Origin of the sequence: Rufibacter radiotolerans (assembly GCF_001078055.1) — a bacterium.
Classification (GTDB): Bacteria; Bacteroidota; Bacteroidia; order Cytophagales; family Hymenobacteraceae; genus Nibribacter; species Nibribacter radiotolerans.
Genome location: NZ_CP010777.1, coordinates 2,752,672 through 2,810,342 on the forward strand (window position 1 = coordinate 2,752,672; position 57,671 = coordinate 2,810,342).

At 52.5% G+C, this 57,671-nt stretch carries 49 protein-coding genes (1 of these 49 running past the window's edge); 27 read left to right on the plus strand and 22 right to left on the minus strand.

The window, feature by feature from the left end; all coding sequences use genetic code 11:
- Positions 1-39: 39 nt before the first annotated feature.
- From TH63_RS11445 to TH63_RS11485, 9 genes are all read left to right on the plus strand, one after another.
- Positions 40-858, plus strand: coding sequence for a hypothetical protein (locus TH63_RS11445; RefSeq protein WP_048921054.1), 819 nt, complete (start codon positions 40-42; stop codon positions 856-858).
- 139 nt (positions 859-997) lie between these two features.
- Positions 998-1,807 carry a PepSY domain-containing protein gene (locus TH63_RS11450; protein WP_048921055.1) on the plus strand — a complete coding sequence of 270 codons (810 nt, stop codon included), beginning with the start codon at positions 998-1,000 and terminating at the stop codon, positions 1,805-1,807.
- Between the two features lie 63 nt (positions 1,808-1,870).
- Positions 1,871-3,748 carry a CocE/NonD family hydrolase gene (locus TH63_RS11455; RefSeq protein WP_048921056.1) on the plus strand — a complete coding sequence of 626 codons (1,878 nt, stop codon included), beginning with the start codon at positions 1,871-1,873 and terminating at the stop codon, positions 3,746-3,748.
- A gap of 461 nt (positions 3,749-4,209) precedes the next feature.
- On the plus strand, positions 4,210-5,073 hold the full coding sequence (locus TH63_RS11460) for a hypothetical protein (RefSeq protein WP_048921057.1): 864 nt from the start codon (positions 4,210-4,212) through the stop codon (positions 5,071-5,073).
- 375 nt (positions 5,074-5,448) lie between these two features.
- The gene (locus TH63_RS11465; RefSeq protein WP_048921058.1) at positions 5,449-5,982 is read left to right on the plus strand and encodes a hypothetical protein; all 534 of its coding nucleotides are present in this window, start codon (positions 5,449-5,451) and stop codon (positions 5,980-5,982) included.
- A 103-nt stretch (positions 5,983-6,085) separates the two neighbouring features.
- A complete protein-coding gene (locus tag TH63_RS11470) occupies positions 6,086-6,976 on the plus strand; it encodes a hypothetical protein (RefSeq protein WP_048921059.1) in 891 nt (296 codons plus the stop codon).
- 21 nt (positions 6,977-6,997) lie between these two features.
- On the plus strand, positions 6,998-7,672 hold the full coding sequence (locus tag TH63_RS11475) for a response regulator transcription factor (RefSeq protein WP_048921060.1): 675 nt from the start codon (positions 6,998-7,000) through the stop codon (positions 7,670-7,672).
- Between the two features lie 203 nt (positions 7,673-7,875).
- Positions 7,876-9,195, plus strand: coding sequence for a sensor histidine kinase (locus TH63_RS11480; RefSeq protein ID WP_048921061.1), 1,320 nt, complete (start codon positions 7,876-7,878; stop codon positions 9,193-9,195).
- 58 nt (positions 9,196-9,253) lie between these two features.
- Positions 9,254-10,174, plus strand: coding sequence for an NAD(P)-dependent oxidoreductase (locus tag TH63_RS11485; protein ID WP_262506196.1), 921 nt, complete (start codon positions 9,254-9,256; stop codon positions 10,172-10,174).
- A 51-nt stretch (positions 10,175-10,225) separates the two neighbouring features.
- On the opposite strand, the gene TH63_RS11490 is transcribed toward TH63_RS11485, so the two are convergent.
- Positions 10,226-11,506: a PDZ domain-containing protein gene (locus TH63_RS11490; protein WP_076606470.1), complete on the minus strand. Its 1,281-nt coding sequence runs from the start codon at positions 11,504-11,506 to the stop codon at positions 10,226-10,228.
- A gap of 376 nt (positions 11,507-11,882) precedes the next feature.
- Here TH63_RS11490 and TH63_RS11495 point away from each other — a divergent pair, with 376 nt between their 5' ends.
- From TH63_RS11495 to TH63_RS11505, 3 genes are all read left to right on the plus strand, one after another.
- Positions 11,883-12,380, plus strand: coding sequence for a hypothetical protein (locus TH63_RS11495; RefSeq protein WP_076606471.1), 498 nt, complete (start codon positions 11,883-11,885; stop codon positions 12,378-12,380).
- 29 nt (positions 12,381-12,409) lie between these two features.
- The gene (locus TH63_RS11500; RefSeq protein WP_048921065.1) at positions 12,410-12,832 is read left to right on the plus strand and encodes a DUF2721 domain-containing protein; all 423 of its coding nucleotides are present in this window, start codon (positions 12,410-12,412) and stop codon (positions 12,830-12,832) included.
- A 163-nt stretch (positions 12,833-12,995) separates the two neighbouring features.
- Positions 12,996-14,228 (plus strand): S-adenosylmethionine:tRNA ribosyltransferase-isomerase, encoded by a 1,233-nt coding sequence (locus tag TH63_RS11505; protein WP_048921066.1) that lies wholly within the window; start codon positions 12,996-12,998, stop codon positions 14,226-14,228.
- A 205-nt stretch (positions 14,229-14,433) separates the two neighbouring features.
- Here the strand turns inward: TH63_RS11505 and TH63_RS11510 are convergent, their stop codons facing one another.
- Positions 14,434-15,765: a RagB/SusD family nutrient uptake outer membrane protein gene (locus TH63_RS11510; protein ID WP_048922779.1), complete on the minus strand. Its 1,332-nt coding sequence runs from the start codon at positions 15,763-15,765 to the stop codon at positions 14,434-14,436.
- A 30-nt stretch (positions 15,766-15,795) separates the two neighbouring features.
- The gene (locus TH63_RS11515; RefSeq protein ID WP_048921067.1) at positions 15,796-18,861 is read right to left on the minus strand and encodes a SusC/RagA family TonB-linked outer membrane protein; all 3,066 of its coding nucleotides are present in this window, start codon (positions 18,859-18,861) and stop codon (positions 15,796-15,798) included.
- 496 nt (positions 18,862-19,357) lie between these two features.
- Here TH63_RS11515 and TH63_RS11520 point away from each other — a divergent pair, with 496 nt between their 5' ends.
- Positions 19,358-20,230: a DUF2911 domain-containing protein gene (locus tag TH63_RS11520; RefSeq protein ID WP_048921068.1), complete on the plus strand. Its 873-nt coding sequence runs from the start codon at positions 19,358-19,360 to the stop codon at positions 20,228-20,230.
- A 111-nt stretch (positions 20,231-20,341) separates the two neighbouring features.
- Here the strand turns inward: TH63_RS11520 and TH63_RS11525 are convergent, their stop codons facing one another.
- The 4 genes from TH63_RS11525 to TH63_RS11535 all read right to left on the minus strand — a co-directional run bounded on the left by TH63_RS11525 (position 20,342) and on the right by TH63_RS11535 (position 25,477).
- Entirely contained in the window at positions 20,342-20,926 is a 585-nt protein-coding gene (locus tag TH63_RS11525) for a nitroreductase family protein (protein WP_048921069.1), read from the minus strand.
- 96 nt (positions 20,927-21,022) lie between these two features.
- On the minus strand, positions 21,023-22,723 hold the full coding sequence (locus TH63_RS11530; protein ID WP_048921070.1) for a sodium:solute symporter: 1,701 nt from the start codon (positions 22,721-22,723) through the stop codon (positions 21,023-21,025).
- Positions 22,720-22,845, minus strand: coding sequence for a hypothetical protein (locus TH63_RS20795; protein WP_262506165.1), 126 nt, complete (start codon positions 22,843-22,845; stop codon positions 22,720-22,722). The genes TH63_RS11530 and TH63_RS20795 overlap by 4 nt, the downstream gene beginning before the upstream one ends.
- 139 nt (positions 22,846-22,984) lie before the next feature.
- On the minus strand, positions 22,985-25,477 hold the full coding sequence (locus tag TH63_RS11535; protein WP_048921071.1) for a PIG-L family deacetylase: 2,493 nt from the start codon (positions 25,475-25,477) through the stop codon (positions 22,985-22,987).
- Between the two features lie 237 nt (positions 25,478-25,714).
- Here TH63_RS11535 and TH63_RS11540 point away from each other — a divergent pair, with 237 nt between their 5' ends.
- Positions 25,715-25,984 carry a hypothetical protein gene (locus TH63_RS11540; protein WP_156180559.1) on the plus strand — a complete coding sequence of 90 codons (270 nt, stop codon included), beginning with the start codon at positions 25,715-25,717 and terminating at the stop codon, positions 25,982-25,984.
- Between the two features lie 117 nt (positions 25,985-26,101).
- Here TH63_RS11540 and TH63_RS11545 read toward each other — a convergent pair whose 3' ends face one another.
- Entirely contained in the window at positions 26,102-26,776 is a 675-nt protein-coding gene (locus TH63_RS11545; RefSeq protein WP_048921073.1) for a hypothetical protein, read from the minus strand.
- Between the two features lie 243 nt (positions 26,777-27,019).
- On the minus strand, positions 27,020-27,868 hold the full coding sequence (locus TH63_RS11550; RefSeq protein ID WP_048921074.1) for an OmpA/MotB family protein: 849 nt from the start codon (positions 27,866-27,868) through the stop codon (positions 27,020-27,022).
- A 376-nt stretch (positions 27,869-28,244) separates the two neighbouring features.
- On the opposite strand from TH63_RS11550, the gene TH63_RS11555 reads away from it, so the two are divergent.
- From TH63_RS11555 to TH63_RS11590, 7 genes are all read left to right on the plus strand, one after another.
- Entirely contained in the window at positions 28,245-28,466 is a 222-nt protein-coding gene (locus TH63_RS11555) for a CDGSH iron-sulfur domain-containing protein (RefSeq protein WP_048921075.1), read from the plus strand.
- Between the two features lie 105 nt (positions 28,467-28,571).
- A complete protein-coding gene (locus tag TH63_RS11560) occupies positions 28,572-30,053 on the plus strand; it encodes an APC family permease (protein ID WP_048921076.1) in 1,482 nt (493 codons plus the stop codon).
- Between the two features lie 602 nt (positions 30,054-30,655).
- Positions 30,656-31,213: a porin family protein gene (locus TH63_RS11565; RefSeq protein WP_156180561.1), complete on the plus strand. Its 558-nt coding sequence runs from the start codon at positions 30,656-30,658 to the stop codon at positions 31,211-31,213.
- A gap of 582 nt (positions 31,214-31,795) precedes the next feature.
- Positions 31,796-32,332, plus strand: coding sequence for a GNAT family N-acetyltransferase (locus TH63_RS11575; RefSeq protein ID WP_048921079.1), 537 nt, complete (start codon positions 31,796-31,798; stop codon positions 32,330-32,332).
- Between the two features lie 122 nt (positions 32,333-32,454).
- Positions 32,455-33,432, plus strand: coding sequence for a zinc dependent phospholipase C family protein (locus tag TH63_RS11580; protein WP_048921080.1), 978 nt, complete (start codon positions 32,455-32,457; stop codon positions 33,430-33,432).
- A gap of 107 nt (positions 33,433-33,539) precedes the next feature.
- Positions 33,540-34,154, plus strand: a complete 615-nt coding sequence (locus TH63_RS11585) for a deoxynucleoside kinase (protein ID WP_048921081.1) — start codon at positions 33,540-33,542, stop codon at positions 34,152-34,154.
- Positions 34,155-34,380: 226 nt separating this feature from the next.
- Positions 34,381-35,064, plus strand: a complete 684-nt coding sequence (locus TH63_RS11590; protein WP_076606473.1) for a hypothetical protein — start codon at positions 34,381-34,383, stop codon at positions 35,062-35,064.
- Between the two features lie 3 nt (positions 35,065-35,067).
- On the opposite strand, the gene TH63_RS11595 is transcribed toward TH63_RS11590, so the two are convergent.
- The 4 genes from TH63_RS11595 to TH63_RS11610 all read right to left on the minus strand — a co-directional run bounded on the left by TH63_RS11595 (position 35,068) and on the right by TH63_RS11610 (position 38,379).
- The gene (locus TH63_RS11595; protein ID WP_048921083.1) at positions 35,068-35,505 is read right to left on the minus strand and encodes a hypothetical protein; all 438 of its coding nucleotides are present in this window, start codon (positions 35,503-35,505) and stop codon (positions 35,068-35,070) included.
- Between the two features lie 108 nt (positions 35,506-35,613).
- Positions 35,614-36,984, minus strand: a complete 1,371-nt coding sequence (locus tag TH63_RS11600; RefSeq protein ID WP_076606647.1) for a M23 family metallopeptidase — start codon at positions 36,982-36,984, stop codon at positions 35,614-35,616.
- A gap of 120 nt (positions 36,985-37,104) precedes the next feature.
- Complete coding sequence (locus TH63_RS11605) at positions 37,105-37,362, minus strand: hypothetical protein (protein WP_048921084.1); 258 nt, start codon at positions 37,360-37,362, stop codon at positions 37,105-37,107.
- A gap of 186 nt (positions 37,363-37,548) precedes the next feature.
- Positions 37,549-38,379, minus strand: a complete 831-nt coding sequence (locus TH63_RS11610) for an MOSC domain-containing protein (RefSeq protein ID WP_048921085.1) — start codon at positions 38,377-38,379, stop codon at positions 37,549-37,551.
- A 622-nt stretch (positions 38,380-39,001) separates the two neighbouring features.
- On the opposite strand from TH63_RS11610, the gene xseA reads away from it, so the two are divergent.
- Together xseA and xseB are read left to right on the plus strand one after the other, a co-directional pair.
- Complete coding sequence (xseA, locus tag TH63_RS19830) at positions 39,002-40,582, plus strand: exodeoxyribonuclease VII large subunit (protein WP_053093792.1); 1,581 nt, start codon at positions 39,002-39,004, stop codon at positions 40,580-40,582.
- A gap of 53 nt (positions 40,583-40,635) precedes the next feature.
- Positions 40,636-40,851, plus strand: a complete 216-nt coding sequence (xseB, locus tag TH63_RS11620) for an exodeoxyribonuclease VII small subunit (RefSeq protein ID WP_048921086.1) — start codon at positions 40,636-40,638, stop codon at positions 40,849-40,851.
- A 95-nt stretch (positions 40,852-40,946) separates the two neighbouring features.
- On the opposite strand, the gene TH63_RS11625 is transcribed toward xseB, so the two are convergent.
- Positions 40,947-42,164 carry a S8 family peptidase gene (locus TH63_RS11625; RefSeq protein WP_048921087.1) on the minus strand — a complete coding sequence of 406 codons (1,218 nt, stop codon included), beginning with the start codon at positions 42,162-42,164 and terminating at the stop codon, positions 40,947-40,949.
- Positions 42,165-42,448: 284 nt separating this feature from the next.
- Between TH63_RS11625 and TH63_RS11630 the strand changes: the two genes are divergently transcribed.
- On the plus strand, positions 42,449-43,213 hold the full coding sequence (locus TH63_RS11630) for a peptidylprolyl isomerase (protein ID WP_197088549.1): 765 nt from the start codon (positions 42,449-42,451) through the stop codon (positions 43,211-43,213).
- Positions 43,214-43,840: 627 nt separating this feature from the next.
- Here TH63_RS11630 and TH63_RS11635 read toward each other — a convergent pair.
- From TH63_RS11635 to TH63_RS11650, 4 genes are all read right to left on the minus strand, one after another.
- Positions 43,841-45,937 carry a M13 family metallopeptidase gene (locus TH63_RS11635; protein WP_053093794.1) on the minus strand — a complete coding sequence of 699 codons (2,097 nt, stop codon included), beginning with the start codon at positions 45,935-45,937 and terminating at the stop codon, positions 43,841-43,843.
- Positions 45,938-46,116: 179 nt separating this feature from the next.
- Positions 46,117-47,040, minus strand: coding sequence for a YihY/virulence factor BrkB family protein (locus tag TH63_RS11640; protein ID WP_048921088.1), 924 nt, complete (start codon positions 47,038-47,040; stop codon positions 46,117-46,119).
- A 54-nt stretch (positions 47,041-47,094) separates the two neighbouring features.
- On the minus strand, positions 47,095-48,138 hold the full coding sequence (locus TH63_RS11645; RefSeq protein ID WP_048921089.1) for a hypothetical protein: 1,044 nt from the start codon (positions 48,136-48,138) through the stop codon (positions 47,095-47,097).
- A 1-nt stretch (position 48,139) separates the two neighbouring features.
- Entirely contained in the window at positions 48,140-48,490 is a 351-nt protein-coding gene (locus TH63_RS11650; protein WP_048921090.1) for an MGMT family protein, read from the minus strand.
- A 549-nt stretch (positions 48,491-49,039) separates the two neighbouring features.
- On the opposite strand from TH63_RS11650, the gene TH63_RS11655 reads away from it, so the two are divergent.
- The 3 genes from TH63_RS11655 to TH63_RS11665 are packed head-to-tail and all read left to right on the plus strand — an operon-like array spanning position 49,040 to position 54,610.
- Positions 49,040-50,152, plus strand: a complete 1,113-nt coding sequence (locus tag TH63_RS11655; protein ID WP_048921091.1) for an efflux RND transporter periplasmic adaptor subunit — start codon at positions 49,040-49,042, stop codon at positions 50,150-50,152.
- 13 nt (positions 50,153-50,165) lie between these two features.
- A complete protein-coding gene (locus TH63_RS11660) occupies positions 50,166-53,267 on the plus strand; it encodes an efflux RND transporter permease subunit (protein WP_048921092.1) in 3,102 nt (1,033 codons plus the stop codon).
- A gap of 23 nt (positions 53,268-53,290) precedes the next feature.
- The gene (locus TH63_RS11665; RefSeq protein WP_053093795.1) at positions 53,291-54,610 is read left to right on the plus strand and encodes a TolC family protein; all 1,320 of its coding nucleotides are present in this window, start codon (positions 53,291-53,293) and stop codon (positions 54,608-54,610) included.
- Between the two features lie 485 nt (positions 54,611-55,095).
- Here TH63_RS11665 and TH63_RS11670 read toward each other — a convergent pair whose 3' ends face one another.
- The 4 genes from TH63_RS11670 to TH63_RS11685 all read right to left on the minus strand — a co-directional run.
- Entirely contained in the window at positions 55,096-55,620 is a 525-nt protein-coding gene (locus TH63_RS11670; RefSeq protein WP_048921093.1) for an acyl-CoA thioesterase, read from the minus strand.
- Positions 55,621-55,809: 189 nt separating this feature from the next.
- The gene (locus TH63_RS11675; RefSeq protein WP_048922785.1) at positions 55,810-56,280 is read right to left on the minus strand and encodes an RrF2 family transcriptional regulator; all 471 of its coding nucleotides are present in this window, start codon (positions 56,278-56,280) and stop codon (positions 55,810-55,812) included.
- Positions 56,281-56,332: 52 nt separating this feature from the next.
- On the minus strand, positions 56,333-56,638 hold the full coding sequence (locus TH63_RS11680; RefSeq protein WP_048921094.1) for a metal-sulfur cluster assembly factor: 306 nt from the start codon (positions 56,636-56,638) through the stop codon (positions 56,333-56,335).
- Positions 56,619-57,671: the 3' portion of a cbb3-type cytochrome c oxidase subunit I gene (locus TH63_RS11685; protein WP_048921095.1), read on the minus strand. 255 nt of this gene lie beyond the right edge of the window; the window shows 1,053 of its 1,308 coding nt (coding positions 256-1,308); the start codon falls outside the window, past its right edge — the gene reads right to left on this strand; its stop codon occupies positions 56,619-56,621. Before TH63_RS11685 ends, TH63_RS11680 begins: the two co-directional genes overlap by 20 nt.

Sequence of the window (57,671 nt, forward strand, 5' to 3'; positions counted from 1 at the left end):
TCTCCATTGTTTTACCCATCAAATCCTGTTTCAACCACTATGAAATCCACCAAGTACCTTATCTATCTAGCCGTTTTCTCTTTATTGTTTTCCAGCGCTTGTACTGACGATGATGCTTTGGACCCCACTCCTATCGCCACCAACTGTAAGCCCATAAAATTCACCGATGAGGAAGGCGTGTCCCTGATTACTTATAACCAGGACAAAATCACCTCGCTTAAAACGCAGTACTACGGCATCGTTACCATTGAATACCACACCAGCGGCGCGACCAATGGCAAACCTTCTAAGCTGACCTTTAGCGCCGGAGACCAGGGAGCTGGCCATTTGGAGTATACCTACAACCCCCAGGGCAAAGTCAGTAGCAGTCTGTTCACCTCTCAGGAACTTTCAGAAATGCTGGGCGGCAGTTTCCAAAGTAACTTTGAATACAACGGCAGCGGCCAGATTTCAAAAGTGAGCCGCGTGATTGTGTTTGCCGGCGAACCGGGCGAAGCGCCCACGGCTTATCCGGTGGGGTACAGTACCTATGAGTACAACGCCAAAGGCAACGTGACCCTAGTCAAGGATTATGACGACGGGGAATCTACGCCCACCACTGTCAATGAGATCACCTATGATGACAAAATCAACGCCACCGCCCAAGTAGAGAATCTTTTGATAGGCATACCCGGCCTTCCCCCAGCCAGTCCTAACAATGCGTTAACTTCGGTCATGAAAGAAGGGGGCACCGTTAACAAATCAGAGTCCTACACCAATACCTATGTGTATAATTCAGGCGGCTACCCAACCAAAATCACCAGAACACCCCAGCAAGGGACTCCAAACGTTACCAGCATAGAATACAGCTGCCAATAAATTCCCCGTTACCTAACACCAACAAAGGCCTATCTTTCTTAGATAGGCCTTTGTTGGTGTTAGGGCTATATTAACCCTTATCCATTACAGGAGAATCAGAAAAACTTGCTTTCTTTGGTATTCTTCTATCATAGGAATTATGCGTCTGAATTTCCGATACCAAATCCGGCGGTGGCACCGGTACCTGGGCCTGTTTGCCGGCCTGCAGTTCCTGGCCTGGTCGCTGGGTGGCCTTTACTTCACCTGGAGCAACATGGACGAGATTCACGGCGACTTCCAGCGAAAAGAGGCCACTGCGCTCCCGTGGCAACCCGGCTGGGTTAGTCCAGATAAAGTGCTCTCTCAGTTGCCGCCCCAAAGCACCCTGCTGGACCTGAAAGTAGTGAATGTGCTGGGCAAGCCTACCTACCAGGTAAAATACCAGGGCCATCAACCTCAGGCAACGAAAGGCCATGGCCCCCAGGCCTCAGCGGCCACCTACCAGTTGGCAGATGCCAGAACCGGGCGGCTCAGGCCATCCCTTTCCCGGCCCGAGGCCATTCAAATAGCCAAAAGCGCCTTTATAGGGAACCCAGAAGTCAAGGCAGTGGAACTGGTCACCGAGGCCAATATCAGTGGCCACCATGAGTACCGGGAGAGCCCGCTTCCGGCCTGGGCCGTGACCATGGACCACCCCACCAACACCACCGTGTACGTGGCGGCCACGCTGGGTACGGTGAACAAATTCAGGAATGACAAGTGGCGGGTCTTTGACTTTTTCTGGATGCTGCACACCATGGACTACCAGACCCGCGACCATATTGGCAACTGGCTTTTGCGCGCCTTCTCTATTATAGGGGTGCTCACCGTCCTGTCTGGTCTGGTGCTGTACGGTTCCAGTTCAAGGCTCCTGCGCCGGAAGAAGGCGCAGGACTATACCTCTACTTCTAAAAAGAGAGCCACAACCTGAAATTGGCGGTGGCTATGAATTTGCTTAATTTTCCCTCCTACACAACCAACTAACAATCCATTTATGAAACCACTTCTCCGGCAATGGCTGGTACTGGTGTTGTTCCTGGCTTCCCTGGGTGCTTCGGCCCAGACGCTGTCAGACTCCGCCTACATCCGTCAGAATTATACCAAGACCGAGCACCAGATTGCCATGCGTGACGGCAACAAACTGTATACTGTGGTGTATGCGCCAAAGGACCAAAACCAGAAATACCCTATCATGCTTAGCCGCACGCCCTACTCGGTAGGACCCTATGGCCAGGACAAGTACAAGACCAGCATTGGGCCGTCTTCAGACATGATGCGGGAAGGCTACATTTTTGCCTACCAGGATGTGCGCGGCAAGTACATGAGCGAGGGCGAGTTCATCAACATGAAGCCCATCATTGCCAAGAAAGGCAAGAAAGACGTGGACGAAAGCACCGACACCTATGACGCCATTGCCTGGCTGGTGAAGAACGTACCCAACAACAACGGCCGCGTGGGCCAGTGGGGCGTGTCATACCCCGGCTATTACACCACGGTGGGTTTGCTCAGCAACCATCCGGCCCTGAAGGCCGCCTCGCCGCAGGCCCCGGTGACGGATTGGTTCTGGGATGATTTCCACCACCACGGCGCGTTTTTCCTGCCGCACGCCTTTAACTTCTTGACCAGCTTCGGGCAGCCGCGGCCCCAGCCCTCGCCTACCGGCGCCCCGCGGTTTAACCACGGCACCCCAGACGGCTATGACTTCTTTATGCGCATGGGCCCGCTGAGTAACGCCAATACGCTTTACCTCAAAAACAATGTCTCCTTCTGGAATGACATGGTCCAGCACCCCAACTATGACAGCTTCTGGCAGGCCATGAACATTAGGCCGCACCTGAAGAACATTAAACCCGCGGTAATGGTGGTGGGTGGCTGGTATGACGCCGAGAACCTGTTTGGCGCGCTGGAGACCTACAAAACTATTGAGAAAAACAACTCGAAAGCGTATAATACCCTGGTGATGGGGCCATGGTTCCATGGTGGCTGGGCCCGCTCTACCGGGCAGACCCTGGGCAGCATATCCTTTTCTCAGAAAACCTCTGAGTTCTATCGGCCTAACATTGAGGCCAAGTTCTTCCGGCATTATCTGAAAGGCAACGGCAAAGGCACCCCGGGCTTGCCCGAAGCCTACATGTATAACACGGGCGCCAACCAATGGCGCGAGTTTGCCGCCTGGCCCCCTAAAGACACCCAAGAGCGACTGCTCTACTTCGGGGCCAACGGAAATTTGAGCTTTGAGAAACCGGCGGCGGCCAACGGTCCGTGCTTTGATGAATTCATCAGTGACCCTAACAAACCAGTGCCGTTCACAGAGGAAACTGCCATTGGCATGACCCGCGAATACATGACCGATGACCAGCGCTTTGCCGGCCGCCGGCCAGATGTGCTCGTGTACCAAACCAATGTCCTCACCGAAGACCTTACCCTGGCGGGCGAAATCCTTTCGGCGTTGAACGTTTCCACCTCCGGATCAGACGCAGACTGGGTAGTAAAACTGATTGACGTATACCCAGACACCGCAACGCAGAACCCGCATAACCCGGCCAAGGTGAAAATGGGCGGCTACCAGCAGATGGTGCGCAGCGAGGTGTTGCGCGGCCGTTTCAGGAACAGCTATGAGAAGCCCGAGCCGTTTACGCCTAACCAGGTGACCGCCGTGAATGTGCCGTTGCAGGATCTGCTACACACTTTTAAAAAAGGGCACCGTATTATGGTGCAGGTACAAAGCACCTGGTTCCCGCTGGTGGACCGCAACCCCCAGACTTACGTGCCCAATATCTATGAAGCCAAACCCGAGGATTTCAAGAAAGCCACTCATAGAGTGTATCATAACCCGCAGCAGCCTTCTTATTTAAAGGTGAAGGTATTGTAAGCATAACCGTTTGCAGCAAAACAGAAAAGGCCCCTCTTATTTTTTAAGAGGGGCCTTTTCTGTTTTTAGCCTGTTTTCTAAAAAGTAGCCCTAAAACAGCTGGCGTGAAAGAAAGCCAGATTTCCCGCTTTTACACCCCATTAGGCAAGCCTTAGGCCCTGCCCTTTATGAAGAAAGATGAAGTACTTGCCCCGGTTTCTTCATGAATCTGATGCAGCAGAAAAAATATTTCAATTTTTTTTAACGCGTCAAAAGATTTTTTAGCAAGATTTTCAAGATTCAAATCTCTCATTTACAGGATTTTATCACTTAAATAAACTTATCCTTAAATCAACCCCAAAAAATATTTGAAAAAAATTTTTCATGAAGGCCTTTCTTCATCTTCTCTTCATCTTGACAAGGTAGTTTTGACACAGTAATCATTTAAAACGCACTTAAGTCAACTAAACCAAACTACTTAGATGAAAAAGTTAACCTTCTTCGCCGCCGCCTTTTTAGCCGCCGCTACGTCATTTGCCCAGACTACCACTACCGCTACGCAGCAAACCAACGTGAATGCTTCCCATGGCACTACCGTTAGCACTACTGCTAAAACAACCACCACCGCTGAAGTTGGCACTGATGCCGCTAGCAAAGGATCTATTGTAAGTGAGGTAGCCAAGTCTAAAGCCAAACAAGGCAAAGAGCACACTGACGAGCAGAAAGCCGCATACAAAACCCGTAAGGAAGAAGCCAAAGCGCAGGAAAAAGCCCGTAAAGAAGCTGCTGCTGGCGTGACCACAGACGCAACCATTAGAACCAAGGCTGAAATTGAGGCCGCCAAAGCCCGCAAGGAAGAAGCAAAGGCTCAGGAAAAAGCCACCAAAGATGCCGCCGCTCAAACCAGAGCCGATGTGAAGGTGCAAACCAAAGCGGAGATTGAGGCTGCCAAGGTAAAAAGAGAGGAAGCCAAAACCCAGGAGAAAGCCAGACAAGAAGCTGCTGCCCAAGCCAGAGCCGAAGCTAAAGTAAAAGCCAAGGCAGACCTGGAGGCCGGCAAAGAAAAAGCTGACAACCATGGCCAGACCGTAAGCAATGTGGCTAAAACCACTACTGAAGAAGGTGTAGCCAAAGGCGAAACTGTGAGAACCGCTGCTAGCGTGAAAGCCGAGAAAGCTGCTAAAACCAGTGCCAAAACCGGTGCTTCTGGAAGCGCCAAAGTAAAAGCGACCGGTGCTTCCGCCACCCGTCCGGTGAAAAGAGTAACTGGTGCCGCCGCAGGTGCTGTGAAACCAGTGAACGTGAAAGCCAATGTTGGCGCCGGCCTGAAAGTAGGCAAAAACTAGTCCCCCAAAATCCCCCTTCCCGCCCCTGGCTTTCAGGGGCGGGAAAATTTTCCACCTATAACGCACCACCTACACATGAAAACACTATTTGGACTATGGTTGTGCATTAACTGGTTGTTAATCACCTCCATTCCGGCATACGGATCTCTGGAAAAGCGAATGCCATCCGCAAGAATAACCGGAACTAACTCGTAGTATTTAGCCTTATATCCTCCGGATAAAATTTTGCTGTTTCTGGCCTGTTTTTTGAATATTAGCCAGAAACCATCTTTCTCTAAAAGTATAGCACAGATTTTTTTGGTGCACAGGACGTTTCATCATGTTGTCATCATTTAAACATTCTAACTTTGAACTACTTCACCCCAAAGTCCTCGCATGAAAACCTTTTATATATTAGCCGCCGCCGTTCTAACTGCCTCTACCTCCTTTGCCCAGAGCACAGAGACACTCCTGTTGGTCAAACTTGAGAAGGCTTCTTCGGTTTCAGTGGCCCCTTCTGCCCTTCCCGCAGAAGAGTTCTCTAAGGAGCAGCCCGGGGTGAATTCAGACCAACCTGTAAGCCCTGAGCCTTTTGGCCAGGAAAGGTCTAAAGGCCAAAAAGAAAAAGACAAACAGGGGAAGAAGGTAAGCAACACGGCCAGAGAGACGCAGGAAGAGGGGCAAGAAAAAGGCCAGACCATTAAAGAAGTGGCCACCGCCAAACGCCAGTCTAAGCCAGAGAAAGTATCAGGAGATGTAGACCTCTCCTTGAAAGGCTCTGCCGCCCGTCCGCAGAGAGCGGCCCGCCCGGTTAAGGGTGGTGCTACCGGCGCCGTGAAAGCTGCCGGCAATGCCGCCAAAGCCGTGAGACCGGTGAAAGTAGGGGGCGCCGTAGGCGTAGGCAAAATCATTAAAGTAGGCAAAAACTAGACGCCTACCCCTGAATACCTTTTAGTACTTAATAATATACCCAGCCATTTCTACTAATAGAAATGGCTGGTTTTCCTTCTAACCATTTTACCTGACCGCACAGATGAAAAAATTGATTGGATTCTGTTACCTGCTTAGCCTGGGCTTCCTGTCCCCCGCTTTGGCAGCCCCGCGAACGACTCTCCCAGCAGAGCCGGCACCCTCAGATTCAACCGCCAAAAAAGGCTACTGGACCATAGGCCTGGAGGCGGCAAACAATGCCTCTTTCTTCGGCCGGAACACGGCCATCCAGTACCCTTATATTGCCCCTTCCCTCACCTATACCCATGCCTCAGGGCTTTTTATTTCGGCAATGTCTTACCAGTTGTTTGACACCGAAGATTTTATAGACGAGACCGATGTTACCGCCGGGTATATCTTTAATATCGGCAAGCGCCTGGACGGGTCGGTGAGCTATTCAAGGTTTTTCTTCGGGCCAAACACGCCTTTGGTGAAGTCCGTGACCTCCAACGCCGCCACCGCCAACCTGAACCTGGACTGGAAATACCTCTATACCGGCCTTACCACCAGTTATGTCTTTGGGGGCTCCAGTGATGTGTTCACCGTTCTGGACAATTCCCGCTACATTCCGTTGCAGAACCTCTGGAAAGGCGAGAACGCCGTGGGCATTGACCCCAAGGTTAGTATCATTGCCGGTACCCAGGAGTTCTCCGAAACCCATACCGTTACCACTCAAAACAAGAAAAAGTCGCCCTCTACCCCACTAGACCCAATTTTGGGGGGAGGCAAGACCGGTAGCACCACTACCACGTCTACCACCACCACCAAACGCTTTAAGGTGCTCAACTACTCATTGAAGGTACCGGTGGTGTTTAGCGTGAAAAATATTGATATTGAGCCGGCGTACCGCTTCGCCATTCCGGTGAACAAGTTGGAGGGCGATGAGTCCAAGCCACAGTCTTTCTACTCGCTAAACCTTAGCTACACGTTTTAATTTTGACTACCCCCTTGCCCTATGCATATATTGATAGTGGAGGATGAGACCAGTTTAGCCACTGAGCTAATGCATTTTCTGGCGCAGGAACATTACCAATGTGACTGGGCCTCTAACGGCCGCGAAGCCTCAGAGAAAATTGCCGTAAACCGCTATGATTTCATCTTACTGGACCTGGGACTGCCAGATTCTGACGGCCTTGACCTGCTCCAGGAGATAAAGGCGGTAGACAATGACCCGGCCATCATCATCTTAACTGCCCGGGGCGCCTTGGAAGACCGCATTAAAGGCCTGGGCCTGGGGGCCGATGATTACCTGGCCAAGCCCTTCTCACTGCTAGAACTGGAGGCCCGCATGCAGGCCGTGCTCCGGCGCAAGTTCAAGCTCACCTCCTCTTCGGTGGCGTTCCATGGGTTTGAGATGGACAGCAGCGCCCGCCGTGTGACCTTCGGTCCGCAGGAAATCTCGCTTACCAAAAAGGAGTTTGACCTGCTGCATTACCTGTTGCTGCACAAAAACCGTATTCTTACGCGCCTGCAACTCACGGAGCATATTTGGGGCAACATTCTGGAAGATGACTATGACTCCAACTACATAGACGTGCACATCAAAAACGTGCGCAAGAAACTATCTACCCACGCCTCTACAGACTGGCTGGAAACCGTGCGCGGCGTAGGATATCGGTTAACTATTTAATGTGCTGGTGTACTATTTTAAAGTAGGCAAATTATCGAAGGGAAGAATTCGTTTTGGACCTGTTTTGGCTAAAACAGGTCCAAAACGAATTCTTCCTGGTTTTACAAGAGATTAGATAAATTCCCACAAGCCCAAATTTTCAAATCTTCATATTCCCAGATTCATCAGCACATTAGCACATTAAAGAATTAGCACATTACCCAATGCGTCTCCAATCTAAGCTTACGCTGTTCAGTGCGGCCTCAAAGGTGATCATCTTTCTGGTGATTCTGCTGTTGCTGCCCACCTTGGTGAACAAGGTGGCCCTCCTGAACGCCGATAACCGTTTGCTGCAGAAAGAGGAGAGGATGTACCAGATCATTGAGGACCAGGGCATAGAATCTTTCATCACCGGTGAGACCGGGAATGCCTACGGCAGTTACAACTTGTTTCGGGAGGAGTTTATCTCACTGGAGGAAATCTCTTCGGGGAAGGTGGTCAACAGCATTGAGAATAGCTTGCGCAAGGTAGACAATGCCGTGGTGGAGTACCGGGTGCTTTCTTCTACGTTTGACCTGGGCGGCAAACGGTACCTGCTGGAAATTGGCCGCTCCCTGGACACCATTGGGGACAACAGCAAAATGCTGCAGACCTATGCCCTTTACTTCCTGCTGGGCGTGGTCCTGATCACCATCTTTGTGGACCAGGCCTATAACAAACTGCTGCTGCGCCCGCTCACCCTCATTGTCAAACGCCTGCAGCGCGTGGAGCACCCCAGTGCCTTTACCCCCAAGGAACTTAACACCAATACCACCGATTTCCTGTACCTAAACAACACCATCAATGCCATGATGGGGCAGATACAGGAGGCGTTCCAGAAGGAAAAGGAGTTCATTGGCAACGTCTCGCATGAGCTTTTGACGCCCATCTCCATTCTACAGAACCGGCTGGAGAACCTGCTTTCTGACCCAGAGACCCCTGAAACCCTGCTGGAGAAACTGGTAGATAACCTAAGAACGCTGCACCGTTTAAAGAACATTATCCAGGCGCTATTGCTGATCTCACGCATTGAGAATGAGCAGTACCTCAAGAACGAGGCCGTCAATATTCCGCAGTTGGCCCGTGAGGTAGCCGAGGAAATTGAGGAGCGCGCCGAGGCTAGGGAAGTCAGCCTGCACCTGGACCTTACAGGGGATTTTACGCTCGCTAATGCCAACCAATCCTTGCTGTTTACGCTGCTCTTTAACGTGGTCAATAACGCCATCAAATACAACAAGCCCCAAGGCAGCATTACCATCAAAGGTGAGCCCACTGCCACTGGCTATGAGCTGTCCATCATTGATACCGGGGTAGGCATTGCCGAGGATCAGTTGCCCCACATCTTCAGCCGGTTCAAGCGTTTTCATGCCCCAGACGGTGAGAGCCACGGCCTGGGTCTGCCCATTGTCAATACCATTGCCACCTTCCATGGAATAGACGTTTCCGTGACGTCTGTGAAAGACCAGGGCACCACGTTCAAGTTCCAGTTTCCGGTTCAGGGCTAAGCCGTTTTAGGCCCGTTTTCAGAAAAAAAGGCCTAAAACGGCGCCAGCTTCTGGCCCTCTGTTTTCCGGGTCCGTAAATAGTTACTTTCGCGTTCTAACTAACACAGAAACCATGAAAGTAGGATTTATAGGATTAGGCATCATGGGTAGCCGCATGGCCGCCAACCTGCAGAAAGCAGGGCATGAACTGGTGGTCTATAACCGCACCCCAGAAAAAGCTGAAGACCTGGTAAAAGAGGGCGCCACCCTGGCTTCCAGCCCAGAGGAAGTAGGCCGCCAATGCCGCGTGGTTTTTACTATGCTGGCCACGCCAGAGGCCGTGGAGGATGTAGCCCTAGGTAAAGACGGTTTCCTGAAAGAACTGCCCGGCAACTCGCTTTGGGTAGACTCCAGCACCGTGAACCCCTCCTTCTCGCAACGCATGGCGCAGATCACCCTCAAAATGGGACACCGGTATTTAGATGCCCCGGTATCTGGTTCCTTGATGCCCGCCCAAACCGGCCAACTGGTGTTTCTGGTGGGCGGCGAGGCCAAAGACGTGGAAGAAGTTAAGCCCTTGCTGGAGGTGATGGGCAAGGCGGTGCAGCACATTGGGCCGCACGGGCAGGGTGCCAGCATGAAAATGGTCAACAACATGCTCTTCGGGCAGATCATGGCGGCCTTCGCCGAGGCCCTCCGCTTGGGTACTTCTTTGGGCCTCACCGAGGAAGTGCTTTGCCAGACGTTGATGAACGGCCCTGGGGGCGCCCCGTTCCTTAAAATGAAGGAGCAAAAGCTGCTCACCCGTGATTTTTCCGCGGAGTTCCCCCTGGAGTGGCTGCACAAAGACCTGCACCTGGCCGGGGTAACGGCTTATGAGCAGGGCATTGCGCTGCCTACCCTGCACGCGGCCAAGGAATTGTATGCCCAGGCCAAACAGGCCGGTTTAGGCCAGGAAGACTTCTCGGCTATCTATCAGTTTGTGAACCCCAAGAAATAAGCTTTCCGTTTTTGGGCTGTTTTCTGTAAAACTGCCCCAAAACGGCTTTTTTCAAATCAGGTCCTGCAGGTGGAGGGTGGTATTGAACTCTTTCATCTGGCGGCTGACCTTGAGGGTGAGTTTGCGGCCGGGTTTGTTCTGGAACAGGTCCAGCACCTCACTGAATGACTTTTCCAGGCACGCCTCCCCGTTGATGCTGATGATGGCATCGCCGGCCCGGAGGCCTGCTTTCTCTGCCGGCGAGTCGGGTAACACGTCTGAAACCGTGTAGAAGTTGAACCCCGGAATAGGCGTGATCAGCTCCAGCCCGCTCAGGTTGTATACAAAGGGGTCCCTGAGTTTACTGGTGGGCCTCAGCAGCATCCTGGATTTCTGGTAATCAAACACCACCTTAAAGCGCTGCAGCACGTCGGCCCCCAGGTTGCCGTTACGGTTGTTCAAAGAAAGCGCGTACCTGATGGAAACGGTATCCGGGAAAGAGGCCGGCGGGTTTTTAAGGGTGTATTCGCCTAGCTCCAGGGCTTTGATGCGGGTAATTTCGCCGTGTATCTCGCCGTTTAGGCCCCGGCCCAGGAAGGCTTTGATCCGTTTGTCGGGGAGTTTCACGCCGGGTAAGGTGGGGGTATAGAGCAATAGGCAGGAACTCATTCCGCTGTCCACAATCAGACGCATGGGAAACTTCTGCCCATCTGGGAAAACTGCCTTCACGTTCACGTAGGGCTTGGCATCTTCAATGGTTAAGGGAACCATTGTGCTCTTCCGGGCCTTGCGCTCCGGGTACTTACCTGGTTTATACAAGGTCATTATTTTGTTGGCGTAGTCCATCTCCACCACAAAATTCTGGAACAAGGGAAACCCAATAATGCCGTTCACGTCCATGCCTACCCGGCTAGACAGCTCAAAGATATTTTCCTCCAGTACCAATACGCTTTGGTTGCGGGCCTCCAGCCCCGAGAACCGGATGAGGTTACCAGTAGACAGAATGGCCTGGATACCGGCACCCCGGCCAAGGCCCCGCAGGAAAAGGCTCTGCACATCCAGCAAGGCAATGGAGTCATAGGGGTTCAGCTCAATTAAGATGGTTCGGTCTACGCCTGTGTCCACCACGAAATTGAGCGGCTTGGAATTATTAATCTGGATAGGGATGATGACCAGGTTATGCACCAGCTTGAACGGAATCCGGACCTTATTGCGCGGAAACTCGAATTTGAGCCCTTCCTCCTTATCGGGCATGGTTTGGCCGCTCGCCAGGGCAGGAATCAATATTAACCCCAGAAAGAGGCACCCAATGAAGAAGCTGGTACGAAGCGCAGTATGTGGAGGTTGATCCATGCAGGACTTGTTCAGGCAGAGTAAGTTAAATAAAAAATACCAACATTAGCCGCTTCCATCCTATTCTCAGAGATTTTTTTTAAGGGCTTCCCACGCACCCAAATAACCTGGTGCCCGGCCACCAATCATGGGAACATTTAACCCTTCCGCCGTACTGGTTTTCCCGCGTTTGGAAGGGTAACCAGCTTCTCTTCGCTATGTTTTTAATTCGGGTATCCCTTGGGTTTCCTACAGGAAAGGGGCGGTTTCCTGTTTTTGGCCTGGTTTGCGAAAAATAGGCTATAAACGCATTGTTTCTTTTTCCTAACTTGCCTCTTTGGCGTCCTGGCCCAATCTGGCGGCCATTGCCCACTTGACGGTCCCTTAACTTTGCATCATGCGTGTTTCACCTTTCCAAACCTTGCTGAACCTGGTTTTCACCCAGGAACAAAATGATCTCCAAGCCCAACTAGACCCTTTATACCAGGAGTTGGAACACGCCCTGCAGACGGCCCAACCCGACCGTAAAAGCCAGGAGGAAGTCAGTTTCAGGTTTGAGCGTCTGCGTCTGGGGGTAGCCATTGCCCTGCTGCAACTCCTCACCGACCTGGGCGGCGATGAGGAAAGCGCGCAGGTACGGGACCTCATGCAGGAAGCCTTGCAGGCCACCTCCATTGCCGGCATTGACAAAGTCGTTCAGCACAAAAGCCACCTGTTTGAAGAGCTCTACACCGACCTCTACGTGAACCATGACGCCGAATACATCCTCTCCTTGTTTGAGGCCACGCTGAATGCCTCTACCAAAGAGGAAACCGATGAGATAATTGAAAAGGCCCTGGAAGTAGCCGAGGACCTGGAGTTCCAGGCAGACGAAGACGACCAACCGGAGGCCTAGCCCCTGGTTCTCCTTTTCCCGTACTGCCTATGGAAATCACCCTCACTACCCCCGCCCTGCTGTTTCCGGCGCTCTCCTTGCTGTTGCTGGCCTTTACCAACCGGTTTATGGCCCTGGCCAAGCTTATCAGGGACCTCAAGCATATTTACCAGAACACCCAGAGCCATCTCATCTATGGGCAGATCCAGAATCTGCGCACCCGGTTGTTGCTCATCCGGAACATGCAGGCCTTTGGCATTGCCAGCATGTTTTCCTGCGTGTTGTGTATGTTCATGATTTACGCCGGCTGGCAAACCACGGGAAAGATTGTCTTTGGGCTGGGGTTGGTGCTACTCATGGTGTCTATGGTGCTTTCTTTGTGGGAAATCCAAATCTCTGTGAAAGCCCTGGAACTGGAACTTAGTGACCTGGAGCACAAAGATGACCTCACTCCTTCTGCCGCCCTGACCTGAAGCAAGAAAACCCAGAGAAATATCAAAACAAGTGACCTTCTTTGGGGTTATAAGAATATTAATTTAAAAAAGAACTTCTTATACTTCCCTGTGATTCTCCTGCGTTAGGAGTGGAAGCTGGTATGCAGTTTTTACCTTTGACTTTCTCTTGCCCACACCCTACATGAGTACCTATCATCCGCGCCAGATCGCTATTTCTGATTACAACTATTCCTTACCTGAAGAACAGATAGCCCAGTTTCCGCTGGAAGAACGGGACCAATCAAAGCTGTTGCTTTACCGGAATGGCCGGATCTCAGATGCCCGGTTCACAGATTTGCCATCGGCGCTGCCGCCCCAGTCTCTGCTTGTTTTCAATGACACCAAAGTGGTGCAGGCCCGGCTACGTTTCCAGAAAGCCACCGGCGGTACCATTGAGTTGTTCTGCCTGGAGCCCCTGGAACCGGTGCGCGAGGTACAGCAAGCCATGCAGCAAACCTTTTCTGTGGTCTGGAAATGCCTGGTAGGAAACAACAAGCGCTGGCGCGAAGGGCGGTTGGAAATGCCGCTGGGGCCATACCCGGAAGATGGGGCCTTGTGGGCGGAGCGCCTGGCCCCCGCCGAGGAAGGGTTTGCCATCCATTTCACGTGGTCTCCCGGGAACCAGACCTTTGCCGAAGTGCTGGAACGCGCCGGCCTGTTGCCGCTGCCTCCCTACATGAACCGCGACGCCGAGGAAAGTGACCAGGAACGCTACCAAACCATTTATGCCGCCGAGGCTGGTGCGGTGGCCGCCCCTACCGCGGGCCTGCACTTCACCCCAGCCGTGATGCAGGAAATAGAGGCCCGCGGGCATGAGCAGGCATTTGTCACGCTCCACGTAGGGGCCGGCACGTTTAAACCCGTGAAATCTGATGTGATGGAACACCATTACATGCACGGGGAACAGCTCTCTGTGAGCCGCGAATTTATTGAACGATTGCTGCACCATGGAAACCGGCCGGTCATTGCCGTGGGCACCACCTCTATGCGTACCTTGGAAAGCCTGTATTGGCTGGGGGCAGGTATTTACCTGGGCCTTCTGCCCGGTGAGGAAGAAGAGCTTTCTTTGCCCCAATGGTTCCCGTATGATGTAAGAACCACTATTTCTGTGCAGGAGGCCCTGGAGGCTTTGCTGTATTACCTCAACAGCCATAAACTAACGCACCTTCAGGCCAACACCCATATTTTGATTGCGCCGGGTTACCAATTCAAGATCTGCTCTGGCCTGGTCACTAATTTCCACCAACCGCAGAGCACCCTGCTCTTGCTGGTGTCGGCCCTTATTGGCCCGTCCTGGCAGAAAGTGTACCGCCACGCGCTGGCCAACAATTACCGCTTTCTCAGCTATGGTGACAGCTCTCTGTTACTGCCTTAAGCTGGTTTAAGCTCGTTTTTGGAAAAACAGTCCTGAAACAGTTAAACTCTTTTTTTTTAGAGTGGTTTTTCTACCTGCGAAAGAGTGACGAACCTATTTACCTATGCTGGTCCATTTAATGACAAGGAGGGCCCGGCCTGTAAAAGGAATATAACAAAAACAGGAGGCAATGGCCTCCTCTTTTTGTTATAAAGATATGGGTGGATTATCCGCCAAAATACCCGGGGTTCTGGGTAAGGTTGACGTTAGCGTCTCTTTCCCGCTGTGGAATAGGGTACACCAACCGGTTAGAGCTGAAAGGTAACCCATCAATGGTACCGCGGGTACGCTTGATATCATGTAACAACTGGCCTTCAAAGACCAATTCCAACTTGCGTTCCTGCAGCACCTGGGCCAGCGTAACGGTGGTGCGTGGGCTTAGTCCGGCTCTGGTTCTAATAGTGTTGATATCAGCCACCGGGGTAACACCACCAATGTTGGTACCGGTTCTCAGGCTCGCTTCGGCGCGGGTCAAATACATCTCGGCCAGGCGCAGAATAGGAACCACCGCATACTGCTCATCAAACTTGTTGGTATAGCCGCCCTCATAGATATCTAAGCGCTCATCAGAAGGGTCATATTGCTCTATCAACTGGTCCTGAATTTCAATATCTCCCCGTTGCAAGGAAGAATAATAGGTGTTAAGGCCGTTCACCCCGTCTTGTGAAGTCACCTGAATAGCAAAGATATCTTCGGTGCTATTGGTGGTGTTATTGAAAGCCTCAGCGTAGGTAGAAGCCAACCTGAATCTATTGGACTTGATTACCCGGTCTGCCGCCTGCCCCGCTTCCAGGAATTTCTCCTGTTGCAGATAGACTCTAGACAGCATGCCGGCCGCAGCCCACTTGGTAGCAAAAAAACCATTGGTGGAAGGCAGCAGGTTCTCAGCTTCGGTTAAGTCTTTCAACACTTGCGCGTACACTTCGGCCACGGTGTTTCTTCTTACATAAGAGGCTTCATTGATCACAGCGGTAGGTTGCAAAACCAGGGGAACGCCAGGGTTGGTGGAAGGATTTCCGTCTACCCAGGCTTTACCAAACAGCTTCACCAACTCAAAATACATGGCGCCGCGCAGGAATTTCGCCTCGCCCTCTACTCTGTTTCTTTTGGCCTGGTCTACCTTGCCAATATTGGCCAGCACACTGTTAGCGATGTTGATCACGCGGTAGCTGTCCATCCAGGTGGCGGCCACAAAGGAGTTGTTCTCCAGAATGGCTTTGTCATAGACCTCGCCTGGCTGCGAGTAAGTACCCACCCAGGCAATGTCGCCATTGTCAGCTAGGAGATCTGGCAAGAACATGATGTTCCCGCCATACACATCCTCATCGCCGGCGGCGTCATAGGCGCCAACCAAAGCAGCCTCTACGTCTGAGGAGGTGTTCAGGGCCTCTCCGGTTTTTACTTCGTTTCTAGGATCTATGTCCAGTTGGTCATTGCAACTAAACAGCAGGCCGGCAAAGCCCAGCAGCATAGCGTATGATTTTATATTTCTTTTCATAACAAGTCTTTTTTTGGTGCACACTTCTTCTTAGAACCCAATATTTATCCCAAAGGTGATTGTTCTGGCCTGTGGGGCCCCGTAGAAATCATTTCCTTGTGAAATGTTCCCTGCCAGGTAATCTGTGTTCACTTCTGGATCCCAGCCTTCATAGTCTGTAAAGGTGAGCAGGTTAAGACCCACGGTGTAGATTCTTACTTTTTCCAGGTGGAATTTCTGCGTGAAGGTAGAAGGCAGGGTGTAACCTAAAGTAAGGTTCTTCAACCTAATGTAAGAACCATCTGAGAGGTACCGGGAAGAAGGATCTGTACCGTTGGCGTAGCCCAAGTAAGCTCTTGGCACATCTGTATTGTCACCGGGCTTCTGCCATCTTTTCAATTGGTCTTTGGTTTGGTTGTCATACCAGCTGGCGCTGGCGCTCATGTACTGCCCGGCACCGTTGTAGATGTCGTTGCCAAAAACACCCTGGAAAAGGACGCTAAGGTCAATTCCTTTAAACGAGAAGTTGTTAGTAAGACCCATGGTATAATCTGGGTTAGGGTCACCAATTACCACTCTGTCTGCTGAACCATAGTCATTGGTAGTCTCGCGGTTGCGGCTGCCGTCTGGGTTAAGGGTATTCAGGTAATACAGGGCATCACCGTTATCTGGGTCAACACCGGCATACTCCACGCCAAAGAACACGCCAATAGGCTCTCCTTCCACGGCACGGTTCAGGTAACCGCCGTTAATGATCTGGCCCTGCAGGTCTGTGATCTTGTTGCGGTTTCTGGAGAAGTTGAAGTTGGTAGACCACCGGAAGTCACCCACCAGGTTGTCTGTGTTCAGGGCAAATTCAAATCCTTTGTTCTCCAGTTTACCTACGTTTCTCAGCTGGGTTCTGAAACCAGTGGTACCCGGCACGTTCACACCCAAAAGCAGGTCGTTAGTTTTCTTGATGTAGTAATCCACCTCGCCGGAAACGCGACCGTTCCAGAAGCCAAAGTCTACCCCAACGTCTAACTGGCCTGTCTCTTCCCATTTCAGGTCTGGGTTCTCAATCTGGATGGGGCTCTGACCAGGGATTCCGCCGTAACCGGCACCCCCTGAATACAAGCCCAGGGCAGCAAAGTTTCCAATTTCGGCGTTACCGGTAATGCCGTAGCTGGCTCTCAGTTTCAGGTAATTGATAAGGGTGGAGTTCTGCAGGAAAGACTCTTCGCTCACAATCCAGCCTACAGACCCTGCGGGGAAGAAACCGTATCTGTTATCACGCCCAAAACGGGAAGAAGCATCTACCCGGCCACTTAAACCAATCAGGTATTTGTCTTTCAACTTGTAGTTTACTCTGGAGAAATAAGAAAGGAAGGAATAGTCTGTAGCAGAGGAAGACCCTTCAGTGATATCAGCGGAGCTGGTTAACTTGCGGTAGGCGTTACTTGGGAATTGCTGCCCTTCCACGTAGTTCGCATTCTGGTTAGACTCCTGGTAGCTCATACCCAGAACGGCGTCAAGGGTATGGTCATCGCCAATGTTCTTGTTGTAGTTGAAGAAGTTGTTTGTGTTGTAGTTAGTGATTTGGGTGTAAGAGTTAACCCCAATCCCGTTAGGGGTACCAGTGTTTCTGGCGGTTAACTTACCATAATAGGCATCTTCGTTCTGGGTTAACAGGTCCAGACCAAACTCAGACCGGAAGGTTAAGCCGTTCATGATTTTGTAGCTGCCATACACGTTGGTGAAGTTACGGAACACCGTGGTCAGGAAGTCGGCATCCAGGGCGTTCAGCAACGGATTGTAGTACACCGGATAGTTGGTATTGGGGCGCCCGGTGGCCGGATCCAAGACACCACTTACCAAACCTGTTCTAGGGTCAATTACCGGCGTGACAGGTGACAAGGCCACAATCTGCATTGGGGTGGCAAAGGCGTTGTCATTGCTCAACCGGTAGTTTTTGGTGCGGGTTAAGCTGAAGTTCATTCCCAGAGAAAGTTTATCCGTGGCCTGGTGATCCAGGTTTAAACGGCCACTCATTTTCTCAAAGCGGTTATTGATCAAAATACCCTCCTGGTTGCTGTGCGAAAGGCCGGTATAGAACCTGGTTTTCTCCGTTCCGCCGGCGGCGCTTACGTCTGTCTGGTTAATGGTGGCATCCTGGAAAACCTCTTCCTGCCAGTCTGTATCAAAGGTCAACGGGTTGGTGTTGCCGGCGGCATAGCGCTGCAGACGCCCCTCATTGAAGGCTACCCAGAAAGGCTCTCCTTCGCGCTCTTCTGAGTTTCTGGCCGCTTCTCTGAACAACTCCACATATTCTGCTGAGTTCAGGAATTCACGCTTGTTGGTAGGCTTGCTGAAACCAGTGAAGAAACTCACGTTGATTTTGGTGTCACCGGAGCTTCCTTTTTTGGTGGTGATCAACACTACCCCGTTGGCGGCCCTTGAACCGTAAATAGCCGCGGCGGCAGCATCTTTCAAAACCTCAATAGAGGCAATGTCATTAGGGTTCAAATCTGCCAGGGGGTTGGTAGGGGCCCCATTGCTGTTAGGCACGCTGTTGGTCAACGGAACGCCGTCCAATACATACAAAGGCTCATTGCCGGCACTTACGGAAGAAGAACCGCGTACCCGCACTTTAATGCCCTGGCCTAACTTACCGTTCTGCTGCTCTACAAAAACCCCGGAGGTTCTACCCTGCAAGGCATTCTCAAAGCTGGGGGACGGCGTGTTCTGGATGGCTTCGGCCTTGATGGAGGAGATAGAGCCGGTCACTTCGCGTTTTTCCTGGCTACCGTACCCTACCACCACCACTTCGCCAATGGCTTTGGTGTCTTCGGTCATGCGCACGTCAAGTGTGTTACTGGAACCCAAGGGTACTTCACGGGTGGCAAACCCTATAAAAGTAAAGACCAAGGTGGGGGAACCGGTCACATCTACAGAATAACGTCCATTGATATCTGTGCTGGCGCCTATGGTTGTACCTTTTACAACCACACTCACGCCCGGAAGTGCTGAGCCATCAGCCGCAGAAGTTACTCTCCCGGTGATGGTTCTATTTTGCGCCATGGCGTCAAAGCTGACCACCGAGAGCAAAAACAAGAACAAGAGTAAAAGTTTTTTCATCTGGTTTGTTTTAAAAGTTTGCTAATAGGTTGGTAATATTTTCTTAATATATGGGATGCGAAGTATTTTACAATAGCCGCTTTCTCCGGGCGAGTTTTTACTGGCAAGAAAAACGGGCTACACTGCCTTGCTTTATTTTACAATATATTGTCTTTCACTACTTTACACACCCTCGCCTTTCGTAATTTTTCTTTCGCTTCTCCTGCAAAAAGACTATCAAAAAACTAATAATCCTGAGTGGCAAGAAACTTTCCCATGGTTGGCTTAGAAGTGGAATTATGAGAATGTTAAATTATGGAGGATTCTATTTTATGAATTTACTCATTTTCATTCACAAAAACTACCATTCAATGTTATTTTTATCCCATTAATACAAACTATCGTACAACTACGCAACACTTGAATCAGGCAAAGCCCTGACCTTTACTATAGGCTTAGTGGCTGATTTTCGTTACTTTTACAGGATAGTATAACCTACACCATCATTCAATAATCTATGAAAAATCTCTTGTCTTTAAAAGTAGCCCTGGTTTTGGCTTTTGCCTTTTTCCTGGCTTACCCCGCTGCTATAGCCCAAATCAAAATGCCCGCCGCCAGCCCGGCCGCTACCGTGAAACAGGCCATTGGTCTGGCCGATATCACCATTGAGTATTCCCGCCCCAGCATGAAAGGCCGTAAGGTCTTTGGCGACCTGGCACCTTACGGAAAGCTTTGGAGAACTGGCGCCAACAAATCTACCCAACTCATTCTCAGTGATGAGGTGATGATGGAAGGCAACAAGGTACCGGCCGGCAAATACGCGCTGTACACCATTCCCGGCGAAAAGGATTGGACCATTGTTATCCATAAAAACACCGAGCACTGGGGCGATGGCGGCAAAGACTACAAGCAGTCTGATGACTTGGTTCGCTTTAAGGTAACGCCTAAAAAACTGGCGGAGAAAGTAGAAACCTTCACCATTGGTTTTGCTGACCTTACCAACAGCGGCGGCACCCTGCAGATCAGCTGGGAAAACACCCTGGTTCCCATTAAAATCACGACAGACGTAGACGCGAAAGTGATGGCCCAGATTCAGGACCAGGTGGTAAAAGGCACCAACGTGACCCCGGCGCTATACGCGGCGGCGGCTAACTACTACGCCACCAACAACAAAGACCTGAAGCAGGCGCTTACCTGGTATCAGAAAGCCAATGAGAAAGATCCTAAGTTCTACAACCTGCACTACCAGGCTAAGCTTCAGGCCCAATTAAAGGACTACAAAGGTGCCCGTGCCACGGCCCAGAAATCCATTGAACTGTCTAAGAAGGAGAACAACGCCGATTACGTGGCGCTCAATGAGAAACTCTTAGCCGAGATCAAAAACAAATAAGCGTTTTAAGCCCTTTTCCTGAAAACAGGCCCAAAACGGGAAGCCCCGCTGAAGAAGTTCAGCGGGGCTTTTTGCTTTTCATGAATTCTTGATAAACGGCGAAAGCAAGTATTACGCCCAGCGCACTTTCTCCTCCAAAGGCACCATCCGCTTGCCGGCGGACTTCTCCTGGTCAGTATAGCCCAGATACAGAATGCCCAGCACCACGTCTTCCTCGCGCAGATCCAGCATTTCATTCATGGCCGGGTGGTAGGCCATGCCGCCAGATCCCCAGTAAGAAGCAATGCCCAGGGCCGTGGCGCCCAGCAGCAGGTTCTGGATGGCGCAGGCGGTAGCGGCAATTTCTTCCAGTTCCGGAATCTTGGGCAGGTTGCCGCGCTGCATGTAAGCCACCAGCACATGAGAGGCCTTGTCGCCCATGTGGCGCAACTTGTCTTCCTTGCTATCCTGAAAATTTTCCGAACCTGCCTGTTGCCGGTACAGGTCAGCATGCGCTGCGCAGAACTCTTGCGCCTTTTCGCCGGAATAGACAATAAACCGCCAGGGCTCGGTATGGCCATGCGTAGGCGCCCAATCAGCCAGCCCCAGAAGTTCCCTCACCTGCGCATCTGGAATCTGCTGTCCGTTCATCTGGGCCGGCTTTACGGTCCTTCTATTTTTGATGATCTGCTGCAGGCGATGGAAGTCTTCGTTCATGGTTTTGGTCTTTCTGTTTTAGGCCCGTTTTCCAGAAAACAGCCTCAAAACGGAGGGCGAATTTAGTAACGGGCACAAGGCATTTCCTCCGGGAGCCTAAATTTCTTTGGCGGCAGAGGCAGGCAAAATCGGTTGGAGCGCATAGCCTATGCTTACCACCAGCGCAGACCCTATCACGTTATACCAGAGATACGCAATATCTGTGGTAAAGTAGAGCGCAAAGATGATCATTTGGGTGCAGACGGCGGCCCAGAAAACAGCATTCCCGGCCAGGCGCTTGAAGTAGAAGGCGGCAATGAATACCCCCAGAATGGTGCCGTAAAATAAAGAGCCCAGAATATTCACCGCCTGAATCAAATTCTCCAGCTGCGAGGCAAAAAGCGCGAAAAAAATAGATACCGCTCCCCAACCAATGGTGAACCAGCGCGAAGCCTTTACATAATGGTCATCTGAGGCGCCCTGCATTATAGACCGCTTGTACACATCCACCACGGTAGTAGACGCCAGGGAGTTAAACGCCGACGCCGTGCTGCCCATGGCCGCGCACAACACCACTGCCAGCAGCAAGCCAATCAGCCCGCGGGGCAATTGCTGGGTCACGAAGGTCAGGAAAACGTAGTCGGTATCTTTAAAGTCGGTGCCTTGGTTGTAGTTCTTGACCAGTTGGTGCGCCTCGGCGCGAAGGCCTTTTCGCTTTTCCTCGGCTTGTTGTGCCTGTAGGGCGGCCGCTTCTTTTTTAGGTGCATCATTTGCCTGGTGCGCCGCCACCAGATCCAGAGTAGCCTGCTTTTTCGCCTGAAAGGCCAGCGTACTTTCCTGTTCCAGTTTCTGCCAGGCCGGCGCCGCCGCTGAGGCAATCACATTGGCGGCCTGCTGCTGGTTAAAATACAGCGGGGGCTGATGGAACTGGTAGAACACAAACACCAGCACACCTACCAGCAGGATCAAAAACTGCATAGGCACCTTTACCAGCCCGTTCATGAGCAGCCCCAGTCGGCTTTGTGCTATGGTTTCGCCGCCCAGGTACCGCCCCACCTGCGATTGGTCCGTGCCGAAGTAGGAAAGCGCCAGGAAGAAACCGCCAATGAGGCCAGACCAGAGGTTGTAACGGTCATTGGGGTTGAAATTCAGGTCTATCAAATTCATCTTTCCGGATTCCCCCGCTACCACCAGGGCTTCGGACAGGCCTACGTCCTCGGGCAGCAGCCGCACCACCACCACGGCCGCCGTGGCCATGCCGCCCAGCATCACCGCCATCTGCAGGCGCTGGGTCTGGCTCACGGCCTTGGTGCCGCCCACCACCGTGTAAAAGGTCACCACCACCCCAATAAAGAGAATGGTGCCGGTCAAATTCCAACCCAGAATAGCCGACAGGATAATAGCCGGGGCATAAATGGTGATACCAGTAGAAAGGCCGCGCTGCAAGAGAAACAACATCGCCGCCAAAGAACGGGTCTTCAGGTCAAACCTGCTTTCCAGGTACTCATAGGCAGTGAATACTTTAAGCCGGTAATAGATGGGAATGGCCGTGATTGATAAGACCACCATGGCCAGCGGAAGGCCCAGGTAAAACTGGATAAACCGCATGCCGTCTTCAAAGGCCTGCCCCGGGGTAGAGAGAAAAGTAATGGCACTGGCCTGGGTAGCCATAATGGAAAGCCCCATCATCCACCAGCGCTCGGTATTATCAGCACGCAGGTACCCCGACATGTGCTGGGGTTTGCGCGTTTTCCAGACGCCGTACAAAACAATAAACGCAATGGTGCCAATCAAGACGCCCCAGTCAATGCCACTCATTGGTACGCCCGGGTAATGAGGTAAAAAATCAGAATCAGCACGGCCAACACGCCCAGCACCAGCCCATACATGGCGGCCCAGGTTTTAAAGAACGGGGGTGGGTCTATATCTCCTTTGGTCATGCAGCTAGTAGTAGGTTAATATGCTTGATGGAGAAAAAGCACTTTCTGTTTTGGGCCAGTTTTCCTTAAAACAGGCCCAAAACAGAAACCAGAATTTCATTCCCCGATTCTTAATTCTTAATTCTTAATTACCTAAAGGTTATTGCCCCAAAGACAGCAGGTTCACGAACAATCGGTACGCTCCTGGCACTCCGGCCGGCAGCTCCCTGAAGAACGACAGCCCGGTATACACAAAATGCCCTTTGCCATACTTAGCCACTAACAGGCTGCTTTCGCGGGCAGGTTCGCCGGGGTCATTGGTGGAAATGATGGTCTCGTATTCCGGGGCCCACTGGCCCGGGAAGTACAGACCCCGTTCCTGCACCCATCCTTTGAAGTCCTGCGGGGTGATTTTATTGGGGCTGTTGAGCACGGGGTGATCTGGCTTCAGGAACCGCACCTCAGCGTCCTCCACTGTGACGCGATCACTGGAAAGCTTCAGCGGAAAAGGCCCCAGCGCCTGGGTCACCAGCCCATTGTTCACGTTGTACTGTACCACCAGCGTGCCGCCGTCGCGCACGTATTCCAGCAACTGCGGCTGTTGGAATCTTAGACGCTCCAGGGTGTTGTAGGCCCGCACGCCCACCACCACGGCATCGTATTTCTTTAGGGCCGCTGGTGACAGATTTCCTACCTGCAATTGCTCCACCTGGTAGCCAATCTGCAACAAACTGGACGGCACTTCATCGCCGGCGCCCATCAAGTACCCTATGCGCTGCCCCTTGCGTTTGAGGTCCAGCTTTACGGCTTTGGCCTCAGCGGGAGGGAAAAGGGTTTGGGTGGGCAGGTGAGCGTAGCTGATGGTCTTCAGGCTTTGGTTGTAGGTTTTTCCGGCCATGGTAGCGGTAGCGCTGAGCGTGCTTTCGGTTTGGGCCTCACTAGGGTACACCAGAAACGTAAACAGCTGGTCTTCGCCTTTCTGGGTCAGTTTAAAGGAAGTGGAGGCGGGTTCTGAGCGCCAGCCTTTGGGGAGCTGCAGCTGCACTTGCCCTTCCAACTGGTCCTGACCTGCCCGCACGCGCACGGTCACCGGTTTGGGTTGGGTATCGGCGAACATGTACACTTTCTCCGTGAGGTTCACAAACACGGGCGGCGCTATCTCAAACGGGCGGTACTGCTCTCCTTCTACCGGGTCCGTGCGCTTGTAGATCACCGGCAAAACAAAAGACAACGGTTGCCCCTGCACCAGGATCTGCACTTTCACCTGGGCCGCAGCTGGGTTTTCGGGTAACCCGATGAGCAGCTGGTCTTTCACCGTAAACATGCCCGTAGTACCCTGCTCCCTGAGCCAATAAGGCGCGGAGTAAGAGGTGCTCGCCGGGATAGGCAACTGGGTCTTGATAAACAACGGCCGGTTTTTCTCCAGAGCCTGCTGCACCGATGTATCGCGGGCCGCGAAGAGATATTCTATTTTGCTGAGCGAAACCGGCACGGCTGACCGGTTCACAGCCTCCAACTGCAACTGCAACATCTGGCCAGGAGCGGCGGCGTATTCTTTGGTAGAGGACACCTCCAGGTAAAGGCCCAGACAGGCTTTGATCACCTGCTGCAATTCCTGCTGTTTGACCGTCTTCCAGGGAGAGGCGGGCATTTTATCCAGGACCGTGTGCGCCTTGAGCAACGTGGGCACCACGCCCGACGGATTAGAAGGATCATACGACCCCAAAGCCTGTTGCAGCAATTTGGCCACCGGTTGGCTGCCGGGCACGCGGTTCCACGTGGTAGTGACGCCTTCCAGCAGATCGGCCTTGGCCGGGGCCCCTTTCAGGAACTCAAAATACTCAATGGCCTCTCCCCGGGTGCCGCTGCTCCCGAAGCCCTGGCTTTTGTGCATGCTCCGGCTTTCGGCGGCAATTTCATTGTATGATTTCCCCAGCAGGGTATTATAGGTGCCTACGTCCAGCTTCAGTTTGTCTGAGGCGTCAAACTGCTGGTTTTGGGCGTAGAAAAAAGAAGAGGTGTTCCAGAGCAGGCGCTTGGCCTGCCAAGGCGTGACGGTTTTCAGTTGTTCCGGAAAGCGCTTGGGATCTGCGGCGGCCTCAAAGGCCTCTAGGGCTATCATGGCCGAGGCGGTATGGTGGCCGTGGGTGCCGGAGGGCTGCGGCGAGAAACGGGTAATGATCACGTCCGGCTGAAACTTCCGGATCACCCACACAGCATCGGCCAGCACCTGCTCTCTGTTCCAGATGGTGAAGGTCTCGGCGGGGTCTTTGGAAAACCCGAAGTCATTGGCCCGGGTGAAGAACTGCTCGCCCCCGTCCAGCCGGCGCGCCTGCAGTAGCTCCTGGGTCCGGATCACGCCCAGTTCTTCCCTTATCTCGGGGCCAATGAGGTTCTGGCCGCCATCGCCGCGGGTAAGCGACAGGTAGCCGGTACGCAGTTTGCGTTCATTGGCCAGGTAGGCAATCAGACGGGTGTTCTCGTCGTCTGGGTGGGCGGCCAGGTACAGCACGCTGCCCACTACGTTCAGCTTCTCCAGGGCCAGCCTGATATCGGCGGCGTTGGGTTTCTTAGGTGCCTGGGCTTGCAATGCCGGGCTTGAAGCCCAACCGGTTAGCAGCACCGCGGCCGCCAGCTTATGTTTCAATCTCATGTAAAGCAGCAAGTCAACGGTAAAGGAAAGCGCCCTCGGCAACGCGGGATGCTCCCCCTGTAAAGCTATGGAATTTTAAGCCAAGTGCAGAAACCCGCAAAGGAATTCCTCAGCATGACACCCAATTGGTGAACCCTCCCCGGGTTCTTTAAAACCGAAGGCTCTGGCCATGGTATAACTTTTTAAGGGGTTTGATAGTTTACAGAAACTAATACATTGATTTAAAGCACTCAACCTATGAAGAAGATATTTGCATTGATCGTAATGGCTGGCATGACCACTTTAGTGGCCTGCGACTCCCAGACTGGAAAGACCACCAACCCTGCCACCACAGACGCTGCCCAGATGAACAATGACGCCACGGTAAACCCACCGGCCAATGACACCACCGGCGCCTCTGCCACGGAGAAAACCCAGACCCGGGTAGGCAACTCCCAGACGCGGGGCGAGCAGAACACCTCCAATTCCTCTACCACCAAAAACGTGGAACTGAAAGACAGCCTGTAAGCGGCCGTTGATTCTTAATTAATAAAGGGGAGTTGTTTTAAGTCTGTTTTTCTGAAAACAGGCTTAAAACTACTCCCCTTTTGTGTATGGTTTTTCCGGCAGGTCTGCGGGCAGTGCTTACTTATTTTTGGCTTTCTGCTGCTCCTTGAATTCCTGGCCAGACCGCAGGGTATAGAACTCGCCAATAAGGGTCCGGATCTTGATCTCATCAAGGGTAGAGAGTTTTTCCTCTACCGCGGCTTTGCGCTTGCCCAGATTCTGGAGAATGTAATCGGCGTAGTCCCAGTCACGGGAGGTCCAGGTGGGGCGTTTTGCCCGCACGTTTTGCATGAACGTGATATAAGCCTCGCGCATGTGAATGGGACTGATGTTGCGCACGTTCCCGAAGGAGCCCAGCAGGTCTTTTTCCCGCAGTTTCACTTCCTCGGCCTGCAGCGGCACCTCATCGGCCATGGGCTTGCTCTCCAGTTCCTGGAAACGGGTCTTCAGCTCGAGGAAATCGCGCTTGGAGCTCTCAGAAAGGCTCTGGAAACCGCTCTCTATCTTGTTAGACTGCCTGGCGAAATCACTTTTGATGGTAGGCCACTCGGCCCGGGTGGTGGTGGAGATTTTGTCTGACTGCAGCCTTACCCATTCTTTGAAGGTGCGCAGCTCCTGTTCTACCGCTGGCTCATGGGTCTCTTTCACGGCAGTTTCCACCTCTTTCTCGGTCTCGGTCACCTGAGCCTGCGCCGAAAGCGCCAGGGAGGTGGAGATTCCTAAAATCAGTCCTAAAAATCTTCCGGTATGCATGGGGTATCTGTGGTTGTAATGTGGTTTGCCTAACCAAATGTAAGTAATTTCTGGAAAGGTGGCAGTTGGTCTTCTGCAAGAACAACGCCAAAACCGCCTACAAATTTTAAAAACTGACCGCCTTTCTGTTTTAGGGCCGTTTTGGCTAAAACGGCCCTAAAACAGAACTCCCTGCCTGGAAATGGTTTCCAGGCAGGGAGTAAGGAAGTATTATCCTTAAGGAATTATCTTTGAAAGCCGCGGTTAGTTCTTTTCCAGGATCTGGAACAGCTCATCTAACTTAGGCGTGAGGATAATCTCGGTGCGACGGTTTTTTTGGCGTGCCTCTGCGGTAGTGGCTGGGTCAACGGGCACGTATTTAGAACGGCCCGATGGGGTCACGCGGCCCGGGGCTACACCGGCTTCGGTCAAGATGCGGGTGATTTCGGTGGCGCGCAATACGCTCAGGTCCCAGTTGTCCTGCATGCCCAGGGTTCCCTTGGCTACTGGCACGTCATCGGTGTGGCCTTCTACTACCACGTTCACGTCAGGCTGGTTCTGCAGTACAGAGGCCAGTTTCTTAAGCGCTTCCTGTCCGGCGGCGTCTACTTTGGTAGAGCCAGATTTGAACAGCAGTTGGTTGGAAAGGGATACATACACTTTTCCGTTGCGCACGTCTACGGTTAGGTCTGAAGCCTTGAAGCCCAACAAGGCGTTGCTCACCACCTTGCGCAGGTTGTTCACGGCGCGGTCTTTCTCGTCCAGAATACGCTGCATTTCCTTCAGGCGGGCTTCGCGGGCCTGTAGGTCAGCGGACAGTTTGTCTACCTGCTGGCTTTTGGAGCTCAGGTTGGTGCGGAGCGATGCTTCGGTAGAGGCTTTTTCTTCGGCTAGTTCGGCTTTCTCTTTGTTCAGGCGTTCTTTGTCTTGCTGCAAGGCCGCCCGCTCTCTTTCCAGTTCGGCTTTCTGCTTAGACAGTTCGTCCTGCAGCACTACCAGAGAACGGTTTTCGGCCAGGGCCGCTTCATACTTTTTAGAGGAGACGCAAGAGCCCAGCAGCCCTAAGGCGATGGTGGCGGACAGTACAGGGGCAATAAATCTTTTTTTCATCATGGGTAGGTATAGTAATCAGTATTTGTCGCAATGGAGAAGTACCAGGCCTTTCATACGCAGTTACCCGGGGCCAGGGTTAAAACAGCGAAATAAACTTACAGGAAGCAATTCTTTTACCGCAAAGACCCCAGATTCTTCAATCCTTCCAATTCCGGCTAGGTTTCGTTACGCCATCCCCTTCAGCGCCCATTTTCTATTAACCTCAGGAAATTGGAACAGAACTTCTCTCAGCCTTTTCTGAAAATAGGAATTAGGCCTGTGATTGCTTTCAGCAAAACTGTTATCTTTGAAACAAGGCAAATCTGCGTTGCAGGGTAAAACCGTAGGTAGCGCGGAGATTGGCTTTCTGTTTTTTACCTATTTTCCTTAAAACCGCATGAAAACAAAAATCACCGTAAACAGCAACGGGTCCCTGAAAGTGGAAGGCGACCTGCTGGTAGTAGATGCCCAGGGCAACGAATATAACCTGCAGGGCCGTGAGGTGGTAAGCTTCTGCCGCTGTGGACTTTCCCAGAACAAGCCTTTCTGCGATGGCTCGCACAGGAATCACTTTGAGCACAACGCCGTGGCCTTTGACCTGCCGCCAAAAAAAGTCTAGCCCTTACCGGTTACCAGTTTTATAAAAGATGCGCGGAGACCTGGTCTCCGCCATTTCTTTTTCTTCCCTTTTCCCTTTCTGATTCTCTACTCCTAAGGAAACTCTATGTCTGAGACTGCTACCGCCCCCGCCGCTACCGGGTTCAAGCGCGAGATTAAGTTATTTGACGCCGTCATGCTGGTGGCCGGTTCCATGATTGGCTCCGGTATTTTTATTGTAAGCGCAGACATTGGCCGCTCAGTGGGTAGTGCCGGTTACCTGCTGTTGGTGTGGGGCCTTACCGGGCTCATGACCCTGGCGGGCGCGCTCAGCTACGGCGAACTTACCAGCCTTATGCCCCGCGCGGGCGGGCAGTACGTGTACCTGCGCGAGTCATATGGCCCTTTGGTGGCGTTTCTGTATGGCTGGACTTTGTTTCTGGTGATCCAGAGCGGGACCATTGCCGCGGTGGCCGTGGCTTTTGCCCGTTTTACCGGCGTGCTGGTTCCCTGGTTCTCTGAAGAGACCATTCTGCTGGATCTGGGCTTTTTCCAATTCACCTCGGTGCAGTTGCTGGCTATTGCCTCTATTATTTTGCTCACGCTGGTCAACCAGCAGGGCGTCCGGAACGGTACCATCATCCAAAATATCTTCGGGAGCACTAAAATCATAGCCTTGTTTGCCCTGCTGGGTTTTGGCTTGCTGCTGGGCACCAACGCCGAGGTCATGGACCTCAACTTCTCTAACCTCTGGGATGCCCAATCTGTGGTGCTAGACAAAGAGACCGGCGCCATCACCCGCACCACCCTGTCGGGTTGGGCCTTGATGGTAGGTATTGGCACGGCCATGATCGGCTCCCTTTTCTCTTCAGATGCCTGGAACAACATTGGCTTCTCCGGTGATGAGATTGTGAACCCTAAGCGCACCATTGTCCTGAGCATGGCTATTGGCACCGGTCTTGTCACCATTCTGTACATTCTCATTAACGTGGTGTACCTGGCTATCCTACCCCTGCAAGGCGACCCTGCCGGGATAGATGTCCTGAGCCGTGGAATTCAGTTTGCCAGCAATGACCGGGTGGGCACGGCCGTGGCCGAAATGATTGGCGGGGCACCGGCTACCATTGCCATTGCCATCCTGATCATGATCTCCACCTTTGGCTGCAATAACGGCGTTATCCTTTCCGCCCCGCGGGTGTACTACGCCATGGCCAAAGACGGTCTTTTCTTCCCTAGAATGGCCAGACTGAACAAGAACGGCGTACCTGGGGCAGCCCTGGCCATCCAGTGCGTGTGGGCCAGCTTGCTTTGCCTCTCGGGCCGGTATTCAGACCTGCTGGATTACGTGATTTTTGCGGTGCTGCTGTTTTACATTCTCACCATTGCCGGCATTTTTGTGCTGCGCCGCACCATGCCAGATGCGCCCCGTCCGTACAAAGCCATTGGCTACCCGGTGCTGCCGGCACTCTATATTATAATGGCCTCCTTCATCTGCACCATTCTCCTCATCTATAAACCTGATTACTCCTGGCCAGGCCTTATTCTGGTGGGCGTAGGGGTACCGGTGTATTTTCTCTTCGGGAAACGGTTCAGGAAAATAGAGGACTAAACCTGTTGGCACCCCAATAAAAGAGCCTTCCGTTTTAAGCCTGTTTTTAGGAAAACGGGCTTAAAACGGAAGGCTCTTTTATTTGTGACATGCAGACCCGCAGGTGCTGAAACTGAGAAACGAAAAGTCTTAAAACGTGAAAAGCCTTCCCCGTCTGGGAAGGCTTTTCAATTATTGATTAAATAACATCTAACGCTACTTGATGAGTTGGCTTTCGCCGATGCTGCTAAGTATTTTCGTATCTCCTAAAATTCTTATCTAAAACGATCTTCCTTGTTAAGTTTCAACGTAAAATATAACTCTTAAACTAGCTACCTCTTTTTTGCGTCAACCATTTAACCAATTGTTATATCTTCTTTAACGGAGCTGAAAGAGGAGAGTTGCAAATTGCATTAATTCTTTTCTTAAAAATTTACCTCTTGCCTTTACAGGCGTACCTAAGCCGCTTTTCTACTCTCCACGGACAAAAACCAGACAATGAAGGGGTTGTATACTCAGGACACCAATTAGCACAATAGAAAGTATTTAGCTTCGTTTTGGGCTTTAGCCTACCTTTGCTTTGGGAATACGTACCAGACAAGGCGATTATCTCTTATTTGAATATGAAAAAATTTGTATTGGCTGGCGCCTTGGCGCTATTGAGTATAGTGGGCGTTCAGGCCCAGACCACCATTGGGATTAAGGGCGGCTTAAACGTGGCCACCGTGCGTATACCCGGTACCCATGTAGACCCCTTAGTGGGCTTTCATGCCGGGTTATTCGCCTCTACCCCCATCTCCAGCAAGTTTGCCCTGCAGCCCGAGATCCTTTACTCCAAGCAAGGCGTAGAGACCCGTGACTATATTGACCGTTACCATTACCTGAACATCCCGCTTATTTTCAAGGGCACCCTGACCGGCGGGCTCCATGCGCAGTTTGGTCCACAGTTTGGCATTTTACTGGCCGCCGACCGCCAGGAAGGCCGTTACTCCCAAGACATCACTGATAAGCTGAACCGGTATGACGGTGCCCTGGCCCTGGGGCTTGGGTATGACGTGGGCTCCTGGCAAGTTTCGGCGCGGTATAACGTGGGCTTGTCAGACACCAGAGATGAGCACATGAAGGGCGTCAATTATGCCAACAATGTTTTCCAGCTTTCTTTGGGGTATAAAATAAGGTAAGGCTTACTGCTTTCTTACATAAGTACCTGTCCCTCCTCCGCTCCTAGAAAAAGGCGCAGAAAAGGGACATTTTTTTGAGCCGCTCAGGCGGCCGCCAGCATTCCACCAAGATGGTTTGAGGGGTTACAAAGACTTACTGGAGGCTACCTGTGAAGAATAGGAAACCGAATGCCGGAGGTAGGTATCCTGATGAGAGCCCTCTTCCTGAAAAGGGGGCAATTGATTCAGACCCAGAATAGTGAAGATAGAAGTTCTGCTAAAGGCGAAGGGAAATTCTATCTTTTCCCAATTCCGCTGGGGCTCTAAAGCAGCGCTTTGGCGGTTAATAGCTTTGTCTGCCTGCGTAGGTTTCCCCAAAAGGAGAATCCCTAACATCAGGCCAAGCATAAGAGAAGATTGTAATACAGTGTAAATTTTTTCCACGCACTTGGGGGTTTAGTTCGTTAATTTACCTCTTACTAAAATTTGCTTAGATACTAAAGATAGAAATACTAACAACCATTAGCAAAAAAATAAATCAACATTTTACAGGAATAGTATAAACACCTACAAAATCTACTTTCCTGCCTATAACCCGTAACTATGTCTTCTTCAACTTCTTCCGCTAGCACAGTTTCCATACAACCCACTACCAACCCCACCCCCATCCAGGAACTGGCCTTTGCCACCTGGCACCCTACGTATTCGTCCATTCTGGCCAGGGAGCAGATTGAGTACATGCTGGAGCAACTCTACACCATTGACGCCCTTCAGCAGCAGATGCTGGAGGGCCAGACCTTCCTGTTGCTGTGTACAGATGATCAGCCTTCGGCATTTGCCGCCTACTCCTGCCTCAATGCAGAGGAGCAACGGTACAAACTTAACAAGCTGTACATTCACCCCCACTTCCAGGGGCGTGGGTACGGCCGGCTACTTCTTGAAGAAGTGACACAACGGGTAAAACAATCCGGCGGAAAAAAATTGGAGTTAAACGTGCACCGCGAAAACCCCGCAAAGGACTTTTATTTAAAACAGGGTTTTAAAATATTACAAAAAATTGATATTCCTTTTGGCCCTTTCACCTTGAATGACTACATTATGTGCTTAATTGTAACATCGCCTGAAAATAAAGCCGGGTAATAAAAGTAGGACTTGGGCGTGTACATAATTTTGCTATTTTTGTAAAATACTGCGGTTTACTAAACTACTTGTACATGCGTAAAGTTCTACTAATACTTGGTATTGTTCTTACATTTTCAGGTATGGGGTACAGCTGGGGTTTCTTTGGCCACAAGGTCATTCAGCAGCTTGCTATTTATGCCCTGCCCACCGCAATGCAATCTTTTTACCACCGGCATATGGCCACGCTGGTAGACAACTCGGTGCGGCCTGATGAGCGCCGCCAGACAGACCCCACCGAGGCTCCCCGCCATTTCATTGATATTGATGCCTTTGGCCCGCACGCCGTGCATGAAATGCCCCAGGCCTGGGTTCCGGCAACAGCCAAGTATAGCGCAGACACCCTCACCAAATATGGCGTAGTGCCGTGGTACGTGCTTAAGATGAAGGAAAACCTGACCAGGGCCTTCTACCGCAAAGACACCGACAGCATTCTCTATTATTCCGCAGATCTGGCCCATTATATACAAGATGCGCACGTGCCGTTGCACACCACCGTGAACCATGACGGTCACCTGACCGGGCAAGACGGTCTGCACAGCCTTTGGGAATCTAAACTGCCCGAGCAGCACCTGGCCAACTACAACCTGCGCCATGACAAAGCCCGCTATGTGGCCAACCCGGAGCAGGAAATCTGGAAAGTGATTAGAGCCTCGCACAAACTGGTGCCAGACCTGCTGGCCATTGAGAAAAAGGTAAGCAAAGACTTTACCCCTGACACAAAATTTATTGAAGTAACCCGCAACGGCCAGAAACGCCTCACCCATACAGACGCCTTCGCCACGGCCTACCACCAGGCGTTGGGCAACATGGTGCAGGACAGAATGCGCGAGGCGGCCACCCAAACGGCTTCTTTCTGGTACACCTGCTGGGTAGACGGCGGCAAGCCAGACCTGGACCAAATGCTGCTCACCCCGCGCACCAAGGAAGAGCAAAAGCAAATGAAGCAGGAGCAAATGGCCTGGAAAAAAGGAAACCTACAAGAAAAAGACCTCCTGCTCACCAGAATAAGGATCTCCCTTATGAACGTGGTGGACTGGGTAAAAGAGCCTTTTGCCTAAGCCGTAATTTCTCCTGTTTTTTCTCGCTATCATCTGGCTGCCTGCGGATAATCTGAGGTGAATCCTGTACTTTTGTCGTCCGCATTCTAAAAGACCAGACAGAACACATGCATATTGCAGTAGTAGGCAACATTGGTGCCGGCAAAACCACCCTGGCCACCAAGCTGGCCCAGCATTTTAAATGGGAAGTTTTTTTGGAGGCTGTAGATGACAACCCCTATCTCAAAGATTTCTATGAAGACATGCCTCGGTGGGCTTTTCACCTGCAGGTCTTCTTCCTGAACAGCCGGTTTAACCAGGTCCTTAAAATAAATGAGCGCACCGCCGGCGTAGTACAGGACCGCACCATTTATGAAGACGCCTACATCTTCGCCAAGAACCTGCACCAGTCGGGCATGATGAGTGACCGTGATTTCCAGAACTACTTCAATCTGTTCCAGTCCATGACCAACATGGTTAAGGCCCCAGACCTGCTGGTCTACCTGAAGGCAGATTTACCCAAGCTCATTGGCCAGATCCAGAAAAGAGGGCGGGACTACGAGGAGAACATCTCGCTTTCTTACCTTAAGAACCTGAACGAGCACTATGAGCAATGGATCTCGGGTTACCACCACGGCAAACTACTGGTGATTGACGTGAACAACATGGACTTTGTGCAGAACCCTGAGGACCTGGGGCTGATCATTGACCGGATCAACATTGAACTGTTCGGCTTGTTTTAGGCCTAACCTTTCCCTTGCAATAAAATTACGAAACCCGTTTTGGGCCCGTTTTCTTAAAAACGGGCCCAAAACGGGTTTCTCCTTTAGCGCCTTTCCTCTTTCTTTAACCCTGGGCAGGTGATTGAAAATAGGGCCACCCATCCTTCAGGAAAGCCAGCCCGAAACCTCCTCCGCAAAGTAGTTTATCCCTGGCCCGGGAATTCCGTATGCAAAGGAAAAACACGTTATGGATCTTCGTTCGTTTAAGACTTTGGGGGCCGCCACTCTGTTCCTGCTTCTGGGCAGCATGGCCTGTGAGCGCACCTCCCCTACTAACCAAAACCCAGAGAACCAACCCCGTACCCGGGCAGAGAAAGACCTGGCGGAATTCAGGGAATGGGTAGACGAGAAAACCAATAAGGCAGACAGCACTACTGCCCAAAATTGGCCCGAGGTAAAAGAGGAATTCAAGCAGCGCAGCGCCCAGCTGGAAGAACGGGCAGACAGCCTGTCTAAAGAATCAAAAGCCGAATACAAGGAACTGAGACGCCGGTTTGAGAACTGGGAAACCCGTAATCAGCAGCGAAGCCAGGTGCCGTTGCACCCAGAAACCCTAGCACGTTTTGAGCAGGAGCTGTTTGGGGCCGCCAATGCCCTGGAAAGCAACTGGACCGCCGCCCAGATGCGGGAGATCTACACCCAGTTTGTGCAGAACGTTCGCGCCCGCCGCGCCTCCTGGACCGCCTCTGACTGGGATTACGTAGATGAGATTTACCGGCAACTGAACCTTAAGAAAGACCAGGTGGAAGCCCAGATTCCGGGCAAAGACAAACTCAAGATAAAATCCTTACAGGCCGAGTACCTCACCCTGGAAACCGGCAAAGATGCCAAAGACCTTTTAAAGGAGTTTAAGAAGGACGGGGCCCAATAAAGCTTAGCCCGTTTTTTGGCTTAGGGAGGAACTGGACTCAAAAGAGTCTAGCCACTGCTCTGCCGTGCCCGCGTCATAGAACAGCCCCACTTTTATGGTATTGGCTAAGCGGCGTTCCAGGTCCTGGGCGGTAGCCAGGTCATGCAGATCACGGGGCAGCACAAAGGCGAAATACTGTAGGCCCGTTTCCAGCACCTGCGGCAACCATTCATACTGCAGCCAGTCATTGGCCTCTTCCCAGTCGCCGGTGACGTCTCTTTTGTCATTCAACAGTTTGGGGCAGCGCATCACCCGCTGCAGCGTCAGGTATTTCTCGGCCACTTCCACCACGTTTTCCGCAGAAATATGACCTTCCCACTTTATGTAGATGCAGTCATGCTCCTGCTGGTACTCCATGGAGACCTGGGAATGTGTATTGCTAATAACCCAATGCGTGGCCATACATGATACGTTAAATGAAAGAGCCCGGGAGAAACTTTGCCAGACCTCTAAAGGCCTAATCATAGGGTTACGCGCCCACAGGCCGAATGTTCCCTGCCTTCCCTGACTTTAACGCGCCGCGTCCTCAGATACCCAGCCGATGGTGCCATGCGCGTCTTTCACCAGCCAGTAACCTTCCTGCCTGGCCAACACCCGCACGGTGGTATCGGCGGGCAGGCTTTTACGGGAAGAGGCCTTTTCTGAGGAGGCGTCCAGCAGGTCGGCCGGCCTGGTCAGGCGAACGGCCTGCAGGGGCTTGTCTAAGGACTCTACCAAGGAAGCCGTCACGTAGCCTTGCTGGCCGTCTGGCAGCTGTACCCGGTACCAGGTGGCAGATCCGGCCAGTACCTGCAGTGGGGTGTGCAGCGGCAGCGTGAGCAGGCTGTTAGCCGAGGAGGCGGGAGACTCCCGAAGGGCCACATTAGACTTGGCCACCCGGGCCCAACTGCCCAGTTTTTTCTCATCTACTTTCAAGGCCGTGGGTTTGGTGCGGTCCTGGTATACAAAAGGGTACGGGTCTACGGCGCCCTCGCCGAATCGGTAGATACCAAAGTGCAGGTGCGGGGCCGTGGTGATGGCGTTGCCGGTGTTGCCCATCAGGCCCAGGACATCACCCACTGCCACGCGTTGCCCGGGCTGTACCAGTTGGCTGTCCAGGTGGGCGTAATACAAACTCTGCTGGCGCTTCAGGTCAGAGAGCCAGACCACTTTTCCGCCAATGGGCGTCACGTTCACCCGGGTCACTACTCCCTCTACCGCTGCCACCACGGGGGTAAGGCGGGCCGCGAAGATATCTACGCCTTCGTGCTTCCGGGCCCCGGCATCGCGCTCTGCGCCCCAGAAGCTCTGCACCGCCCTGCTGTCCTTGCCCTGCACCGGAAAGGCCAGCGTGGGCTGCGTTTCAATGGTGACAGTGTACTGGCCGCTGCGCAGGAGCTCGGGCTGCACCCGAAGCAAATGCGGCAGGTCTTCCTCTATCTCATAGTCCAGGCTTTGGGCCGTGGTATCGGCGTACGCCACCTGTTTGGGTTGGGCGGCGTTGTCTGGATTGGCTTCAAAAAGATCAATGAACACCTGCGGCACCTCTTGGCCCTGGGTCTGTACTTTTACCGCCACTTTCTGCCCGCGCTGCACCTTGAACTGGTAACTGGCCGCCATGGGTTTATTTGCCGGGAAATAGCCGGTCTCTTTGAAGGGGAGCGTTACGGGCACGGGTTTCTGCAGGGCTTGTTCCCCGGCCGCTACCCATTGCTGGCCTAAGGCCGTCTGGTCCAGTTTAGCGTCTTTGAGGCCGGCCCGGTATTTCTCATAAGGGCTCTGCTTTTTGAACACGGCCTTGAACGTATTCTTGGGGCTACACCCGGGCAGGGCCAAAAACAGCACCAGCCCTAGGGCCAGCAAAAGAGAGGAAAAGGCTCTATAAAAATTGGTGGAATGCATGCTACAGTTTCTTTCCATAATAAACCCGCCTGCCTTGAATAAAGTTTATCCAGGGCAGGCGGGTTATGTTGTACGCAAAAGAAACAGAAAAGGAATAACGGCCCTTTCCAACACTAGTGGTTATTCCTCTTCTATTCTGTAATGGGGGTGTTTGTATGCCTGGGCCGCCCCTTCTTCCATGACCTCATACTGGTCCAGCATGAGTTTGTCATTGCCCGAGTTGGTGCCTTTCACATACACGCCCTCAGGGGTTCTGTAAATAGCGTAATTATGTAGCCCAAAAGGGAATAGGTTGTTGCTGCGCAGCTCTTTGGCGAAGGTAAGGTCAAACTCCTGCCCGTCTGTGGTGGTGACCAGATATTTAGTGTGTTGTGACATAGGTGCAAATTGTAAGGATGAAGGTAGGCGGATAGGCGAAGAAAACCAAGAGGCAGCAAGCCGTACTAATCTAGTCCGCTGTAAAGAAAGAAACCCTAAAGGCAAAAGATAACAGGAAGCTCCTACTAAAGGATTCTGTTTTAAGCCTGATTTTCTGAAAACGGCCCCAAAACGAAGAAAGGAAGATTACTCTTCCTGGGTTACCGGGGCGGCTTCCATCACCACAATGGGGTCCCCCACCGAAACCGTACCGGTAGACAAGCCCAGCAGGTTCATCCCGAACATCACTTTGTTGCCTTGCTTGCGGTACTCAGATAGGGTTTTGAGCGGTTCCTGCCCGGCCTGGGCAGTGGTTTGGTCTATGGTGGTGACATTGCAGCGGCCGCAGGGCTTAGCGCCGTAGAACAGCACGTTGCCTATCTTAAAGGTCTTCCATTTTTCCTCGGCGTAGGGCAAGCCCCCCGTGAACACAAACGTAGGCCTGAACCGGTTCATAGGCACCGGCTCCGCCAGCCGGCTGTTCAAATCATTGAGAGACTCCTGCCCGATGATCAGGAAAGGGTACCCATCTGCAAAACTCACTTTCTCATTATGGCGGGCGTAGTTGGGGTCTACTAACCTAATGGAGTTCTCTGGCATGTACACCAGGCGGCAATTCATGCCCAGGGCTTCAGAGAACCAGGCATTGGCCTGGTTGCTCACAATGTAGGCAAAGCAAATATCTTCCCACACCGTTACCAAGGTAGAGCGGGTGCTGTCAGATTCATACGGCACCAGCAGCGGTTCCATTTCTTTGGCGGTGTGCCTTACCTCCAGCCCATCGGGGGTGAGACTTACCTTTAGTAGGGCCATCTCGGCAATCTTGCGCTGGGTCAGGAAAACGCCACTCTCGTCTATCAGCATCCACCGGCGGTCATATTGCAAACCCCTTTCCTCTACCTGAGCCGAAGTCAAAGAGATGCCGCCCAATGATTTTATAGGGTAAATGTAGATTTCACTAAGTACTAACGTTAACATAAATGCTTAAACTGAAGAGCGTGGCTTACCAAAGGTAGGAATGATTCTTAAAACGCGAAGCACCTGCAGAAGGATTTGCACTTTAATAATAAATTCATCAAAAAAAGCCTATTAAACCTAAAGTTCTTCTAACACTTCCACCTCTCCTGGGCTTCTACCCTTTTTTCTGCGTTCCTGGCAAACTCCTGCAAGAAGGGTATTTCCGGTATTTATTAGGCAAACCTTTCCCAAAGTGGCCTGTAAGGTCTTTAGCAAATTTCCGTTTTAAGCCCGTTTTTCTGGAAACAGGCTTAAACTAGAGGCCATAAACAACTCCGCCTAGCGGAAAATGAAAGAAGAAAGCAAGGACCTGAAGTCTGTTTTCAGGAACCGGCTTAAATTCAACTTTTCCTATACATACCCGATTAGCTAAGCCTGCTAACCACAACAGTCTCAATCGCTAAGCGCTAATTACTTTTAGCACAAACACTTACCTGAGAAAGGCAGAAAGACTCCAGATTACATACTTTAGAAAGGCCAGAAAGCAGGCAGCGGCAACTTTGCTAAAATTTTACGCAAACACTTGGCGCCAATGGTAAAAACCGTAATTTTAGGAGACTGAAATTTAAGAGGAGCGCACGGAATGGGGACATATTTTCAGAGTTTTCGCGAAGAGATATCGCTAACGGTTAGCACTAACCGTCCGCTTACGCTCTATGAGTTTAACCGGAGGCTGCGCGAGGAAATTGAGAATGCTCTGCCCCACCGCTACTGGATCATTGCCGAGATCTCTGAGGCCCGGGTGCACCACCAAAGTGGCCACTGCTACCTCACCCTCACCGACAAAGAACCCGGCGCCAAAAGCACCCTCACCGCCCAGGCCCGCGGCACCATCTGGAAACGCCAGTACACGGAGATTGCCCAGTATTTTGAGGCGCAGACCGGCCACCCTTTAAGAGCAGGGCTAAAGATCCTGTTCAATGCCAGCCCCAGGTTCCATGAGCTGTACGGCTTCAGCCTGGACATTCATGACATTGACCCTACGTATACCTTAGGCGATCTGGCCCGGCAACGGCAGGAAACCATTACGCGCTTGGAGACCGAAGGCCTCCTGAACCTCAACCAAAAGCAGACCCTGCCCCTGGTACCGCAACGGCTGGCTGTGATCTCATCGCCTACCGCCGCCGGCTACCAGGATTTTGTGGCCCAGCTGGCGCACAACCCCTTCGGCTACGCCTTCGCCCTCACCCTTTTTGAGGCCAGCGTGCAAGGTGCGGAAGCGGTTTCGTCTATCAAGGCGGCTTTATCCAGAGTAACCCTGCAGCGCCAGGCCTTTGACGCGGTCATTATCATCAGGGGCGGAGGCTCCCAGACCGATCTGCTGTGCTTTGACCATTATGACCTGGCTTCGGCGGTGGCCCAGATGCCCTTGCCCGTGCTTACCGGTATTGGCCATGAGCGCGATGAATCTGTGACCGACCTGGTGGCCCATACGCCCCTAAAAACGCCTACCGCCGTAGCCGCCTTTTTGGTAGACCGACTGAACGAGTTTGAATCTAACATGGAAGCGGTATTTCTGGAGATAAAGGATGCCGCTACTACGCTGGCCATGGCTCAGGAACGGCGCATTGCCCTGCTGGCGGCCCAGGTGCAGCAACGTACCAACCATTTCCTGCTCACCCGCCAGCACCAACTGGAGTGCCAGACCCGCACCCTGTCAGACAAGCCCCAGAAATACCTTACCCAGGAGCAACGGCATGTCATGTGCGAGGAGCTACGGTTGACCCACGCCGTGCAGCAGGTTCTTCGGGCCAAGGAGTCAAGACAGCAGCAGTTCTCCCAGCACCTGGAAAGCAGTAGCCTGAAAAAAATGGAGACCGGCCAGCGCAAAGTCACGCACGTGGAGCATTGTCTGCAGATGGTGGCCAAGCAACGCATTCAGAAAGCGCAGTTGTTGTTCCAGAAAAACCAGCAACGCCTGCTCTACGGCAGTAAAGACCACCTTCAGATCAAAGCCCACCAACTGCAACTGGTAGAGATGGACGTGCGGTCCCATGACCCCGAAATCATGCTCATGCGCGGCTACACACTCACCTACGTCAACGGGAAACTTTTGAGATCCCTGGACCAGGTGAAACCCGGCGACCAGCTTAAGACCCGTCTGCTTGCCGGCAGCGTGCACAGCAAAGTAACCAAAACCGAACAACCAGACCTTTTTGAATAAGCGCCCGGAACCCAAACTCCAGGCATTTTATAACCATTAAAACCAACCCAGCCATGACCCCTAATTTAACCTATAAGCAAGCCACCCAGGAACTGGAAACCATACTCAAAGCCATTGAGAACGATGATGTGGACGTAGACGAGCTTACCCAGAAAGTGCAGCGCTCCTCTGAGCTCATCAAACTCTGCAAACAGAAACTCCGCACCGCCGAAGACGCCATCAACCAGGTGTTCCAGGACATTAACTGCGAGGACCCCAAAGCGGAGTAAACTCTGTTTTGAGCCCCATTTGGCTAAAACGGCCATAAAACAGAAGGCCGCCTCTGAATTTCAGGGGCGGCCTTCTGTTTTAGGTGGGATTTTTTCTATTTATGGATAATAGGGTCAGGCTTCCCGTCTGGGTCGCCAATCACAGTACCACTGGTGGTAGGCCGTCCGCCAGTCAGTAGCATGACGCCGGCCGCGTGCGGCGTGGCCATGGAGGTTCCGCTGATGGTGTTGTAGGCGCCGTCTTTCCAGGTAGATTTTATGCTTACGCCTGGGGCGCAGTAGTCAACCGGCGGGTTACCATAGTTGGAGAAAGAAGCCCAGTTATCTGTGTTGTTCATGGCCGAGATGGTATATACGTTCACCCCGTTGGCCCGGGCCGGAGAATGGTTGTTGGCATTATCGGTTTCATTGCCGGCAGCCAGGCAGAAAATAATTCCTCCTTTCGCTGCATTGATCACGGCATTGTCAAGGGTTGTGGACACTCCGCCCCCCAGGCTCATGTTAGCCACGTCGCCGGCTTTCCCGCTGGCAGCCACATAATCAATACCAGCCACTACGCCAGAAGTAGAGCCGCTTCCGCGGGAGTTCAGCACTTTTACGGCCACCACGGTAGCATTGAAAGCAACTCCCACTACGCCAATGGTGTTATTTTTAGCGGCAATGGTACCCGCCACGTGGGAGCCGTGCCCGTTTCCGTCGTCCGGCGTTTCCGCATCTGGGCCGCTGGTGATAAAGGTACGGCTGCGCGCAGAATTCACGTTTAAGTCTGGGTGGTCCAGGTCAATTCCCGTGTCAATAACCCAAGCGGTTTTGCCGGTGGCATCTCCGTAACCTACCCGGCTTATCCCGTAGGGAATTACCTGGGCAGGCTGGGTAGTGCCTCCTCCCCCGGGTTTGCCCAGGCTTATGATTTTATCTGGCTCCACGTAGGCTACGCGGCCATCTTTGCGTAGTTTTTCCACCTCGTCCTCAGACAAGCTTACCGCGAAACCCTGCACAGCTTTCCCGTAGGCATGCTCCAGGGCGTTTGGGTTAAGTCCCCGTTCCCGCAGCATCTGCTGGCCAAAAGCACGAACCTGCCGTACCCTTTCTGAATAAGAAGCGTTTTCTGGCACTCGTGGACCACCTTCTTTCTTCAATACCACTATGTACTGACCAGCAATGATTTCTCCAACGTTAGATTGGCCCACTACTTCCTCGGGCTGCGCGGCGTCTTCTACCTTTTCGCAGCTCTGGAAAACACAAGAGGAAGCGATTACCGCTGCTCCCAATAACAACTTAGACGGGGTTACTTGTAGGTACTTGTAAAACATAACAGTCTGTTGGTTTAGAGATGAAAGGAAAGAATACAAATGATACTAAATGTAATCCAATATAGAGGATTCTTTTTAGCATCACAAGAGCATGTCTATGAATCTTTCTATTATTTTATTCGTATAATTCTATCTAATATAGAATATTCATATATTTATGGAAGCGCAATCTTTTTCTACCAACCCTGAAAAATTTTGAGATAACGGAAAGGCATAAGGCCATGTACTTGCGATTACAGCAGGCATCTTCTAGGTTTACCCTTCGTTCATTTCATTGGTTTTGTATGTCATTACGCGCTTTTTCCCCCACTGCTCCTGCCAGACTTTTCCTTATTGCGAGCATGGCCGCAGCGCTGGTCAGTTGCCAAAGCAAGCAGTCTGCGCCACCCGTTGAGCAGCAACCGGCGGGCCCACCCGTGCCTGCGCTCCTCACCCAACAAACTGCCCCAGACACCCTGGCCGCCTATGCGCAGGCGCACCCCAATGACACGCTGGTGTTGCTTAGCACGCCCAAAGGCGATATCAAGATCAAGTTATACAAAGACACGCCCCTGCACCGGGCCAACTTTGTGCGGCTGGCTTCTTACGGTTTCTTTGACCAGACGGTATTCTTTAGAGTAGAGAAGGACTTTATGATCCAGGGCGGGCGGTCAGAGTCCCAGACGGTCAAGATTGGCACCTACCGCATTCCGGCGGAGATACGGCCGCATTACTTCCATAAGCGCGGGGCCGTGGGCATGGCGCGCTACGGCGATGCGGAAAACCCGGAACGGATGTCTTCTAACCGCGACTTCTATATTGTGCAAGGCCACCCCCTCCCCGACTATGAGCTGCAGGCCAACATTAAAGAATTCAAGCTAAACCTAACCCCGGCGCAAAAACAAGTGTACCGTACCCAGGGCGGCGCCCCCAACCTGGACCAGACCTTTACTATCTTCGGAGAGGTGATAGAAGGCATGGCCGTTGTGGACAGCATTGCGGCCGTACCGGTTGATGACCAGAAATGGCCTCTTAAGGATATTGGCATGAAGGTAAGGGTGGTCAGGTAGTCGTTTCAGATTCAACTATTCTTACTTCTTGCCTTTAAGCAGATAGCCAATTAACACTTCCCGCCGTTGTTGGTGTTCTCACCAACGACCTCTACTGGTGGTCTATCTTCTTTTAGTTCTTACTGCTTAACCATTCCCTCTCAACTCCTTTCTTCCCTTCGCCCGGCTGGCGTCTGTCACTTTTCTCCTTGATGAGAAAAGTAACCAAAAGAATCAAGAAGCCCCGAACTCGCTGCCGCTCAGACAGGCGGGGCTTCCACGCGGTACCACCGGGCAACCGTCCTCTACTGCGTAGGGAGCTTACGCCATTACTGTTTGTTACGCCGTTGCTTGCCCCTGCCCATGCTTCGGGCTACGCGCGGCGGCCCCCCGCAAGGTCCAAGGCAGGTGAGTGGTTTGATGGTGGTGACGTTGCAAGGCCTTTATCGCCCGGCGGGCAGAGGGAAGGGGCAGCCCTAATATGGTAGCAAACGTGACAGGGCAACCACAAGGGATTGCCCCTACCTAATGGGAACACTGATTTTGGTGTATATTCTTTCCCTCCCTCAGAGGTAAAAACAAAAAACGCACCCCAATATTGAGGTGCGTTTTTGGCATGTTTTGGGTAAAACGGGCTGAAAACAGGTTTTACCAGATGTGCACACGCTCAGCGTCTGGGCGGTACATCTTATTGCCCGGGCCACAGCCGAAGGCTTTGTAGAATTGCGGCATGTTAGACAGCGGTCCGTTAATCCGGAAGGCGGCCGGAGAGTGCGGGTCGGTGAGGACTTGCTGGCGCAGGGCATCGTCGGTGGAGTTGTTCCGCCAGATCTGGGCCCAGGCCAGGAAGAAGCGCTGCTCAGGCGTGAAGCCGTCAAACTTGCCCACGTTCTTGTTGGCAATGGCTTTCTGCAGGGCACTGAAGGCAATGTTCAAGCCCCCAATATCGGCTATATTCTCACCCATGGTCAATTTGCCGTTCACGAACACGCTGTCCAGAGGCTGGAAGGCGCTGTACTGGCGGTCTACCATATCGGTGCGCTGTTTGAATTTGGCTTTGTCTTCGGCGGTCCACCAGTCACGCAGGTTCCCGGTTGGGTCATACTGGCTGCCCTGGTCGTCAAACCCGTGGGTCAGTTCATGGCCAATCACGGCGCCCATACCCCCGTAGTTCACGGCATCATCGGCTTTGGGGTCAAAGAACGGAGGCTGCAGAATACCGGCCGGGAACACGATCTCGTTCATGGTAGGGCTGTAGTAGGCGTTTACCGTGGGTGGCGTCATGCCCCATTCGGTGCGATCTACGGGCTGGCCCAGCTTAGCCACGTTCTTGTTGTAGTTCCATTGGGCGGCGTCCAGCATGTTTTTCACATACGAGTCGCGGGAAATGGTCAGGCCTGTATAGTCTTTCCATTTGTCTGGGTAGCCAATCTTCACGGCAAAGGCATTGAGCTTGGCCATGGCCTGCTTCTTGGTGTCTTCGCTCATCCAGTCCAGGTTTTTCACGTGCTCCTGGAAGGCGGCGCGCAGGTTGTTCACCATCTCCAGTGCTTTGGCCTTGGCTTCCGGCGTAAAGGTTTTCTTCACGTATTCCTGGCCCAGGGCTTCGCCGATGGTGCCGTCGGTAGTGCCCAGCACCCGCTTCCAGCGCGGCTGCATTTCCTTGGTACCGTTCAAAAACTTGCTGTAGAAATTAAAGTTCTCCTGCACAAACGGCTGCGACAGATACGGGGCGGTGCCGCGCACCAGGTGCCAGCGCAGGTAGGTTTTCCAGTCTGACACCGGCACGGTGGCCAGCATGCGGTTAGCTTCCTTGAAGAACTCCGGCTGACCTACAATGATCTCTTTAGCGGCCTGGGCTTTCATGTTGCTTAAAAGCGAAGTCCAGTTGAAGTTGGGCGCCAGTTTCTGCACCTCGGCCACGGTCATTTTATTGTAGGTGGCGTAGGGATCACGCTGCTGCACGCGGGTCATAGAGGCGTTGGCCAGACGGGTTTCCATCTCCACTACTTTGGCGGCGTTCTGTTTGGCCTTAGCCTCAGAATCACCCATGAGCTGAAACATGCGCGCCACGTGGTTCTGGTACTCGGCCTTCACGCTCTTGGAGCGGGCATCGGTTTTCAGGTAGTAGTCACGGTCTGGCAGGCCCAAGCCTCCCTGCCGGATGTTGGCGATATGCTGGGTGCTGTTCTTGCGGTCCTGGCTCACTCCAAACCCGAACAAGGCACCGCTGCCCATCTGCTTCTGGCGGGCCAGGGTCTGCAGCAGGGTGTTGCGGTCTTTGATGGCGTTGATGCGGTCCAACTCCGGTTTAAGCGGTGAAAGGCCCGCTTTCTCAATGGCCATAGAGTCCATGCCGGCGGCGTAGAAATCACCTACCATTTGGGCGGTAGAGCCTTTGGCGGCGGTTGTCTGGGCCATAGCCGCGTTCACCACCGCGCGCAGGGCGGCGTTGTTGTTGTCGCGCAATTCATTGAAACTGCCCCAGCGGCTCTCGGCGGCCGGAACCGGGTTGTTTTTCAACCATCCGCCATTGGCGAACTGGTTAAAGTCTTCACACGGTGAAACGCTGCGGTTCAAGTTGTCCATGTTCAGCCCTACCCCGGCAACCAAGGTCTCAGACTGGCTGACGGCCGGCGTCTCTGTGGTGGTGGCCACCTGGGGAGCTGCGGCAGGTTTAGAACAACCTGCTACCACTACCCCGCTCAGGGCGGAGGCCAGCCAAAGTATTTGGGTTTTGTTCATAGTATGTTTTAGTTAAAAAGTAAGTTCAGCACCCATTCTCTTTAATGGGCTTAGCAAACAATAACTCAAAATAGAGAAACTACCACCAAAAAGCAAACACACGTTTGTTTCAGGCAACTAGAGAGGTTTCTTTGAGAAGGCACGCTACCTGTTTTAGGCCTGTTTTACCAAAAACGGCCTTAAAACGGAGACTTATCCGTTTCACGCCACTCATAGAAGGTGGCAAAGGACTTGGGCACCAGGGGCTGCTGAATGTAGCGGGCATACACGCGCGTAAAGCAGGCCCCGTAAAAAAAGATCATGGCCGAGTAAAAGATAAACAGCAGCAGCACCACAATGGCGCCGGAGGTGGCATACAAAGAACCAAGTCCGCTATTGACCAGGAAATGAGCCAACAAAATCTTACCAATTAAAAACAGTAGGGCCGTGACGCCGGCCCCTACCCAGATGGCCCGCTGCGGCATGTGCCCAAAAGGCAGAAACCGGAAGATGATAGCAAACCAGGTGGTTTCCACGGCTATGCCCAGAATGCGGTGCATTACTTCCAGGAGCAGGTACTTTACGTTCTGGTTGTAAAACACATAATGCTCATTGATAAAGGCCTGCGAGGCGTCAATCAGTAAAAAGGCAAGAAAAAGGATACCGCTGGTAAAGATGATGGCCAGCGCCCTGAACCGGTTGCGCAGGGCGCGTTTTAGGTGCTGCTCGCCTTTCAGGCCAATGTTCCATAGCTGGTTCACGGAATTCTGGATAACGGTAAAGAGCGTGGTGGCCACAAACGTAAGGAAAAGGAAAGACAGGGCCGCGGCCCAGCCGTTGCCTTGCAGGTCCAGGAAATTGGTCAGGATGAGTTCAATCTGGCCCGCCGCGTTCTCCCCCACCAGGGCCGCCAGTTTGTCAAAAAGCTCGCCGGTGATCAGGGCATCTGAGAACAGCGTGCCCAGCAGGGAGATGACCAGAATCAAGATAGGCGGCAGCGCAAACAAAGTAAAAAACGCCGCCGAGGAGGCCAGCCGCAGAGGGTCATTCTGCTTGAACAGCAAAAAGGCTTCCTTGAACAGCCGCAGCACCGGCTGCAGGTAAGAGATGAGTTGGGAGGGCATAAAAGCGAGCATCTCGCCCCATTACGTAAAAACCAGACTTTGGGCTGAAGAATATTACAAGTGCCGCACCATCAGTTTGAGCTGTAGCCGTACAATGTCGCCCATAGTGGTACAGGCCATGAATTCTTGGTTGTTGTGGTGGGCCGCCAGTTCCTTGCTTAATTGCGTGATCTTTTCAGGGGTAGAGATGGTGTCTTTGCGCATGCAGTCAATGAGGTCTTTGAGCCGGTGGCGGGCAGCCCCAATGCGCCTGATGAGCAGGGTGCGCTCCTCGTTCTGGTACTGCTTCATGGTCTCGGGGTGCAGCCACTTGGTGCAGAGTTCCACAATGGCGTTGTTGTCTTTGAAGAATTGCGGCAGGTACATGCTCTTGCGCCCTTCGTAGGCTTCCTGGTCAAAGTCAATGGGCCTGACCCGGTACTGTTCCTCCTCAAAATCTGGGGTAACCACCACCACATAGTTATAAGACCGCATATCGCCTAGCAGCAGCGCAAAGCAGCGTTCATTGAACTTCACAAACTCCTTGGCCAGACGCACCTTATTCAGCTCGGGCCTGCCCAGGTATTCTCTGATAAACTGATCACCAGGTATACCCGCAATGTGCTCCTCAATCAAAGAACCGTCATGCAACAGGTAATTGATGCGGTTAGGAGACAGCACGTGCTCCAGTTCCAGGCCGTACAGCCGGGAGGCATCGGCGCGTTTAAAGTAGAAATAGTCGTAATTGTCATTGAGCAGGTTTACTACCCGTATTCTGAACGGGTGCGAATTCCCGAAGGTGCAGTAGTCTACCCGCTGCACGGACAGCTGCTCCATGAGACTCTCGTTGCCGTTAGACTTGAGCTGCACGTAAATACGGGTGAGCCCCTCATAGATCTCGCGCATCTGGCTGGGGTCATAGATTACCGTTTGCCAGAGCGTATCCTTTCCCCAGCGGTCATACAGCGGGTAGGCGTCTGTAAAATGCAGCAGCTCCTGGTAAGAGAGCGGCAAAGAAACATCACGGTAGTATTCGCGCAGGTACTTGCCCAGCGGAGCACTTACCGGGTAAAACTTCTTCTTTTTGGAGATATTGTTAGGATCTGGGGTCTGGGCCATGCTACAGAAGTTCTTTGGCCGGGTCCCAGAAACGATTCTCAAAATCCACCACCTTGTCGTCTTTCACCGTGATGCCTTCCTTCTCCAGGTGGGCCTGCATGGCGTCATAAGATTCAAAGTGCTGCTTGCCAGTCAGCAGGCCGTTGCGGTTAACCACCCTATAAGCCGGAATGCCGTGCTGGGAATGGGAGGCAATGAGCGCCCAACCCACCATGCGGGCCGAACCCTTGGCGCCCAGGTAAGAAGCAATAGCCCCGTAAGAGGTGACCCGCCCCGGCGGAATCAGTTTCACCACCTCATAGACATCCTGAAAAAAATTGGTCTTTTTATCTGGAGAATCTGTTTTAGGCATAACTCTTGTGGCAAAGTGTAATTAATTAATTGTAGAAACGACCAATAACTTTTTTTACCGCTGGCCGCTTTAAACCTTCAGGCTTCCTTTGGGTCTATTTATATAAAACTAGCCAAAAAACGCGAATTATCTGCCGTTGGTTGGCAATTGAACAGATTCACATGGGCCTGGCCTGCGCCAGAACTTACATTTTAGCTCCTAATTCTCCCAAGGAATGAAAAATACAGTACCTCTTTTTTATACCGCTTTCCTGGGTTCTGCCCAGGCCTCTTCCTCTTTTATCAAGGCCCTGCTCCATGGAGCGGGTATGCCCATTGGCCTTTCAGAAAGCTAGCCTTCTGCCCTTTCGCTTCCCTGTTCTTTTTGTTTGTAAAAAGGTTTCGGTTTTGTTCCTGAAACAGATGGAACCTAGTAGTTTTGCCATAGGGTTATAATTACTGTACCTACAGAGACCAGGCAGGTAACAATCTAATCTTTCCCCTGTTACAATTTTACCATTTCCATTTCACCAGCAGTAACGCCTTCGCCGCGTAAAGCACCCCATCATCTATGAAGATAAAATATATTGTTTACGCCCTTCTCATTCTTGGCTTTGGAGCTTTAGTGTATTACCGTATAGAGAGCAATAAGGAAATGGCAGGCGCTGGTGGACCCGGTGGTGGTCCAGGTGGCGGTGGAGGAAAGGGTCCTGGAGGCCCCGGCGGCGCGGGCGGCGGCATGCCTATGCGCGTGCGGGGCGTGGTAGTGACTCCCCAGCGGTTCGCCAACACCCTCTCCGTAACCGGTTCCATTGAGGCCAACGAACAGGTAGAGGTCAGGTCCCAGATTTCTGGGTTGGTGCGCGGCATCTTCTTCCAGGAAGGCAGCAACGTGCTCAAAGGCCAGGTGCTGGTGAAAATAGACGACTCTGAACTAAGAGCCCAGCTTACCCAGGCCCAGACCCGGCAGTCACTGGCGGCAGAGAACGAACGGCGGGCCCGCCTGCTGCTGGAGAAAGAAGCCATCAGCCGCGAAGAATATGACGTAGCCCGCGCCGAACTGAAAACCGCCCAGGCCCAGATCCAGTTGGTGCGGGCACAGCTGGCCAAAACTTCTATTACTGCGCCCTTCTCTGGTAAAGTAGGGTTGCGCTCCATCTCCAACGGCAGTTTCCTTTCTCCTGAGACCGTGGTGACCAATCTGGTGAACACCAACCCGGTAAAGATCAGCTTTGCCGTGCCGGAGAAATACGCCGGTCAGGTGAAACTGAACACCGAGCTTACCTTCACCGTGGCCGGTTCTTCAGACACCCTCACTGCCAGGGTTTATGCCTTGGAGCCTGCCATTCAGGCTTCTTCCCGCACGCTCCAGATACGAGCCCGGGCCGCCAACCCTAACGGCACGCTGTTGCCGGGTTCCTTTGCCAATATCCAATTGCCGCTAACCGTTATTTCAGATGCGCTCCTTATCCCTACCGAGGCCGTGGTTCCGGTGCAGAATGGTAAGAAAGTATTTGTCACCGATAACGGGAAAGCCAAAGAAGTTATGATTGAAACCTCCACCCGTACGGAGAAGGACCTGCTGGTCATCTCTGGTCTGAGCGCCGGTGATACGGTCCTGACTACCGGAATTTTGTCTTTGAAAGCAGGAAGCCCGGTAAAAGTGGCTTTGGGGAAGAAATAAAAAGGAAAAGAACATGAGTTTATCCACCACCAGTATTAAACGCCCGGTCTTCACGATTGTGCTCAACCTGCTCCTGATGCTTTTTGGGGTGATTGGGTACACGTTCCTGGGCGTGAGGGAATACCCTTCCATTGACCCCGCCATCGTGTCGGTGCGGACCAGTTACTCCGGCGCCAACTCAGACATTATTGAGTCACAGATCACCGAGCCCCTGGAGAAAGCCATTAACTCTATTGATGGGGTCCGGAACATCTCCTCTACCTCTAACCAGGGTTCCAGCAACATCAACATTGAGTTCAACCTGGAGAAAAACCTGGAAGAGGCCGCCAATGACGTGCGCGACAAAGTATCTCAAGCGGTAAGAAGCCTCCCCGAGGACATTGACGCCCCGCCGGTGGTTTCCAAAGCCGATGCCGACTCCGAGCCCATCATTACCATGACCGTGCGCAGCGCCAACCGCGACGCCCTCCAGATCTCTGATTACGCCGAAAACGTGATCTCCCAGCGGTTGCAGACTATCCCCGGGGTGAGTAGCATCCAGATCTGGGGCCAGAAACGCTACGCTATGCGCCTATGGCTGGACCCCATGAAACTGGCCTCGCATGGCTTGACCGTGGGCGATGTGCGCAACGCCCTTAACCGCCAGAACGTGGAACTGCCTACCGGAAAGGTAAGCGGCAGCAATACCGAGCTTACCGTGAAGACCCTGGGTAATTTATCTAGCCAAGAGCAGTTCAACAATCTTATCATCTCCTCTGAAGGCGAAACCATTACCCGCTTCAGTGACGTGGGCCGGGCCGAATTAGGCGCGGAGAACCTTGAAACCAAGATGACCGAATCTGGTACGCCCATGGTAGGGATGGCCATTATTCCGCAGCCGGGCACCAACTACCTTGAGATTGCCGGCAACTTCTATGACCAGTTTGAGAAACTCAAATCTGAGGTTCCCAAAGACATTCAGCTGGACATTGTGATGGACAACACCGTGTTCATCAAGAAATCTGTGATTGAGGTAGCGGAGACTATTCTCATTGCCTTGATCCTGGTAATCCTGATCATCTACCTGTTCTTCAGGGACTGGGGCATTGCCTTCCGGCCGTTGATAGATATTCCGGTTTCGTTGGTCGCCACGTTCTTTATCATGTACCTGGCCGGGTTCTCCATTAATGTGCTTACCCTGCTGGCCATTGTGTTGGCGACGGGTCTGGTAGTGGATGACGGGATTGTGGTAACGGAGAACATCTACAAAAAAGTAGAGGAAGGCATGTCACCCATTGAGGCGGCCATCAAAGGCTCCAATGAGATTTTCATGGCGGTTATCTCCATCTCCATCACGCTGGCGGCGGTGTTCCTACCGGTAATCTTCCTGGAAGGCTTCGTGGGGAGGCTGTTCCGGGAATTTGGGGTGGTCATAGGGGCCGCCGTATTGATCTCTGCCTTTGTTTCTTTGACCCTGACGCCTATGCTGAACGCTTACCTGATGAAAGGTGGCGAGCAGAAGAAGTCTAAGTTCTATAACTGGACCGAGCCAATGTTCCAGAAAATGAACAGCAGCTACGCGGAGGCCCTGGCTTCCTTTATGAAACGCAGATGGCTGAGCTTCCCTATCATCCTGGTTTGTCTGGGATTGACGGTGCTGTTTTACATGACCCTGCAGAAAGAAACCGCGCCGTATGATGACCGCAGCATGCTGCGGGTGTCTGCCACTGGACCAGAGGGCGCCTCCTATGAATACATGGATCGCTTTATGCTGGAACTGACCCAACTGGTGGAAGACTCTATTCCGGAAAAGCAGGTGAACCTGGTGATTACCTCGCCGGGCTTTGGCGGGTCTAGCTCAGTGAACAGCGGTATGATGCGCCTGGCCTTAAAGCAGCCCGAAGACCGGGAACGCTCCCAGAAAGAAGTAGCCGATCATTTGTCTAAACTGACCAGACGCTTCCCGGAGGCCAGAACCAACGTAAGCCAGCAGCCTACCATCTCGGTGAACCGGCGCGGGGGCCAGCCTATCCAGTACATTATTCAGGCGCCTAACTTTGAGAAGCTGCAGGAGAAAATACCGGTGTTCCTGGAAGAAGTCAACCAGAACCCCATCTTCACCAACGCAGACGTCAACCTGAAATTCAACAAGCCGGAAATCAACATCACCATTGACCGCGAAAAGGCCCAAAGCCTGGGCGTATCTGTGATTGACGTGGCCCAAACCCTGCAGCTTTCTTTGAGCGGGCAGCGCTTTGGGTATTTTCTCATGAACGGACGCCAGTACCAGGTCATGGGCCAGTTTGACCGCCCTGACCGCGATGACCCTACCGATTTAACTTCCTTGTTCGTGCGCAGTTCTACCGGCCAACTGGTGCAGCTGGACAACCTGGTAACCATGCAGGAACGCAGCAGCCCACCGCAGCTCTACCACAACAACCGGTACCTGTCCGCGACCATCTCGGCCGGGCTTGCCCCAGGCAAAAGTATTGGCGACGGGATTGAGGCCATGGATGAGATCAGAGACAAGGTGCTAGACAAAACCTTTACCACTGACCTGGCCGGGGAATCCCGTGACTTTGTGGAAAGCGGTTCCAATACCATGTTCGCCTTCGGCCTGGCGTTGCTGCTTATTTACCTGATTCTGGCCGCGCAGTTTGAGAGCTTCGTAGATCCGTTCATCATCATTTTAACGGTACCAATGGCGGTGGCCGGGGCCATGCTGTCTCTGTGGCTGTTTGGGCAGACCTGGAACATCTTCAGCCAGATTGGAACCATCATGCTCATAGGGCTGGTAACCAAGAACGGTATCTTGATTGTAGAATTTGCCAACCAGCTGCGCGAAGACGGCAAACCTAAGATGGAGGCCATACTGGAAGCCTCTGAAGCCCGTTTGCGCCCTATTTTGATGACCAGTTTGGCCATTGCACTGGGTGCCTTGCCCATTGCCCTGGCCCTAGGCGCGGCCGCCCAAAGCCGCATAGGCATGGGCGTGGTGATTGTAGGCGGAACCATTTTCTCGTTGGTTTTGACGCTGTTCGTGATTCCGGCCATTTACTCCATGTGGTCCAGAGACCGCAAGCATCACCCAGAATTTGACCACATTGAAGAGTACGAGAAATCTGTGGCTCACTAATTATTCATGATTTTATCTCCCTTATGATAGCACACAAAAACTGGTTTCTGCCTGCCTTCTTCCTGCTCCTTTTCTTAGGAACAGCCCCGGCGAAGGCGCAGGAGCTTTTAACTTTAGAGGAAGCCGTTAAGATTACCCTGGAGCGCAACTTTGACATTAAGCTGTTCGCCAATGATGTACAGATAGCAGAAAACAACGTGAGCCGCGGCAACGCCGGCATGCTGCCGAATGTGAACGCTACCCTTACCAACAACAACACCATTCAGAACAGCTCCCAGACCCGCGCCGATGGCCAGGTAAACGAAGTAAGCTGGGGCCGGGGCTCTACCCTCAACTACGGCGTGGGCCTGAACTGGACCGTCTTTAACGGGTTTGCCATGTTTGCCCGCTTTGAGCAGCTGCAGGAACTGCAGAAACTCGGCGAGGCCAACCTGCAGCAAACGGTGCTTACCCGCGTGGGCGACGTGATCAGTACCTACTATGACCTGGTGCAGCAGCAATTGCAACTGCGGGCCTATGACACGGCGGTTTCGTTGTCCCAGTTCAGGGTGCAGACCGCCAAGACCCGCTTTGAGATAGGCAAGGCCGCCCGCCTGGAAGTCCTGAACGCCCAGGTAGACTTTAACACCGACACCACCAACCTGCTGCGCCAGCAGGAGCTTTACCGCAATACCCAGATACGCCTGAATGAGATTATGGCCCGTGAGGTGTCCACGCAGTTTAGGGTAGTAGACGGCATCACCATTAATGACCAGTTAACCCTGGCGCAGCTTTCCTCTCTGGTAGAGCAGCAGAACCCGGCCTTAAAAGCCGCCGTGTTGAACCGCCGCGTTGCCGAGCTGCAGGCCCGGCAGGTGCGGGCCAGCCGCTACCCCACCATTGGGGTGAACACCGGCTACAGCTTCTCCCATAACCGGTCGGCACTGGGTTTCTCCACGCTCTCTACCGGAAACGGGCTCACCTACGGCGTCACGGCGGCGGTGCCTATTTTCACCGGCTTTAACCAGCGCAGAAACGAGCAGAACGCCAACATCCAGATCAACAGCGCCGAAATACAGTTTCAGCAGGTGAACCAGAATCTGCAGGCTCAGCTGGCCGCCGCGTTCCAGACCTACCGCACCAACCTGACCCTGGTGCGCCTGGAGGAAAACAACCAGCGCATTGCCCGCCAGAACCTGGACATCACCATGGAGAAATACCGGCTGGGCAGCATCACCACCATGGAAGTGCGGGACGCCCAACTTAACTTCGTGAATTCTACCGTGCGCTACAGCAACGCCCTTTACCAGGCCAAAATAGCAGAAGTCTCCCTCCGGGAAATCTCCGGTAACCTGGACCTGTAGTATAGCTTGATTTACGCAGAAAGCGTTTCGGGGCTGTTTTTGAGAAAACAGCCCCGAAACGCTTTTTTTATGTTACAACTTTCAAGTTCTCGGGTCCTTCTTTCCCCTCCTCTTTTTTTTGTCATCCTGATAGGATCTTGTGGGCGAACTAGAAAAGCTTTCCTTCTTTTTAATTGCACAAATCCCACTACCTGTTTTGGGCCTGTTTTTCTGAAAACAGGCCCAAAACAGAAAAACCTACCGCAAGTTTAGCGACTGCGTAACTTGTGGTTTTGCATGGCGGGGAGTTTTCAACTCCCCTTCTTTTGCCGGAAAGCAAGGCAAGTGAACTAGATGAAAGAAGCGGGGTACGTAAGTTTATAAACTTACCCAATGGCAAGCCACAAGTTACGCAGCCGCTAAACTTGCGGCAGGGAAAAGGAAAATCCGTTTCGGGCCTGTTTTCCGGAAAACAGGCCAGAAACGGATTTTAAATATTCTACTGGCTACTTCGTCTTTAACTGGGCGGCTTTCATCTTCTCCCGCAACTGCCGCACTCGGTCTTCAAACACCGTGGGCACCTCCTCTTTCACGGCTACCTCATTGAACAGCTCCATTAACTCCGGTTCATGCTGGGCCCGCTCGTTTTTGCGGACGTCTATGTACACAAACTTGGTCCAGAGCACGGCCTTCAGCTTTTCTTTTTTCTCGTCCAGCATGACGTGTTCTACCAGCATGCTGGTGTCGGTGATCTGGATGATGGCAGTCTGGATGGTGACTAGCTCGCGCACGGTGGCGGGGCTCAGGTACACAATCTGGTTTTGGCCCACTACCCAGGCCCGGCCGGTCTTCCGGAAGAAGGCGTGAATGTCCATGCCGTAGGCGGCTTCCACCTGGTCTTCGCGCTCGTTCTGGAAGTAGTTAAGGAAGGCGCTGTTGTTCAAATGCCCGAAGGGATCGCAGTGGTCAAACCTGATTCGGGTCTGGCTTTCCAGCACGGAAGGTCTGGGGGAAGTGGTCTGGTGTTTCATAGCCTCAAAATTTGCCAAATGGTTTGGGTAATGCAACGGCAAACCAGGTTTAATGGATGTACCTCCCTTCAAGATATTACTTCTCTAGGCTTTAAAATAACAATAGCAGCCTTCTTCCCTTGGAGAAAAAGGCTGCTATTGTTTCTTATGGCAACACAAAATCTGCTCTAAATGAACAGATTGGGCTTTCTATAGAAGCGGATTCAAAATTTTCACCTGGTCTTCAGGCACGTTGGTGATAAAGAACTTCCCTGATTTGATGCTGTCTACCAGGTCTTGGATATTTTTCTTGTTGAACACGCCCAGCAGGTGGTCACGGTAGGCTTTAATGTCATTGTGCAGCGGGCAGGGGTGTTTGTCTGAGCACTTTTTCATGCCCATGCCGCATTTCTTGAAAGCCTCCAGCCCGTCTATGGTGTTCACCACTTCCAGAATGGTGATCTCAGAGGCAGGCCGGTGCAGGTAAAATCCGCCGTGCGGACCTTTCATAGAGGCAATGACGCCCTTGCGCACCAGGTCCTGAAGGATCTTGCCCATGAACGGGCTGGGCAGTTCCAGTTCCTGTGACAGTTCTTTAATGCCTACTTTCTTGCCGCCCTCATTGTTGATGGCAATATATACAATCGCCCGGAGGGCGTATTCGGTTGTCTTAGATAACATACTCATTTCACTTCATCTCCAATCGGCTTCCCGGCACGAAGGTAACCTTCTTTCATAGCTGTTCCAATCCTTCGGCACTTATCCGCTCTGGGGTCCAGGCCGGGGTCCAGACCAGTTCAACGGTGACCTGCCGGTGCGGGAACTTCCTCAACAGAATCTGTTCCGTGGCCATGGTAATGGTGTTGCTCATGGGGCAGCCGGGCGTGGTCAGGGTCATTTCCACGTGAATCTCCTGGTCTGTGATTGTCACGTCATATACCAGGCCCAGGTCCACAATGTTCACCCCAATCTCAGGGTCGATGATGTACTTCAGGACGTCATAGACTTCCTGGGTACGGTCAGGCGCGGGCGTTTCCATAGACGAACGGGGTTAAGTGCTGGGCTTTATGGACCAGCAAGTGAAACACATTGATGGTATACAAAATAGCAGCCAGGCAAAAGGCAATGCTGCCGGCCAGAATCACTGCCTCTACCCGCCACAGCACCCCCACCACCAACAGTAGAAACCCAAGAAGGTAACTAATGTTCTGCCAGCGCAGCAAATGGGTATTGAACAGGTCTTTGGGCAGCGGAGTTTTGTACCGGCCCACATGGTCTTCATACACGTGCATCCAGACAATGAAAGGCAGAGTTTTAAAGGTCTGCCCCAGAATAAGCGCCGAGATAAAGCCCAGGAAGATAGAGAGCCCATACACCAGGTACAGGGAGGACAGCACTTGCTGCGGCAGCCCCAGGTCGGTGCTCACCAGAAAGACCAGCACAATGGGCACAATGAGCAGGGCCAGCGCCAAAAAGGTTTGTTTCATGCCCAGGTCCATGTCTTTGCGGTGCCCCAGCACTTTGGCGTCATGCAGGAACAACAGAAACAGCACCAGCCCGCCTACCACCAAAGCGGCGTACAGCGGGGTAAGCGGCGACCGAAAGAACAGGTGGTCAAAGATGAAGAACACCAGCCCGCCGTTGATCAGGTTATAAGACCAGTTGAGCTTGCGGGTATCCTCGGGGTGCGCCAGCAGGAACATAGGAATCAGCTTGCTGCCTACCCCAATGATCAGAAGCAAAAACCAGCCGGCCATGCCCATGTGGGCGTGCAACTGCAGGTAGCGTACATGGTCCTGGGGCAGGAAAGGATTGGTAAAGTTGATGGCCATTAAAAGCCCCACAAAACCGGTCAACAGCAGCCAGATAGCCGAGGTGACAATAAAATCTGCCTCAATGGTCCATTTGGGCGCTTTCCGGGCGGTCTGGATCACGTTGATATTGAACAGCACAAAAGCCGCCAGCAGGCAGCAGGCTGCCACGTGCAGGACCAGCCCCAAAGAGAAATTCCAGAAGGAATAGGCCAGCAATATGGTACCTACGCCCAGCAGCCCGAAGGTATAGAACGCCAG

Excerpts from the sequence above, each read along its gene's own strand:
- TH63_RS11475 (WP_048921060.1), top strand. The coding sequence starts at position 6,998 with ATGCATATATTGATAGTGGAGGATGAGACCAGTTTAGCCACTGAGCTA.
- TH63_RS11495 (WP_076606471.1), top strand. The coding sequence starts at position 11,883 with ATGCGTGTTTCACCTTTCCAAACCTTGCTGAACCTGGTTTTCACCCAG.
- TH63_RS11670 (WP_048921093.1), bottom strand. The coding sequence starts at position 55,620 with ATGAAACACCAGACCACTTCCCCCAGACCTTCCGTGCTGGAAAGCCAG.
- TH63_RS11505 (WP_048921066.1), top strand. The coding sequence starts at position 12,996 with ATGAGTACCTATCATCCGCGCCAGATCGCTATTTCTGATTACAACTAT.
- TH63_RS11665 (WP_053093795.1), top strand. The coding sequence starts at position 53,291 with ATGATAGCACACAAAAACTGGTTTCTGCCTGCCTTCTTCCTGCTCCTT.
- TH63_RS11680 (WP_048921094.1), bottom strand. The coding sequence starts at position 56,638 with ATGGAAACGCCCGCGCCTGACCGTACCCAGGAAGTCTATGACGTCCTG.
- TH63_RS11645 (WP_048921089.1), bottom strand. The coding sequence starts at position 48,138 with ATGGCCCAGACCCCAGATCCTAACAATATCTCCAAAAAGAAGAAGTTT.
- TH63_RS11660 (WP_048921092.1), top strand. The coding sequence starts at position 50,166 with ATGAGTTTATCCACCACCAGTATTAAACGCCCGGTCTTCACGATTGTG.
- TH63_RS11600 (WP_076606647.1), bottom strand. The coding sequence starts at position 36,984 with ATGCATTCCACCAATTTTTATAGAGCCTTTTCCTCTCTTTTGCTGGCC.
- TH63_RS11525 (WP_048921069.1), bottom strand. The coding sequence starts at position 20,926 with ATGAACGAAGACTTCCATCGCCTGCAGCAGATCATCAAAAATAGAAGG.
- TH63_RS11625 (WP_048921087.1), bottom strand. The coding sequence starts at position 42,164 with ATGTTTTACAAGTACCTACAAGTAACCCCGTCTAAGTTGTTATTGGGA.
- TH63_RS11650 (WP_048921090.1), bottom strand. The coding sequence starts at position 48,490 with ATGCCTAAAACAGATTCTCCAGATAAAAAGACCAATTTTTTTCAGGAT.
- TH63_RS11675 (WP_048922785.1), bottom strand. The coding sequence starts at position 56,280 with ATGTTATCTAAGACAACCGAATACGCCCTCCGGGCGATTGTATATATT.
- TH63_RS11630 (WP_197088549.1), top strand. The coding sequence starts at position 42,449 with ATGTCATTACGCGCTTTTTCCCCCACTGCTCCTGCCAGACTTTTCCTT.
- TH63_RS11585 (WP_048921081.1), top strand. The coding sequence starts at position 33,540 with ATGCATATTGCAGTAGTAGGCAACATTGGTGCCGGCAAAACCACCCTG.
- xseA (WP_053093792.1), top strand. The coding sequence starts at position 39,002 with ATGGGGACATATTTTCAGAGTTTTCGCGAAGAGATATCGCTAACGGTT.
- TH63_RS11455 (WP_048921056.1), top strand. The coding sequence starts at position 1,871 with ATGAAACCACTTCTCCGGCAATGGCTGGTACTGGTGTTGTTCCTGGCT.
- TH63_RS11480 (WP_048921061.1), top strand. The coding sequence starts at position 7,876 with ATGCGTCTCCAATCTAAGCTTACGCTGTTCAGTGCGGCCTCAAAGGTG.
- TH63_RS11530 (WP_048921070.1), bottom strand. The coding sequence starts at position 22,723 with ATGAGTGGCATTGACTGGGGCGTCTTGATTGGCACCATTGCGTTTATT.
- TH63_RS11545 (WP_048921073.1), bottom strand. The coding sequence starts at position 26,776 with ATGCATACCGGAAGATTTTTAGGACTGATTTTAGGAATCTCCACCTCC.
- TH63_RS11490 (WP_076606470.1), bottom strand. The coding sequence starts at position 11,506 with ATGGATCAACCTCCACATACTGCGCTTCGTACCAGCTTCTTCATTGGG.
- TH63_RS11535 (WP_048921071.1), bottom strand. The coding sequence starts at position 25,477 with ATGAGATTGAAACATAAGCTGGCGGCCGCGGTGCTGCTAACCGGTTGG.
- TH63_RS11580 (WP_048921080.1), top strand. The coding sequence starts at position 32,455 with ATGGGGTACAGCTGGGGTTTCTTTGGCCACAAGGTCATTCAGCAGCTT.
- TH63_RS11560 (WP_048921076.1), top strand. The coding sequence starts at position 28,572 with ATGTCTGAGACTGCTACCGCCCCCGCCGCTACCGGGTTCAAGCGCGAG.
- TH63_RS11640 (WP_048921088.1), bottom strand. The coding sequence starts at position 47,040 with ATGCCCTCCCAACTCATCTCTTACCTGCAGCCGGTGCTGCGGCTGTTC.
- TH63_RS11655 (WP_048921091.1), top strand. The coding sequence starts at position 49,040 with ATGAAGATAAAATATATTGTTTACGCCCTTCTCATTCTTGGCTTTGGA.
- TH63_RS11470 (WP_048921059.1), top strand. The coding sequence starts at position 6,086 with ATGAAAAAATTGATTGGATTCTGTTACCTGCTTAGCCTGGGCTTCCTG.
- TH63_RS11450 (WP_048921055.1), top strand. The coding sequence starts at position 998 with ATGCGTCTGAATTTCCGATACCAAATCCGGCGGTGGCACCGGTACCTG.
- TH63_RS11635 (WP_053093794.1), bottom strand. The coding sequence starts at position 45,937 with ATGAACAAAACCCAAATACTTTGGCTGGCCTCCGCCCTGAGCGGGGTA.
- TH63_RS11515 (WP_048921067.1), bottom strand. The coding sequence starts at position 18,861 with ATGAAAAAACTTTTACTCTTGTTCTTGTTTTTGCTCTCGGTGGTCAGC.
- TH63_RS11445 (WP_048921054.1), top strand. The coding sequence starts at position 40 with ATGAAATCCACCAAGTACCTTATCTATCTAGCCGTTTTCTCTTTATTG.
- xseB (WP_048921086.1), top strand. The coding sequence starts at position 40,636 with ATGACCCCTAATTTAACCTATAAGCAAGCCACCCAGGAACTGGAAACC.
- TH63_RS11555 (WP_048921075.1), top strand. The coding sequence starts at position 28,245 with ATGAAAACAAAAATCACCGTAAACAGCAACGGGTCCCTGAAAGTGGAA.
- TH63_RS11550 (WP_048921074.1), bottom strand. The coding sequence starts at position 27,868 with ATGATGAAAAAAAGATTTATTGCCCCTGTACTGTCCGCCACCATCGCC.
- TH63_RS11575 (WP_048921079.1), top strand. The coding sequence starts at position 31,796 with ATGTCTTCTTCAACTTCTTCCGCTAGCACAGTTTCCATACAACCCACT.
- TH63_RS11605 (WP_048921084.1), bottom strand. The coding sequence starts at position 37,362 with ATGTCACAACACACTAAATATCTGGTCACCACCACAGACGGGCAGGAG.
- TH63_RS11500 (WP_048921065.1), top strand. The coding sequence starts at position 12,410 with ATGGAAATCACCCTCACTACCCCCGCCCTGCTGTTTCCGGCGCTCTCC.
- TH63_RS11565 (WP_156180561.1), top strand. The coding sequence starts at position 30,656 with ATGAAAAAATTTGTATTGGCTGGCGCCTTGGCGCTATTGAGTATAGTG.
- TH63_RS11590 (WP_076606473.1), top strand. The coding sequence starts at position 34,381 with ATGGATCTTCGTTCGTTTAAGACTTTGGGGGCCGCCACTCTGTTCCTG.
- TH63_RS11465 (WP_048921058.1), top strand. The coding sequence starts at position 5,449 with ATGAAAACCTTTTATATATTAGCCGCCGCCGTTCTAACTGCCTCTACC.
- TH63_RS11595 (WP_048921083.1), bottom strand. The coding sequence starts at position 35,505 with ATGGCCACGCATTGGGTTATTAGCAATACACATTCCCAGGTCTCCATG.
- TH63_RS11460 (WP_048921057.1), top strand. The coding sequence starts at position 4,210 with ATGAAAAAGTTAACCTTCTTCGCCGCCGCCTTTTTAGCCGCCGCTACG.
- TH63_RS11610 (WP_048921085.1), bottom strand. The coding sequence starts at position 38,379 with ATGTTAACGTTAGTACTTAGTGAAATCTACATTTACCCTATAAAATCA.
- TH63_RS11510 (WP_048922779.1), bottom strand. The coding sequence starts at position 15,765 with ATGAAAAGAAATATAAAATCATACGCTATGCTGCTGGGCTTTGCCGGC.
- TH63_RS11540 (WP_156180559.1), top strand. The coding sequence starts at position 25,715 with ATGAAGAAGATATTTGCATTGATCGTAATGGCTGGCATGACCACTTTA.
- TH63_RS20795 (WP_262506165.1), bottom strand. The coding sequence starts at position 22,845 with ATGACCAAAGGAGATATAGACCCACCCCCGTTCTTTAAAACCTGGGCC.
- TH63_RS11520 (WP_048921068.1), top strand. The coding sequence starts at position 19,358 with ATGAAAAATCTCTTGTCTTTAAAAGTAGCCCTGGTTTTGGCTTTTGCC.